The 56,016-nt window shown below is 70.5% G+C and carries 54 protein-coding genes and 2 pseudogenes (2 of these 56 cut by a window edge); 32 read left to right on the forward strand and 24 right to left on the reverse strand.

Features of this window, described 5'->3' with window-relative positions:
* Together M2283_RS04970 and M2283_RS04975 are read right to left on the reverse strand one after the other, a co-directional pair.
* Window positions 1–1,666: the 5' portion of a thiamine pyrophosphate-dependent enzyme gene (locus M2283_RS04970; RefSeq protein ID WP_280874782.1), read on the reverse strand. Its footprint begins 104 nt before the window's first position; only the first 1,666 of its 1,770 coding nucleotides appear in the window; its start codon is at window positions 1,664–1,666; its stop codon lies off the left edge, out of view.
* Window positions 1,667–1,701: 35 nt separating this feature from the next.
* Window positions 1,702–3,270 carry an FMN-binding glutamate synthase family protein gene (locus M2283_RS04975; protein ID WP_280875550.1) on the reverse strand — a complete coding sequence of 523 codons (1,569 nt, stop codon included), beginning with the start codon at window positions 3,268–3,270 and terminating at the stop codon, window positions 1,702–1,704.
* 221 nt (window positions 3,271–3,491) lie between these two features.
* On the opposite strand from M2283_RS04975, the gene M2283_RS04980 reads away from it, so the two are divergent.
* Entirely contained in the window at window positions 3,492–3,839 is a 348-nt protein-coding gene (locus tag M2283_RS04980) for a hypothetical protein (protein WP_280874783.1), read from the forward strand.
* 260 nt (window positions 3,840–4,099) lie between these two features.
* Here M2283_RS04980 and M2283_RS04985 read toward each other — a convergent pair whose 3' ends face one another.
* On the reverse strand, window positions 4,100–4,330 hold the full coding sequence (locus M2283_RS04985) for a DUF5133 domain-containing protein (RefSeq protein WP_280874784.1): 231 nt from the start codon (window positions 4,328–4,330) through the stop codon (window positions 4,100–4,102).
* Window positions 4,331–4,468: 138 nt separating this feature from the next.
* On the opposite strand from M2283_RS04985, the gene M2283_RS04990 reads away from it, so the two are divergent.
* Complete coding sequence (locus M2283_RS04990) at window positions 4,469–6,115, forward strand: condensation domain-containing protein (RefSeq protein ID WP_280874785.1); 1,647 nt, start codon at window positions 4,469–4,471, stop codon at window positions 6,113–6,115.
* A 28-nt stretch (window positions 6,116–6,143) separates the two neighbouring features.
* On the opposite strand, the gene M2283_RS04995 is transcribed toward M2283_RS04990, so the two are convergent.
* A complete protein-coding gene (locus M2283_RS04995) occupies window positions 6,144–6,686 on the reverse strand; it encodes a GNAT family N-acetyltransferase (RefSeq protein ID WP_280874786.1) in 543 nt (180 codons plus the stop codon).
* An 82-nt stretch (window positions 6,687–6,768) separates the two neighbouring features.
* Between M2283_RS04995 and M2283_RS05000 the strand changes: the two genes are divergently transcribed.
* The 6 genes and pseudogenes from M2283_RS05000 (at window position 6,769) to M2283_RS05025 (ending at window position 12,186) form a co-directional block, all read left to right on the forward strand.
* A complete protein-coding gene (locus M2283_RS05000) occupies window positions 6,769–7,263 on the forward strand; it encodes an AAA family ATPase (protein ID WP_280874787.1) in 495 nt (164 codons plus the stop codon).
* 139 nt (window positions 7,264–7,402) lie between these two features.
* Window positions 7,403–8,428 (forward strand): LacI family DNA-binding transcriptional regulator, encoded by a 1,026-nt coding sequence (locus tag M2283_RS05005; RefSeq protein WP_280874788.1) that lies wholly within the window; start codon window positions 7,403–7,405, stop codon window positions 8,426–8,428.
* 200 nt (window positions 8,429–8,628) lie between these two features.
* Window positions 8,629–8,994, forward strand: a pseudogene (locus M2283_RS05010) (carbohydrate ABC transporter permease); the annotation flags it as partial.
* A gap of 41 nt (window positions 8,995–9,035) precedes the next feature.
* The gene (locus M2283_RS05015; RefSeq protein ID WP_280874789.1) at window positions 9,036–9,824 is read left to right on the forward strand and encodes a ThuA domain-containing protein; all 789 of its coding nucleotides are present in this window, start codon (window positions 9,036–9,038) and stop codon (window positions 9,822–9,824) included.
* Window positions 9,821–10,963, forward strand: a complete 1,143-nt coding sequence (locus M2283_RS05020) for a Gfo/Idh/MocA family protein (RefSeq protein ID WP_280874790.1) — start codon at window positions 9,821–9,823, stop codon at window positions 10,961–10,963. Before M2283_RS05015 ends, M2283_RS05020 begins: the two co-directional genes overlap by 4 nt.
* A 77-nt stretch (window positions 10,964–11,040) precedes the next feature.
* Window positions 11,041–12,186: a Gfo/Idh/MocA family protein gene (locus M2283_RS05025; protein WP_280875551.1), complete on the forward strand. Its 1,146-nt coding sequence runs from the start codon at window positions 11,041–11,043 to the stop codon at window positions 12,184–12,186.
* Window positions 12,187–12,252: 66 nt separating this feature from the next.
* On the opposite strand, the gene M2283_RS05030 is transcribed toward M2283_RS05025, so the two are convergent.
* Window positions 12,253–13,233 carry an ArsR/SmtB family transcription factor gene (locus tag M2283_RS05030; protein ID WP_280874792.1) on the reverse strand — a complete coding sequence of 327 codons (981 nt, stop codon included), beginning with the start codon at window positions 13,231–13,233 and terminating at the stop codon, window positions 12,253–12,255.
* Window positions 13,234–13,391: 158 nt separating this feature from the next.
* Here M2283_RS05030 and M2283_RS05035 point away from each other — a divergent pair, with 158 nt between their 5' ends.
* The 4 genes from M2283_RS05035 (at window position 13,392) to M2283_RS05050 (ending at window position 16,984) form a co-directional block, all read left to right on the forward strand.
* Window positions 13,392–14,723, forward strand: coding sequence for a hypothetical protein (locus M2283_RS05035; protein WP_280874793.1), 1,332 nt, complete (start codon window positions 13,392–13,394; stop codon window positions 14,721–14,723).
* A 122-nt stretch (window positions 14,724–14,845) separates the two neighbouring features.
* Complete coding sequence (locus M2283_RS05040) at window positions 14,846–15,559, forward strand: helix-turn-helix transcriptional regulator (RefSeq protein ID WP_280874794.1); 714 nt, start codon at window positions 14,846–14,848, stop codon at window positions 15,557–15,559.
* On the forward strand, window positions 15,556–16,527 hold the full coding sequence (locus M2283_RS05045) for a pyridoxal-phosphate dependent enzyme (protein ID WP_280874795.1): 972 nt from the start codon (window positions 15,556–15,558) through the stop codon (window positions 16,525–16,527). Before M2283_RS05040 ends, M2283_RS05045 begins: the two co-directional genes overlap by 4 nt.
* A gap of 94 nt (window positions 16,528–16,621) precedes the next feature.
* Window positions 16,622–16,984: a cupin domain-containing protein gene (locus M2283_RS05050; RefSeq protein WP_280874796.1), complete on the forward strand. Its 363-nt coding sequence runs from the start codon at window positions 16,622–16,624 to the stop codon at window positions 16,982–16,984.
* Between the two features lie 39 nt (window positions 16,985–17,023).
* Here the strand turns inward: M2283_RS05050 and M2283_RS05055 are convergent, their stop codons facing one another.
* Window positions 17,024–17,998 (reverse strand): NAD(P)-dependent alcohol dehydrogenase, encoded by a 975-nt coding sequence (locus tag M2283_RS05055; RefSeq protein ID WP_280874797.1) that lies wholly within the window; start codon window positions 17,996–17,998, stop codon window positions 17,024–17,026.
* 190 nt (window positions 17,999–18,188) lie between these two features.
* On the opposite strand from M2283_RS05055, the gene M2283_RS05060 reads away from it, so the two are divergent.
* On the forward strand, window positions 18,189–18,896 hold the full coding sequence (locus tag M2283_RS05060; RefSeq protein ID WP_280874798.1) for an SDR family oxidoreductase: 708 nt from the start codon (window positions 18,189–18,191) through the stop codon (window positions 18,894–18,896).
* A 16-nt stretch (window positions 18,897–18,912) separates the two neighbouring features.
* Here the strand turns inward: M2283_RS05060 and M2283_RS05065 are convergent, their stop codons facing one another.
* Both M2283_RS05065 and M2283_RS05070 read right to left on the reverse strand, forming a co-directional pair.
* Complete coding sequence (locus tag M2283_RS05065) at window positions 18,913–20,205, reverse strand: VWA domain-containing protein (RefSeq protein WP_280875552.1); 1,293 nt, start codon at window positions 20,203–20,205, stop codon at window positions 18,913–18,915.
* Window positions 20,206–20,264: 59 nt separating this feature from the next.
* Entirely contained in the window at window positions 20,265–21,122 is an 858-nt protein-coding gene (locus M2283_RS05070; RefSeq protein ID WP_280875553.1) for an AAA family ATPase, read from the reverse strand.
* Window positions 21,123–21,261: 139 nt separating this feature from the next.
* Between M2283_RS05070 and M2283_RS05075 the strand changes: the two genes are divergently transcribed.
* Complete coding sequence (locus M2283_RS05075) at window positions 21,262–21,831, forward strand: TetR/AcrR family transcriptional regulator (protein ID WP_280874799.1); 570 nt, start codon at window positions 21,262–21,264, stop codon at window positions 21,829–21,831.
* 127 nt (window positions 21,832–21,958) lie between these two features.
* Here M2283_RS05075 and M2283_RS05080 read toward each other — a convergent pair whose 3' ends face one another.
* A complete protein-coding gene (locus M2283_RS05080; RefSeq protein ID WP_280874800.1) occupies window positions 21,959–23,269 on the reverse strand; it encodes an FtsX-like permease family protein in 1,311 nt (436 codons plus the stop codon).
* A gap of 3 nt (window positions 23,270–23,272) precedes the next feature.
* Window positions 23,273–24,058, reverse strand: coding sequence for an ABC transporter ATP-binding protein (locus M2283_RS05085; protein WP_280874801.1), 786 nt, complete (start codon window positions 24,056–24,058; stop codon window positions 23,273–23,275).
* 216 nt (window positions 24,059–24,274) lie between these two features.
* On the opposite strand from M2283_RS05085, the gene M2283_RS05090 reads away from it, so the two are divergent.
* From M2283_RS05090 to M2283_RS05110, 5 genes are all read left to right on the forward strand, one after another.
* A complete protein-coding gene (locus M2283_RS05090; RefSeq protein WP_280874802.1) occupies window positions 24,275–24,856 on the forward strand; it encodes a DUF4232 domain-containing protein in 582 nt (193 codons plus the stop codon).
* A complete protein-coding gene (locus M2283_RS05095; protein WP_280874803.1) occupies window positions 24,853–25,221 on the forward strand; it encodes a hypothetical protein in 369 nt (122 codons plus the stop codon). Before M2283_RS05090 ends, M2283_RS05095 begins: the two co-directional genes overlap by 4 nt.
* A gap of 61 nt (window positions 25,222–25,282) precedes the next feature.
* Window positions 25,283–25,963, forward strand: coding sequence for an ABC transporter permease (locus M2283_RS05100; RefSeq protein ID WP_280874804.1), 681 nt, complete (start codon window positions 25,283–25,285; stop codon window positions 25,961–25,963).
* Entirely contained in the window at window positions 25,960–26,631 is a 672-nt protein-coding gene (locus M2283_RS05105) for an ABC transporter permease (protein ID WP_280874805.1), read from the forward strand. The genes M2283_RS05100 and M2283_RS05105 overlap by 4 nt, the downstream gene beginning before the upstream one ends.
* Window positions 26,628–27,563 carry an ABC transporter substrate-binding protein gene (locus tag M2283_RS05110; protein WP_280874806.1) on the forward strand — a complete coding sequence of 312 codons (936 nt, stop codon included), beginning with the start codon at window positions 26,628–26,630 and terminating at the stop codon, window positions 27,561–27,563. The genes M2283_RS05105 and M2283_RS05110 overlap by 4 nt, the downstream gene beginning before the upstream one ends.
* Before the next feature lie 66 nt (window positions 27,564–27,629).
* On the opposite strand, the gene M2283_RS05115 is transcribed toward M2283_RS05110, so the two are convergent.
* The 7 genes from M2283_RS05115 to M2283_RS05145 form a co-directional block, all read right to left on the reverse strand.
* Window positions 27,630–28,784 carry an ABC transporter ATP-binding protein gene (locus M2283_RS05115; protein WP_280874807.1) on the reverse strand — a complete coding sequence of 385 codons (1,155 nt, stop codon included), beginning with the start codon at window positions 28,782–28,784 and terminating at the stop codon, window positions 27,630–27,632.
* Between the two features lie 88 nt (window positions 28,785–28,872).
* Window positions 28,873–29,541 (reverse strand): LutC/YkgG family protein, encoded by a 669-nt coding sequence (locus tag M2283_RS05120; RefSeq protein ID WP_280874808.1) that lies wholly within the window; start codon window positions 29,539–29,541, stop codon window positions 28,873–28,875.
* Window positions 29,538–31,025 carry a LutB/LldF family L-lactate oxidation iron-sulfur protein gene (locus M2283_RS05125; protein ID WP_280874809.1) on the reverse strand — a complete coding sequence of 496 codons (1,488 nt, stop codon included), beginning with the start codon at window positions 31,023–31,025 and terminating at the stop codon, window positions 29,538–29,540. The genes M2283_RS05120 and M2283_RS05125 overlap by 4 nt, the downstream gene beginning before the upstream one ends.
* Window positions 31,022–31,777 carry a (Fe-S)-binding protein gene (locus tag M2283_RS05130; protein WP_280874810.1) on the reverse strand — a complete coding sequence of 252 codons (756 nt, stop codon included), beginning with the start codon at window positions 31,775–31,777 and terminating at the stop codon, window positions 31,022–31,024. The genes M2283_RS05125 and M2283_RS05130 overlap by 4 nt, the downstream gene beginning before the upstream one ends.
* A gap of 70 nt (window positions 31,778–31,847) precedes the next feature.
* The gene (locus M2283_RS05135; RefSeq protein ID WP_280874811.1) at window positions 31,848–33,320 is read right to left on the reverse strand and encodes a rhamnulokinase; all 1,473 of its coding nucleotides are present in this window, start codon (window positions 33,318–33,320) and stop codon (window positions 31,848–31,850) included.
* On the reverse strand, window positions 33,317–35,371 hold the full coding sequence (locus tag M2283_RS05140) for a bifunctional aldolase/short-chain dehydrogenase (protein ID WP_280874812.1): 2,055 nt from the start codon (window positions 35,369–35,371) through the stop codon (window positions 33,317–33,319). The genes M2283_RS05135 and M2283_RS05140 overlap by 4 nt, the downstream gene beginning before the upstream one ends.
* A gap of 179 nt (window positions 35,372–35,550) precedes the next feature.
* Window positions 35,551–36,426, reverse strand: coding sequence for an NAD(P)H-binding protein (locus M2283_RS05145; RefSeq protein WP_280874813.1), 876 nt, complete (start codon window positions 36,424–36,426; stop codon window positions 35,551–35,553).
* A gap of 194 nt (window positions 36,427–36,620) precedes the next feature.
* Between M2283_RS05145 and M2283_RS05150 the strand changes: the two genes are divergently transcribed.
* Window positions 36,621–37,466: a LysR family transcriptional regulator gene (locus M2283_RS05150; RefSeq protein ID WP_280874814.1), complete on the forward strand. Its 846-nt coding sequence runs from the start codon at window positions 36,621–36,623 to the stop codon at window positions 37,464–37,466.
* A gap of 102 nt (window positions 37,467–37,568) precedes the next feature.
* Here M2283_RS05150 and M2283_RS05155 read toward each other — a convergent pair whose 3' ends face one another.
* Window positions 37,569–38,522, reverse strand: coding sequence for a LysR family transcriptional regulator (locus M2283_RS05155; protein ID WP_280874815.1), 954 nt, complete (start codon window positions 38,520–38,522; stop codon window positions 37,569–37,571).
* Between the two features lie 177 nt (window positions 38,523–38,699).
* Between M2283_RS05155 and M2283_RS05160 the strand changes: the two genes are divergently transcribed.
* Window positions 38,700–39,272 (forward strand): DUF6817 domain-containing protein, encoded by a 573-nt coding sequence (locus M2283_RS05160; RefSeq protein ID WP_280874816.1) that lies wholly within the window; start codon window positions 38,700–38,702, stop codon window positions 39,270–39,272.
* Here M2283_RS05160 and M2283_RS05165 read toward each other — a convergent pair.
* The 3 genes from M2283_RS05165 to M2283_RS05175 all read right to left on the reverse strand — a co-directional run bounded on the left by M2283_RS05165 (window position 39,269) and on the right by M2283_RS05175 (window position 41,635).
* Complete coding sequence (locus M2283_RS05165; protein ID WP_280874817.1) at window positions 39,269–39,640, reverse strand: VOC family protein; 372 nt, start codon at window positions 39,638–39,640, stop codon at window positions 39,269–39,271. The genes M2283_RS05160 and M2283_RS05165 overlap by 4 nt on opposite strands.
* Before the next feature lie 207 nt (window positions 39,641–39,847).
* On the reverse strand, window positions 39,848–40,363 hold the full coding sequence (locus M2283_RS05170; protein ID WP_280874818.1) for a putative immunity protein: 516 nt from the start codon (window positions 40,361–40,363) through the stop codon (window positions 39,848–39,850).
* A gap of 222 nt (window positions 40,364–40,585) precedes the next feature.
* The gene (locus M2283_RS05175; RefSeq protein WP_280875554.1) at window positions 40,586–41,635 is read right to left on the reverse strand and encodes a threonine aldolase family protein; all 1,050 of its coding nucleotides are present in this window, start codon (window positions 41,633–41,635) and stop codon (window positions 40,586–40,588) included.
* Between M2283_RS05175 and tmpA the strand changes: the two genes are divergently transcribed.
* Window positions 41,634–43,268 (forward strand): 2-trimethylaminoethylphosphonate dioxygenase, encoded by a 1,635-nt coding sequence (gene tmpA, locus M2283_RS05180; protein WP_280874819.1) that lies wholly within the window; start codon window positions 41,634–41,636, stop codon window positions 43,266–43,268. The genes M2283_RS05175 and tmpA overlap by 2 nt on opposite strands.
* 100 nt (window positions 43,269–43,368) lie before the next feature.
* On the opposite strand, the gene M2283_RS05185 is transcribed toward tmpA, so the two are convergent.
* The 3 genes and pseudogenes from M2283_RS05185 to rhaI form a co-directional block, all read right to left on the reverse strand.
* The gene (locus M2283_RS05185) at window positions 43,369–43,608 is read right to left on the reverse strand and encodes a UTRA domain-containing protein (protein WP_280874820.1); all 240 of its coding nucleotides are present in this window, start codon (window positions 43,606–43,608) and stop codon (window positions 43,369–43,371) included.
* A gap of 104 nt (window positions 43,609–43,712) precedes the next feature.
* Window positions 43,713–44,102, reverse strand: a pseudogene (locus M2283_RS05190) (GntR family transcriptional regulator); the annotation flags it as partial.
* Between the two features lie 596 nt (window positions 44,103–44,698).
* Window positions 44,699–45,859 carry an L-rhamnose isomerase gene (rhaI, locus tag M2283_RS05195; protein WP_280874822.1) on the reverse strand — a complete coding sequence of 387 codons (1,161 nt, stop codon included), beginning with the start codon at window positions 45,857–45,859 and terminating at the stop codon, window positions 44,699–44,701.
* Window positions 45,860–46,143: 284 nt separating this feature from the next.
* Here rhaI and M2283_RS05200 point away from each other — a divergent pair, with 284 nt between their 5' ends.
* The 10 genes from M2283_RS05200 to sigJ form a co-directional block, all read left to right on the forward strand.
* Window positions 46,144–47,661 (forward strand): sugar ABC transporter ATP-binding protein, encoded by a 1,518-nt coding sequence (locus M2283_RS05200; RefSeq protein ID WP_280874823.1) that lies wholly within the window; start codon window positions 46,144–46,146, stop codon window positions 47,659–47,661.
* A 106-nt stretch (window positions 47,662–47,767) separates the two neighbouring features.
* On the forward strand, window positions 47,768–48,808 hold the full coding sequence (locus tag M2283_RS05205; protein ID WP_280874824.1) for an ABC transporter permease: 1,041 nt from the start codon (window positions 47,768–47,770) through the stop codon (window positions 48,806–48,808).
* Window positions 48,801–49,790, forward strand: a complete 990-nt coding sequence (locus tag M2283_RS05210; protein ID WP_280874825.1) for an ABC transporter permease — start codon at window positions 48,801–48,803, stop codon at window positions 49,788–49,790. Before M2283_RS05205 ends, M2283_RS05210 begins: the two co-directional genes overlap by 8 nt.
* A gap of 31 nt (window positions 49,791–49,821) precedes the next feature.
* Window positions 49,822–50,901, forward strand: coding sequence for a rhamnose ABC transporter substrate-binding protein (gene rhaS, locus M2283_RS05215; protein WP_280874826.1), 1,080 nt, complete (start codon window positions 49,822–49,824; stop codon window positions 50,899–50,901).
* Window positions 50,901–51,221 carry an L-rhamnose mutarotase gene (locus tag M2283_RS05220; RefSeq protein ID WP_280874827.1) on the forward strand — a complete coding sequence of 107 codons (321 nt, stop codon included), beginning with the start codon at window positions 50,901–50,903 and terminating at the stop codon, window positions 51,219–51,221. The genes rhaS and M2283_RS05220 overlap by 1 nt, the downstream gene beginning before the upstream one ends.
* Window positions 51,218–52,579, forward strand: a complete 1,362-nt coding sequence (locus M2283_RS05225) for a BNR repeat-containing protein (RefSeq protein ID WP_280874828.1) — start codon at window positions 51,218–51,220, stop codon at window positions 52,577–52,579. Before M2283_RS05220 ends, M2283_RS05225 begins: the two co-directional genes overlap by 4 nt.
* 82 nt (window positions 52,580–52,661) lie before the next feature.
* A complete protein-coding gene (locus M2283_RS05230; RefSeq protein WP_280874829.1) occupies window positions 52,662–53,687 on the forward strand; it encodes a LacI family DNA-binding transcriptional regulator in 1,026 nt (341 codons plus the stop codon).
* A gap of 101 nt (window positions 53,688–53,788) precedes the next feature.
* Entirely contained in the window at window positions 53,789–55,090 is a 1,302-nt protein-coding gene (locus tag M2283_RS05235; RefSeq protein ID WP_280874830.1) for an alpha/beta fold hydrolase, read from the forward strand.
* Between the two features lie 93 nt (window positions 55,091–55,183).
* Window positions 55,184–55,825 (forward strand): FxLYD domain-containing protein, encoded by a 642-nt coding sequence (locus M2283_RS05240; RefSeq protein WP_280874831.1) that lies wholly within the window; start codon window positions 55,184–55,186, stop codon window positions 55,823–55,825.
* A 100-nt stretch (window positions 55,826–55,925) separates the two neighbouring features.
* Window positions 55,926–56,016, forward strand: the beginning of a protein-coding gene (gene sigJ / locus M2283_RS05245; protein ID WP_280874832.1) for an RNA polymerase sigma factor SigJ. 803 nt of this gene lie beyond the right edge of the window; 91 of the gene's 894 nt are visible here — the first part of the coding sequence; its start codon is at window positions 55,926–55,928; its stop codon lies off the right edge, out of view.

Raw genomic sequence — 56,016 nt, forward strand, 5'->3', positions numbered from 1 at the left:
CGTCCGGATTGGTGAGCACGTCGAGAAGGACGGGGCCGGGCGTGGCGAACGCGCGGCGTACGGCGTCGTCGAGGTCGCCGGGGTCGGTGACGCGGATGCCGGTGATACCGATGGCGGTGGCGACTGCGGCGAAGTCGGGGTTGTCCAGGACCGTCCCGAACTCGGGGAGACCGGCCTGTTCCTGTTCCAGCTTGACCATGCCGAGGCGGCGGTTGTCGAAGACGACGAGCTTGACCGGCAGTCGGTAGGTCCTGAGGGTCATGAGGTCGCCGAGGAGCATGCTCAGGCCGCCGTCGCCGCAGAACGCGACGACCTGGCGGTCCCGGTCCAGGTACTGCGCGCCGAGTGCCTGCGGCATGGCGTTGGCCATGGAGCCCAGGTTGTAGGAGCCGAGCAGCCGACGCGCCCCACGCATCTCCACGAACCGCGAGAGCCAGACGGTGGCCATTCCGGTGTCCGAGGTGAAGATCGCGTCGTCGGTGGCGCTGCGGTCCACGGCGGCGGCCAGCGCCTCCGGCCGGATGCCGTGCTCGCGGTTGTCCAGCGCGGAGCGGACCTTGCCGACCAGACCCCTGTCGTGTGTGGGGTCGGCGAGGCGTGCCTGGTCCTTCCGCCAGCCCAGGAAGCGTTCCCGTGCCTCCTCCAGGTGCCCGCGGTCGCGCGCGCCGCCCAGGTCGCCCAACTCGCCCGGCTCGGCGGCCAGATGGTCGAGCAGGTCGCGCGCGGTGGCACCCACATCGCCGACGAGGCCGATGTCCACCGGGACGCGGCGTCCGATGTGCGCCGGCTCGGTGTCGACCTGGATGACCGTACGGCCCTCGGGATACCAGTCGCGGTAGGGGAAGTCGGTGCCCAGCAGGAGCAGGGTGTCCGCGGTCTGCATGGCCCCGGCCGCCGCCGGGTTCCCGATCAGACCGGTCTGGCCGACCTGGAAGTGGTTGTCGCCCTCGAAGCCCTCCTTGGCCTTCAGCGTCAGCACCATCGGGGCCGCGAGGCGGTCCGCCAGCGCGAGGACGTCTCCGCGGGCGGCGCGGGCGCCCTGTCCGACCAGCAGGGTGATCCGGTCCGCATGGTCGAGGAGATCGGCGGCCCGGCGCACGGCGGATGCCTCGGGGCGCGTGGTGGGCGTGGTGAGGGAGAAGCGGGCCGGACGGTCGGCGTGCAGTTCCCGGTCGCCGATGTCGCCCGGCACGGTGAGGACCGCGACGCCCTTGCGGCCCAGGGCGTTGCGCACCGCCGTCTCAAGGAGCTGCGGCAGTTGGTCGGGATCCGTGATGGTGGCGCGGAAGACCGCCACGTCACGGAAGAGCAGGTCGTTGTCGATTTCCTGGAAGGAGTCGCTGCCCAGCTCGGACAGCGGGACCTGGCCGGCGATGGCCAGTACGGGCGTACGGCTCTTGGCCGCGTCGTAGAGGCCGTTGAGGAGGTGGACCGAACCGGGGCCGACCGTGCCCATGCACACCCCCAGACGGTCCGTGAGCTGGGACTGGGCACTCGCGGCGAAGGCGGCCGCCTCCTCGTGACGGCAGCCGACCCACTCCACGTCATCGGTGGTGCGGATGGCGTCGGTGAGGGGGTTGAGCGCGTCTCCCACGACGCCGAACACCTGGCGGACGCCGAGTTCGCTCAGGGCGTCCACGATGACGCGGGCGACGGTTCGTGCCACGGATTCCTCCAGGTCGGTTCCGGGTCGGTTCCAGGTCAGACGGTGAAGTGGTCGGGGTCGGCGGCCTTCCAGTCGACGGCCCAGTCGGCGGGCGGCTCGACCAGCAGTTGTCCGGGGGACAGCCACTCGTACAGCGCGTCGTAGGAGCGCACGGTCTGTGGGTCGACGCGCCGTCGCAGCATGTGCGGGTGGAGCTGTGCGGGGTCGGTGACTCCCATGGAGGCCATGATCTGGAGGGCGCTGCCGACGGTGGCCTCCTGGAGGCGCCGTACCCGCGCGGCCTTGTCGCCGACGTCCAGCGCGCGGGCCCGTCGCGGGTCCTGGGTGGTGACGCCGACAGGGCAGGTGTTGGTGTGGCAGCGCTGGGCCTGGATGCACCCGACCGCGAACATCATGGCGCGGGCCGCGTTGCCGTAGTCGGCGCCCTGGATCAGGCGTTTGACGAGGTCGGCCCCAGTGGCGATCTTGCCGCTGGCGCCGATCCGGATGCGGTCCCGCAGGCCCGCGCCGACCAGCGCGTTGTGCACGGTCATCAGGCCTTCGGTGAGCGGTGTGCCGATGTGGTCGGCGAATTCCAGAGGTGCGGCACCCGTGCCGCCCTCCGCGCCGTCGACGATGATGAAGTCGGGTGCGGTGCCCTCCTCGATCATCGCCTTGCACACGGCGAGGAACTGGCGCCGTGAACCGAGGCACAGCTTGAAACCGGCCGGCTTGCCGCCGGACAGCTCCCGCATCCGCGCTATGAAACGGACGAGTTCGCGAGGTGTGGAGAACACCCGGTGGTACGGCGGTGAGACGACCGTTCGTCCCTCGGGCACGTCCCGTACGCGGGCGATCTCCGCGTTGACCTTGGCTCCGGGCAGTACACCCCCGATACCGGGTTTGGCACCCTGCGACAGCTTGAGCGACACACACCGGACGCTCTCGCCCGACGCCTTCTCGGCGAACTCCCCGGCATCGAAGTCCCCGTCCCGGGTCCGGCAGCCGAAGTAGCCGGTACCGATCTCCCAGACCAGGTCACCGCCCGGGCGCAGGTGATACTCCGACAGCCCGCCCTCGCCGGTGTCGTGCGCGAAACCGCCTGCCGCGGCCCCCTGGTTGAGCGCCAGTACGGCGTTCGCGGAGAGCGAGCCGAAGCTCATCGCGGAGACGTTCAGCAGTGCCATGTCGTACGGCCGGGTGCAGTCCGGGCCTCCGATCCGCACGCGCGGCGGGTGCTCGGGCACCGGGCACGGAGCCATCGAGGGCACCAGGTACTCGTATCCCGCCTGGTACACGTCGCGTTCGGTCCCGAACGGCTCCTCGGCGGCGGTGCCCTTGGCCCGCTCGTAGACGATGCTGCGGATGTCCCGGTCGAAGGGCCGCCCGTCGAAGCTCCGCTCGACGAAGTACTGCTGCAACTCGGGACGGATGCGCTCCAACAGGAAGCGGGCGTGTCCGATCACCGGATAGTTGCGCAGCACCGAGTGCCGCCGCTGGGCCAGGTCCCACACGCCGATCACACCGAGCGCGGCCAGCGGCACAGCGGCCATCCACCACCAGGGCGACGCCACCACTGCCACACCGCCCACTGCGAGGGCGGCGCCCACGACCACCGCGACCATTCCGGTTCTCAGCACGAGCCACGAGTAACCCGCTTGACCCGTCTCATGCGGACCGACCGTGCCGACCTGGCGTTCCTGGACTTCACCGACGCCTGGCACGAGGGCCGGAAGGCGGCCACTACGGCCTTGTGCGACGCCCACCGACATGGAGGCCGGCATCATCGTCGGCCGTCGGGGTAACTGCGCCTGATGCCCACCCGCGCGAGCTGGAAGGAAGCCTGATGGCCACCGTGTCTCTCACCGGAGCGTCCAAGGAGGACGCCGCCACCGTGTTCGGCGTCCTGCGGACGGCGTTCCCCACCGACCGTCCTTCCGACGACGTTCCCCAGGAACAGCCGGGCGACCAGTCAGCCGTCTGGACCGCGGAGTTCGAGCCGACGCAGGAGTGGATCCCGACCGGTCCGATCCCCCTGGAGGGCTTGGTCTCCGCCACGCTGCAGGGCAGTTACGTCGCCGTGGACCGGCTTCGCGAAGCTCTGGGCGTCGCCTTCGCCGTACAGGAGCGGGGCACGGCGTCGGGCGACCAGGAGAAGGAGGCCGACCTGCGACTCGGCACGAAGCAGCGATGAGGCGGGGGCCACAACCCGCGTAGCCGACCCACGCGCTCATCCGGAGCGGCGGCGACCACCAGGAGCCGTACCTGGCATGGGCCGAACAGAGACTGCTGCCCGCCCTCCGAGAACCGTGAGAGGGCGAGAGCGCCCGCCGCGCGTGGATCTGGAGAGCGCCGGTGCCCAGGCGGTGTACCGGGACCCCGCCGACCTCCGCGGACACCTGGACTCCGGCGTCTTCGCAGACGGGGACGACCGAAGGCCGCGGAGGTACGAGGTCAGCCGGCGGTGAGTACGGAGTCGCCCTGGGTACGGGCGTCGGCCAGTCGGCGGCGGGCGGCGATGAGGGCGGAGTCGACGTCGCGGGTGCCGGTGGATACACACAGCGTGTAGGCGACGTCGTCCATCCGGCGTCGTGCGGCGGGGCTGCCGTTCTCGGCATGCAGCGCGCACAGGGTCTCGTACTGATCGACCAGGTCCTTCAACACCGCGGGGTGAGCCATCAGCACCAGGGGTCTCCATTCATGCGAACCTGACATTCGCGATGCGGTTACCCCCGGCTTACCTGCCTATGCGGTGGATTGGTGTTCCCGCGAGTCCCTTACCGGCCCGGACGGTCGCGAGAGCGCGGGCGGGAACCTGGCCGCGTGACGCAACCGGCACGAGCCCGGCCGCCAATTATGCGTAGGTCCGGCAAATGCTGCCATGCCAACGCCACCTGTTCAGCCCATGGTCGTTACCCGTCCAGAGAGTCGTTCTTACGTGGCGGGAGAGCCAGCATGAGGCAGTTTCCCTTGGAGGCACTCGACTTGGCGCCCGGGCGCCTGGTGGAGTGGCGGCTTCAACGGATGGGGGAGCAGGCCGGCAGCGGCGTTGACGGGCCGGTCAGAAGGGCCTCGTTCAACCAGGACAAGCATTTCAGCGTGGCCGAGGAAGGACGTAAGGCGGACGATCTGTTCTCCTCCTGGCTCGCCATCGCGTTCGAGGTGTCGGGGCCTCTCGACCGGCACGCACTGGAATCCGCCCTGTTGTACTTCGCGCAGCGTCACGAGGTGCTGCGGTGCGAGTTCCGGCGGCTGGCGGGCGAGTTGGCGTGCGAGCCGCTCGGCCCGCAGGACATCGGCCTGGCAGCGGTCGACGTGGGCGAGTTCGACTCCACGGACGAACTCCGGACTTTCCTGTCCGACAGTTTCAAGGAGCGGATCGACACGCTCTCCTGGCCGTTGTTCCTGATGGGAGCGGTGGTCCGCGACGACTCCTCGACGGTGTACCTGGCCTTCGATCACATCGTGTGCGACGGCATGTCGATGCCGAACGTCGTCAGCGACATCCAGACCGCGTACGCCGCGTATGCGGCCGGCTCCGATGTCGTACTCCCCACTGTCGGAAGCTATTTGGACTTCGCGCAGGAACAGCGCCGGCGTTATCTGGCGATCAGCGAGTTCGACGGCCGGCTGGACTACTGGAAGTCCTTCATGGCGCGCAACGGTGAGTTCTTCCCGAGATTCCCGCTCGATCTCGGTATCGAGCCGGAGCGGACCTACCCCACGGTGAACGAAGCGTTTCCGCTCCTCGATGCCCGCCAGACCGCCGAGTTGGAGAGTCGTTGCCTCGCGGTCGGCGGGAAGGCGTTCATGGGGGTACTGGCCGCGGTCGCGATCTCCCTTCGGGAGACGGGCGGCCCCAGCGTCTACCGCGGGCTGATGCCGGTCAGTGAACGCGGCAAGGGTGACTGGTTGGGCTCGATGGGATGGTTCGTCAACACCATGCCCATCGAGTTCTCCGTGGCGGAGGAAGAGAGCTTCGCCGAGGTGGTGGCCAATGTGCGGACGGGCTTCGCGGAGATGCTGCGCAGCATCGACGTGCCGTTCGTGAGGGTGTGGGAACTGCTGGCGCCGGACGACTTCGCCAAGCGCACCTGGCCGTTCCCGGTGAACTTCTTCTCCTACGCCGACATGAGGAAGTGCCCGGGAGCGGAGAACCACCACAACTGGCGGCCCACCACGCACGTTTGGGCGTCACGCTCCAACGGAACCTCCTCCTGGTTCCAGCGGGACACCGCCGGCCTCCACATGAACTCGATCTACGCCGACACACCACAGTCCCGGCGAACCATGACGGAACTTCGCCGCACGCTCCAGCGAGTGCTGCTGGAGATCTCACACTTCGGCACGATGCCGTCTCCACGCGACGAAACAACCGGATCGCGCGTTCACGGCACCGTCACCACCGTCAACGGCCCGCGCCGAGCCGAACCGGGTCTCGTGGAGTGGGAGAGGGCTGTGTCGAGGTGACGTGGGCGAGGCCAGGGACTTCCCCGTCCTAGCTCTCCGAGTCCCGCTTCCACTCCTGGACGAGGAGCCCGAGCAGCACTTCGTCCAGGAACTCACCCATCACCCAGGCCGAGGAACGCAGCACGCCCTCGCGGACGAAGCCGTTGTGCTCGGCGGCGCGCAGCATCGCGGCGTTGTCCGACAGCGTCTCGATCTGCAGCCGTTGCAGACCGCGTACGACGAAGCCGTAGTGGCAGAGCACCGCGACCACGTCGGTGCCGTAGCCCTTGCCGCGGGAGGACGGCCGCAGCCCCAGCCCGATGTGCGCGGACCGGTTGTGGTTGTCGATGCCCCACAGCGTCGCGCCGCCGAGCAGCGTGCCGCCGTCCAGTTCGACCACGGAGAACCTGACCTGCCGGTCGTCCTTGTCATCGGCCACGACCTGCGCGTCCTTCGACTTGGGCGTGATCGGCCGCCACGGCTGGTCGTCGGACCGCGAGTAGTTGACCACGTCGTCGTGGAGTTCGGCCTGCAGGATGGGAGTGTCGTCCTCGTGCCGGGCCCTGAGCCCGACCTTGCTGCCCGTTAGCATGCGAGCTTCCTATCCGAGCGTGTCGGCCGGCGGCAAACGATTAAGCGGCGGGCGCTCGCCGCAAGCCAACGAGGAACCCCCGGTGGATACGAGCCCGAAGCCCAGGCTGATCCTGCTGTGCGGCCTTCCCGGCTCCGGGAAGACGACGCTCGCCAAGCGCCTGGCGGCAGAGATTCCGGCGGTGCGACTGTGTCCGGACGAATGGCTGGCGGATCTCGGTGTCGACCTGTTCGACGAGCGCATGCGCGCCCGGCTGGAGAGGCGGTTCTGGGAGCATGCCCAGGACCTGCTGCGGCTCGGGCAGGCCGTGATCCTGGAGTTCGGTTTCTGGGAGCGCGCCGAGCGGGACGAGAAGCGTTCGGCGGCGCGTGCGCTCGGCGTTCCCGTCGAACTGCACTACCTGGCCGCGTCGGTCGACGAGTTGTGCCGGCGCCTCGAAGCCCGTAGCCGGACGGGCGGGCCAGGGGCCGTCCTGATCGGCCGCGCATTGCTGGAGGAGTACGCGAAGCTCTTCCAGGCCCCCGACGCCGAAGAGTTGGGCCTTTTCGACGTCCCGCCTCCGGGACGGTGCGGTTGACCTGGCCGCCGTAGGCGGCTGACCGCCCCCACGGAATCTTTTCCTGCACGCACCTTGCCGTCGTTCGCGGCCCCTCCCTACAGTCTCGTCCCAGTCAGTCGATACGTATCGACACCGAGGAACCGAGGGAGGTGCTCGCATGGTGACAAGCCGGGACGTGGCCCGGTTGGCGGGCGTCTCCCAGAGCACCGTCTCCTATGTCATGAGCGGACGCCGCTCGATATCCCCCGAGACCCGGCGTCGGGTCGAGGAGGCGATCGAGACGTTGGGGTTCCAGCCCAACGCGGGCGCGCGGGCGTTGGCGAGTCAGCGCAGCCAAGTCATCGGCCTGGTCGTGCCGTTCGCGCCGGGGGCCGACATGACGGGGGTGCTGCCCTTCATCGAGACGATCACCAAGTGCGCCCGGGAAGAGGACCACAACGTCATCCTGGCCACCGAGGACGAGGGCGCCGAGGGCCTCACCCGGCTCAGCGACCAGTCCCTGTGCGACGCGATCGTGCTGATGGAGGTCGGGTCCAAGGACCCGCGCATCCCCGTGGCGGCCGGGCTGAGCGTCCCCGTCATCCTGATCGGCGTGCCGGACGACCCCGCCGGCCTGTACTGCGTCGACCTGGACTACACCCTGGCCGGCCGCATGGCGGTGGACGAGCTGGCCTCCTCCGCGCACGACCGTGTCGTCCTGCTCGGCTACCCGCGTGACGTGATGGCGCGCGACGTCAACTTCGTCCGCCGCTTCCTGCGGGGAGCCGAGGAGTCGGCCGCCGCACACGGCATCGCCTACGTCGAGGTGAGCCCGCCTGACACCAGCCGCGCCGGGGCCGAGGCCGCGCTGGACGAGGCGCTCACGGAACAGGGGCCCGGCGGCGGCAGGCTGGGGCTCGTCGTCCCCGATCCCCAGTTGATCCAGCCGACGTTGCAGAGCCTGCTGGACCGCGGTCTGGTTCCCGGTCGCGACCTGTCCGTGATCGGACTGTGCACGGACCGCACGGCCGAGACCTCCACACCCCCCGTCACCAACCTCTCGCTGGAACCCAGGGACGTCTCGCGCCGCGCGATGAGAATCCTGTTCCGGCTGCTCAACCACGAGAGCGTGCCCACCGCTTCGACCGTCGAACTCGTGACCCCACGTCTGACCCTGCGTCAGACCAGCCTTCCTGCCCGCTGATCCCCACTGTCCGTGTCAAGGGAGATGACGCGTCATTGCTGTCGATACGCATCGACACCCCCGCGCGGTCCGCCCGAGACAGCGCCGACCGAGGAGAGAACGAACATGGCTCAACGACGAGCGATCCTCAGCAGAACGACACTGACGGTGACCTTCGCGCTCCTGGCGCCGCTCACCCTGAGCGGCTGTGGCTCGAACAGCTGATCCTGCGGGCCTTCATGGGCAACATCCCGTTGTCGGTGATCGAGGCGGCCCGGGTGGACGGGGCGGGCAGGGCGCGGGCGTTCGTCTCGATCGTCCTGCCGATGAGCAGGAACGCCCTCATCACGGCAGGGCTGTTCACGTTTTTGTTCACCTGGAGCGACTTCCTCTTCGCGCTGACCCTGACGACGACCGAGGACGTCCGCCCCGTCACCCTCGGCCTCTACCAGTACCTCGGCTCCCACGTCAGCGACTGGAACGCGGTGATGGCCACCGCGACCCTCGCCTCGGTCCCGGCTCTCGTACTGCTGCTGGTGGCACAGCGCTACATCGCCACCGGCGTGACCGGCGGAGCCGTCAAATGACCCGCCCCCAGGGCGACTTCGGAGAAAGGCAGAACACTCCTGTGACCACGTCTTCCGCACCGCCCCCGGCCCCGATCAATGTGACCGTGTGGGGGGAGAACCGCCACGAGAAGATCGAGGAGCACGTGGCCAAGATCTACCCGCAGGGCATGCACACCACGATCGCCGAGGGCATCAAGGAGAACCTCGGCGACGCCTGCGCCGTACGCACCGCCACGCTGGACGATCCCGAACACGGTCTGACCGAGGAGGTGTTGGCCTCGACCGACGTCCTCACCTGGTGGGGACACGCCGCCCACGCCGAGGTGTCCGACGAGGTCGTGGAACGGGTACACCGGCACGTGCTGTCCGGCATGGGCCTCGTAGTACTGCACTCCGGCCACTGGTCGAAGATCTTCGTCAAGCTCATGGGCACCAGTTGCACCCTGCGCTGGCGCAACGAGCACGACCGCGAGCTGGTGTGGACGGTGAATCCCACGCACCCCATCGCCCAGGGAGTCCCGCATCCGCTCATTGTCGACGAGGACGAGATGTACGGGGAGTTCTTCGACATCCCCGCCCCTGAAGAGCTGGTCTTCGTCAGCTCGTTCACCGGCGGCGAGGTGATCCGCAGCGGCTGCACGTTCCGCCGCGGCCACGGAAGGATCTTCTACTTCAGCCCCGGCGACCAGGACTACCCCGTCTACCACAACAAGGACATCCGCCGGGTGATCGCCAACGGCGTGCGGTGGGCGCGTACGGACCGGCCCGAGCGCAGCCACCCGGTGCTGTTGCGGTACGACACCGACGACTTCTTCAACGGCGTGGACTACTCGGGGCCGCTCCGATGACCCACCGGACCATCCCCTGCGGACCCGACAACCCCCTGCGCGTGCTGGTGGTCGGCGCCGGCTCCATGGGACAGCAGTGGCTGACCACCGTCACCGCCGCACCCGAGACCGAACTCGCCGGCATCGTCGACCTCGACCTGGACGCGGCCCGGCGATCCGCCGCCGACCTGGGCCGGCCGGACCTCCCGGTCGGCTCCGACGCGGTCGCGCTCGCGGCCGACACCGGCGCCCAGGCTATCGTCAACGTGACGATTCCGGTGGCTCATCACCCCGTCACCACCGCCGCGTTGTTCGCCGGCCTGCCCGTCCTCGGCGAGAAGCCGATCGCCGACACCCTGGCCCAGGCCCTGTCGCTGGCCGCCGCGGCCGAGGTGAGCGGCGAGCTGTTCATGGTCAGCCAGTCACGGCGCTGGAACCCCCAACTCTTCGCCCTGCGCGGGATGTTGGGGGAACTCGGCGCGATCGGCACGCTGACGACCGAGTTCTTCAAGGCTCCGCACATGGGCGGTTTCCGCGAGGAGATGGCGTACCCGCTGCTGATCGACATGGCGATCCACGCCTTCGACTCGGCCCGCTTCCTGCTCGGCGCGGACCCGGTCTCCGCCTACTGCCAGGCGTACAACCCGCCGTGGAGCTGGTACGAAGGCGACGCCGCCGCGAGCGCCGTATTCGAGATGGAAGGCGGTGCGCGCTATGCGTACAACGGCAGTTGGTGCAGTCCGGGCGCCGAGACCTCATGGAACGGCACGTGGCGGGCGAGCGGCGAGAAGGGCTCGGCGCTGTGGGACGGCGACACCGAGCCCGTACTCGTCGCCGACGTACAACCCGCCGAGCGGGCCCGCTCCCCGTACTCCGACATCGGCGGAGCGCTGCGGGTCTTCGTCGAGTCGCTGCGGACCGGCACCTCGCCCATGGGTGAGGTGCACGAGAACACCATGAGCCTGGCGATGGTCGAGGCCGCGGTGGAGTCGGCCCGGACCGGGCAGCTCGTACTCGTGGACGACGTTCTCGACCAGGCGTACGCGGTGGCCCTACGGGACGAGACCCGCCCCGACGTACGCGCCGCCCTCGCCGGCTGGCCGTCGGTCCGCGGCGCCCTCGCCCCGCACCAGGCACCGCCCCCCGCCGCTTCCGCCTGACGCCCTACCGATAGGGAGACCCCGTGCCCCGCCCTTCGCCCGACCCTGTGTCCGGCCGCCCCCGCCTCGGGGTGGCGATGATCGGCCACTCGTTCATGGGAGCCGTGCACTCCCAGGCCTGGCGCACCGCGCCCCGGGTGTTCGACCTGCCCTTCGACGTCGACATGACCGTCGTCTGCGGCCGTGACCCGAAGGGCACGGCTCGGGCGGCCGAGCGACTGGGGTGGGGCGACTGGGCGGCCGACTGGCAGCAAGTCGTACGCCGCGACGACGTGGACGTCGTCGACATCTGCACACCCGGCGACTCCCACGCCGACATCGCGACCGCCGCTCTGGCGGCCGGCAAACACGTGCTGTGCGAGAAGCCCCTCGCCAACACGGTCGAGGAGGCCGAGCGGATGGCCGCCGCCGCGCAGGTCGCCGCCGAGGCAGGCGTCCGCTCGATGGTCGGCTTCAACAACCGGCGCGTTCCTGCGTTGGCGCACGCCGCCCGCCTGATCGCCGAGGGGCGGATCGGTGAGGTGCGGCACGTCAGGGCCCAGTACCTCCAGGACTGGATCGTAGACCCCGAGTTTCCGCTGGTGTGGCGGCTGCGCAAGGAACGGGCCGGTTCCGGCGCGCTGGGGGACCTCGGATCGCACGTGATCGACCTGCTCCAACACCTGACCGGCGAACGCCTCACCGGGGTGTCGGCGACGCAGGCCACCTTCGTCACCGAGCGCCCCCTGCCGACGGAATCCAGCGGGCTCTCGGCGCGGGCCGGGGAACAGCGCGGGCAGGTGACCGTCGACGACGCGACCGCGTTCACCGGCCGGCTGGAAGGGGGCGCACTCGTCGTGGTCGAGGCGACCCGCTTCGCCACGGGACGCAAGAACGCGATGCGGATCGAGGTGAACGGCTCACGCGGGTCGGTCGCCTTCGACTTCGAGTCCATGAACGAGCTGCTGCTGTACGACGCCGACGACCCGGAGACGGAGGCGGGATTCCGCCGGATCCTGGTCACCGAGCCCGAACACCCCTACCTGGGCGCCTGGTGGCCGCCCGGTCACGGCCTGGGCTACGAGCACGCGTTCGTCCACCAGGTCCACGACTTCCTGACAGCGGTGGCGGAGGACGGGAGCGAGCCGCGCCCGTCGTTCGCCGACGGCCTCCAGGTCCAGTACGTGATGCGGGCGGTCGAGCGCAGTGCGGCGGACTCCTCCCGCTGGACGAGCGTCGGCTGACCGGGCGGGCGCGATCAGCACGCGCGCGTGGGCGGCGCGTTCACCACGCGTGCGTGGGCGAGGCGTTCACCCCGCGTCGAGCAGCCGCAGCCCCAGCGGAGTCGCGGAGTGCAGGACGTACTTGCCGGCGCGCTGGCTGTCGACCAGGCCGCCCTCCCGCAAAACGCCGAGCTGGTGACTGACGCTCGGCAGCGAGAGGCCCACCGCCTCGGCGACCTCGGACGTGGTCCGGCCCTCCCGCTCGGCCACGTCGGCCAGGACCGCGGCACGCGTGCGTCCCAGCAGGCGTACGAGCGCCTCCCCGGTCCTGCGGGAGACGTCCAGCGGGGTCTTCGACACCGGGTAGACCAGGACGGGCGTCAGCTCCGGGTCGGCCAGCGCGGTCGGCCGGCCCCAGCAGAAGTACGAGGGGACCAGCAGCAGTCCGCGCCCTTCGAGATGCAGGTCACGGTCCACCGGATAGTCCACTTCGAGGACCGGCGACTGCCAACGGGCATGCGGATGCAGGCCGTTCAGCAGGGCGACGCTGCCGCCGTCCAGGAGCGCCTCGGTGCGCCGGTCGAGATCGTCGCCGACCATCGCGCGCACCTGGGACCAGTGCGGCTCGACCAGGGTGCGGAAGTAGACCCGCAACGCGCGCGTGAGGGCGGTCAGTCCGCCGTCGCCGGGGCGGCCGAGTCCGGTGGTCCAGGCGGGCAGCGCACGGGTCCCGCTCAGCCGCGTCAGCTCGCGCGTCAGGCGCCTGCGCGGGGTGGCGCGCACCTCGTCGAGGCCGGCGGTCAACTCCGCCGCGGAGCCTGGGGGAGTGAGGAAATCAGGGATGTAGCCCACGCTCGGGATCAGTGACCGCAGCGGCTGCAGGGCGTCCCTCAAGGCCGGTTCGCCCGCGATTCTGGAACGCGCCGAACGACGCCACTGACCGAATTCCAGCGGCCCCTGTCCGGTCTTCAGCCGACACATACTGCAGACGATCTCCCACAGCGGGTCCGGGCGCCGCAGGATCCGGATGCTCTGCAGGTCGTGGGGGGTGAAATGAATACGGAGCATTACGTCCTCGTTCGCTCGGGACATACGGGACGCGAGCCGCCCTGCTCTCGCCCCGTGATTCCCGTTATATCAACGAACGCAATTCCACGGCCCCTTCCCGCCCCTTCCCGCCCCGCCGCCCGAACCCCGTTGTCAGTGGCGCGTCCTACGCTCGAAGCATGACCTACAGCGTCTGGCACAGGGGCCTCGGAATCACGCTCGACCTCACCGAGGCCGATCTCGGGCACCCGGAATACCCGGGGCTGCTCGACGAGATCTACGGCAATTACCAGCCGGATCTTCTGTACTGCCTGGAAGCCCATGAGGACGAGGGCTTCATCTGCCCCGGCTTCATGGCGATCCGCAAGGTCGACGGCCGTCCGCACGGGATGCATGTGGCCAAGGGCGAGCGCCCCGAGACGAAGGCCGAGAGCGATCTCCACAAGGCACTTGAGGAATACACCACCGTGGTCGCCGGGGGAGAGGGATTCCGGGTCACGCGCCCGGACGGCGGCCGGCGCGGGAAGCGGCGCACCGACGTGACCGTGGAGGGCGCCGACAGCAGGCGGTTCGGATACGAGATCCAACTCTCGGCGATAGCGGGCGGATCCGTGGACGAGCGCACCCGCGGCGCCCGCGAGGCCGGGCTCACCCCGCTGTGGCTCGTCAACAACGAGAACGCGATCCCCATCGACCGCGCCCCCTGGGCCCGGCTCAACGTACAGAGCTGGCGTGACGTGGGCGACCGCGCGGCCCTGCCGGTGCGCGGCGGCATCAAGCAACTGCACATGTCCCGCTGCGACTGGACCAACCCGGTCCCCTGCCCACGCCAGGGCACCAGCCGGTGTGGCGGCCGGCACGGGCTGTGGGAACCCGTGCGCGGTCTCTACTACGACGACGTCATCCGCCGTACGGCCACCGGCGAACTCGTCTCGCTCTACCTGCCCCACCCGGCAGGCCGCCGCGGCTGGCACATGTGGGTCACCCCGGCGGACAAGGAGGAGTTCCTCGAAGGCCGCCCGGAACCCCTGCCGGGGGTGCCGACGCAACGCCGGGGCGCGGGGACGGATCTCGTACGCCGGGCGCCCGACCAAGGGAGCAGGGACGACACCGAGGCGGGCATCCGGGCCGAACTCGCGCGGGCGCGTGACGACGAACGGCCCCTCGACGCCTCGCTGTGGCACACGGAACCGCCGTCCTGGGAGTTCTCCCGGCCCTTCACCGTGGGCGAGTTCGTCATACCCGGCGACCTGGTCGCCGCCCGGCGCACTTTCACCAGGGCGCTGGCCCACTGCCAGGACATCGCCTCGCACCTGCCCAGCGGCGCCGATGTGGCGGCGGGGCAGGCCGAGATCACCGGCGAGCAGCGCGAGCGGCTGTCGGACGCGCGCGAGCGGTGCCGCCGGCTGGCCGAGGAGATGCACACCCACGACTGGTGGGAGACGGTCGGCGACCGGCACGCGGCGAGGGAGGCGCTGGTCCACGCGGCGACACACGACAGCGTTTCCTAGGTCTCGCGGGCCCCGTCTCGCCGCCTCCTTACCGTCTGGACTTTAAGTCCAAGCATTGGACTTGTAGTCTAGGGCGAGGCCCGCATCGGGCACGAGCGGAACGGGAGAACGGGGGACACGGCATGGTCGCCGACGAGGCACCCACACCCTCACCCGCACTCACCGCCGAGCGCGACGCGATCATCGACGCGCTCGGACCCGTCGTCGACGGCATCGCGGCGACGTTCGGGCCGATGTGCGAGGTGGTCCTGCACGACTACCGGCAGCCGGAGAAGTCCGTCGTCGCCCTCGCCGGCTCGGTCACCGGACGGACCGTGGGCGGGGCGATGAGCGAGATCGGCCTGCGGATCGTCGCCCGCGGTGACGCGGCGGCCGACGACCTCAACTACGTCACCCGCACCCCGGCCGGCGGACTCGTCAAGTCGTCCACGATGGTGCTGCGGGACTCCACGGGCGCGGTGTTCGGCGCCCTGTGCGTCAACGTGGACGTCACCGCCGTAGGCGAGGCCCACGCGCTGCTCGGCGCACTGGCCGGCCTTGGCAGGGCCGTCACCGAGGCGCCGGTCACCACTTTCGGTAACGACGTCGACTCCGTCGTGGACGCCATCCTCGACACCCACCTGACCGGACAGCGCCGGAGCTGGGCCGGGTTGGACCGCGCCGGACGGCTCGACCTGTTCCGCGGCCTCGACGAGCACGGCGTGTTCGCGGTGCGCCGCGCCGTCGAACAGGTCGGCGCCCGCCTCGGCATCTCCCGCGCCTCCGCCTACAGCTACCTCTCCCAGGCCCGCGCCGCCGCGGCCCCGACGCCCGATCCCGATGGAGGACCCGCGTGACGACCACCACCCCGCCGATCACCCTCGACGCCGTCCGTGACGCCGCCGCACAGCTCAAGGGCATCGCCCACCGCACCCCCGTACTCCGCTCCCGCACCCTCGACGCGCTGGTCGGCGCCGAGGTCCACATCAAGTGCGAGAACTTCCAGCGGATCGGCGCCTTCAAGTTCCGCGGCGCCTACAACGCGGCCTCCCGGCTCACCCCGGAGGAACTGGCCCGCGGCATCGCCGCCTACTCCTCCGGCAACCACGCCCAGGCGGTCGCCCTCGCGGCCCGGGAACTCGGCAGCACCGCCGTCATCGTCATGCCCGAGGACACCCCCCGCTCCAAGCGGGACGCCACCGCCGAGTACGGCGCCGAGATCGTCACCTACGACCGCTACACCGAGGACCGCGTCGCCGTCGGCGAGGCCCTGGCCGCCGAGCGCGGCCTCGCCCTCATCCCGCCGTACGAGCATCCGCACGTGATGGCCGGGCAGGGCACCGCGGCGCTCGAACTCCTTGAGGAGACGGGGGAGTTGGACGCGCTGGTCGTGCCCGTCGGTGGCGGTGGGCTGATCGCCGGGAGTGCTACGGCGGCCAAGGGGCTGTACGCCGGGATCCGGGTGATCGGCGTCGAGCCGGAGGCCGGGGACGACACCAAGCGGTCCCTTGAGGCGGGCCGGCGCGTCAGCATCCCGGTGCCGCGCACCATCGCCGACGGCCAGGCCGCGGACATCCCCGGCGAGCTGACGTTCTCGGTGAACCAGCGGCTCGTCGACGAGATCGCCCTGGTGTCCGACGACGAGATCCGGGACGCGATGCGGTTCGCGTTCGAGCGGCTGAAGATCGTCGTGGAGCCGAGCGGGGCGACTCCGCTGGCCGCGCTGCTGAGCGGGCGGGCGGGCGCGCTGCCGCGCAGGGTCGGCGTGATCGTCTCCGGCGGGAACATCGCCGCCGATCGCTTCGCGGAGCTGTGCGGCCGCTGATCGGCGGCACGAGGGTGTCGTACCTCGAATGGCGCCATCGGTTTGACAGGCCGACGATGGAGTGGTGGGGCGGGTTCGAACGGAAGGAGCCGTCATGATCGAGGTCAAGTCGGTGGACAAGCCCGACGAACGGCGTGATTTCCCGCGCGGGCACCTGGAAGCGGTCCATCTCACCGGGCTCGACTTCGCGGTGGGCACCTTCGAACCCGGCTGGCGCTGGTCCGAGTCCGTGGCGCCCATCGCCGGTACGGAGAGCTGCCAGGTCCATCACAACGGATACGTCGTCCAGGGGCGCATGGGCGTCCGCATGGACGATGGTGGTGAGAGCGAGGTCGGACCGGGCGACGTCTTCGTGGCTCCGGCCGGGCACGACGCCTGGGTGATCGGCGACGAACAGGTCGTCGTGTACGACTTCGCCGGTGGAATGGCGCAGGAGTACGCGAAGGCGAAGGACTAGGAACCGCGTTCCGCCGGGAAGGGCAGGAGCAGGGCTCCCTCACATCGTGATGACGATCTTCGCGCGCGCGTGCTCCACCTCCATGTGCCGCATCGCCTGCGGCACCTCGCTCAGCGGATATGTGCGCTCGACGACCGGCGAGAGTTTCCCGGACTCGGCGAGCCGGCGCAGCTCGGCCAGGTTCGCCTTGCTCTGTTTCGCGGGGAGCTCGCGCAGCCGTTGACGGACGAAGGGCGCGGTCAGGCGCCCCTTGATGAAGAGCGCCATCGGACCGACCAGGCTGCCTCCCTCGTAGAAGCCGCCGCCGGACAGGACGAGCGTTCCGGTGGGCGTCAGGGCGCGCCGGAACTCGGTCAACGAGCGGTTGCCCACCAGGTCCAGGACGACGTCGTAGCGGCGCCCGGCCCGCGTGAAGTCCTCCTGCTGGTAGTCGACGACGTGGTCCGCGCCGAGTGAGCGGACCAGGTCCACGTTCCGGGTGCTGCACACGCCGGTCACCTCGGCGCCGTAGGACTTGGCGATCTGCACGGCGAACGTGCCCACACCGCCCGACGCGCCGTTCACCAGGACCGACTGACCCGCCTCGACATGGGCGGTGTCCCGCAGCCCGATCAGCGCGGTGTTCGCCGCGAGCGGCACCGCGGCCGCCTGCTCGAAGGTGAACCCCGCAGGCTTCACGTCCACCGAGTGGTCGGCGGCGCAGACGAACTCCGCGAACGCGCCGTCGGCCTCGCCGTACACCTCGTCACCGGGCCGCAGCCCCTTGACCGCGCCGCCGACCGCCTCCACGCGCCCGGCGAAGTCCCGGCCCCTGATCCGCGCCTTCGGCCCGCCGAACCCCATGCTTAACCGGGCGATCTTCGGATCGCCCCGCATGAAGTGCCAGTCGTACGCGTTGACCGAAGCCGCGAGCACCCGCACGAGTACCTCGCCCTCGCCGGGCACGGGCTGGTCGACCTCCTTGAACTCCAATGTGTCCGCCGAGCCGTACCGGTCCTGAACGACTGCCTTCATGGGATCCCCCTCCATCACTCGGGAGAGTAGGGAAAATCCGCTGCCCCGGATATCCGGGACGAGCCCTACTTCTGCGGGATGACGCGCCCTCGCGCTCGCCCTCCCACTTGCCCTTCGGAAACCGATCGGTCTACTGTGTTCGAGACATGGAAACCGATCGGTTTCCAGTCGCATAGTTGGGAGAACCCCCATGACCACCATCGAAGGTTCCGTCGCCCTGGTCACCGGCGGCAGCCGCGGCATCGGCAAGGCGCTGGTGCAGGCCCTCTACGAGCGGGGCGCCAAGAAGGTGTACGCCACCGCCCGCGACCCGCGTACCGTCACGCACCCGGACGCCGTGCCGCTGGCCCTGGAGGTGAGCGATCCCGCGTCCGTCACGGCGGCCGCGGCACAGGCCCAGGACGTGAACCTGCTCATCAACAACGCGGGCGCGTCCGTCAACGCGAACTTCCTTGACTCGCCCGTCGAGGACGTTCGCCGCGAGTTCGAGACCAACTTCTACGGACCGCTCCTCGTCACCCGCGCCTTCGTCCCCGTCATCGAACGCAACGGCGGCGGCCACATCCTGAACGTCCACTCCGTGCTGTCGTGGGTCGGCCTCCTCGGCTCCTACAGCGCCTCCAAGGCCGCCCTGTGGTCCCAGACCAACTCCCTGCGCCTGGACCTGAAGCCGCGCGGCATCGAGGTCACAGGACTGCACGTCGGATACGTCGACACCGACATGGCCGCCCACGTCGACGCGCCCAAGTCCACGCCGGAGAGCGTCGCCGCCCAGGCCCTCGACGGCATCGAGACCGGCGCCTACGAAGTGCTCGCCGACGACCTCACCCGCCAGGTCAAGGCGGGCCTGGCCGCCGACCCCTCGGTGCTCTACCCGCAGCTCGTCGCCCAGGCGTAGTGGCGCGCGGGGGCGCTCACACCGGCAGCAGGCGCGCCACCAGCGCGCCGAGCTGCCGGGCGTTGCGGCACTCGTGCATCTCCACCAGACCGGCGTAGTCGAGTGCCGCGGAGTCGCCCGTGCCCCACTGGGCGCGCGTCTCGGGGTTCAACCAGTAGACGCGGCGGGCCCGTTCGGCCACCTGCCGGACGGCCGCCAGGTTCGGGTCGCTCATGTTCGTCCGGGCGTCACCGAGCACGAACACCGTCGTGCGCGGGCCGACCGCGTCGCCGTAGCGCTCCGCGAACTCGCCCAGGGCGACGCCGTAGTCGCTGCTCTCGTGCCAGCCGGTGAGCGTGGCCTGTGACCTGATGTGGGCGCCGAGCCCTTCGGGGTCGGCCGTGCCGTGCGCCAGGAAGCCGGTCACCTCGTCGATCCGGTTGACGAAGGCGAACGTCCGCACCTTGCTGAACTGGTCGTGCAGCGCCTGCACCAGCAGCATCGTGAAGTCCGAGAAGCCGGACACCGAGCCCGACACGTCGCACAGCAGCACGAGTTCGGGCCGCATCGGACGGCGCCTGCGCAGCACCGGCTTCATCGGCACCCCGCCCGTCGACAGCGAGCCGCGCAGGGTGCGCCGAAGATCGATGCTGCCCCGCGCGGCCCGGCGCCGCCGCGCCGCGAGCCGGGTGGCGAGCTTGCGGGCCAACGGCTGGACCGTTCGGCGCAGTTCGGCGAGCCGGTCCTTGCCGGCGTACAGGAAGTCCACCCGGTCCGCCGTCGGCGCCACCGCGCGCCGGGCCAGCTCGTCCCGGTCGCGCCGCTCGGCGACCCGCCGCCGCGCCTCCGCCGCCACCAGCCGCCGGAACGTCTCGATGCGCCGCCGGATCTCGTCGTCGAGCAGCCGGTCCGCGAACCCCGAACCACCGTCCCGCGCACGGACGTTGTCGCGCACCCGGGCGAACAGCGTCTGCGGACGGATCCGTTCGAGCGTCTGGTACGAGGACCAGCCGTCCGACTCCGGTGAAGTGCCGTATCCGCCGAAGCCGTCGACCGCCTCCGCCGCCAACTGCCCCATCAGGGCGAGGTCTTGGGCGGCCAGCGCCGCCGCGAGCCGGTCCCGCAGGTCATCCCGGCCGGCGTGCTCCGCCTCCGGTGCGCCGACGCCTCGCGGGAAGTACAGGTCGAAGACGGGGTCGAACACCTGGCGCTGCGCCGGACCGTGCAGCAGCGTCGCGGCCAGCGCCTCGCGCAGCAACTCGCGGTCGGCGAGGCCCAGTACGGCCATCGCCTGTGCCGCGTCGACGGTCTCGCCGGTGCCGATGCGCATGCCGTGCGCGCGCAGCGCCCCGACCAGCGAGGTCAGCCGCTCGGCGACCCCGGGGGCGGTCACACGGCGTCCAAGTCGAGCTTGGCGGCGGCCTTGAGGACGTCGTCCTGGTGCTTGAGGAGGACGCCCAGGGTGTCCCGTACGACGCTCTCGTCGAGGGTGTCGGCGCCGAGTGCGAGCAGGGTGCGCGCCCAGTCGATGGTCTCGGCGACCGAGGGGACCTTGCGCAGGTCCATGGCGCGCAGCGCGCCGACCACCCGGACCACCGAGGCGGCCAGCGTCTCGTCCAGGGCGGGCACCTTCAGCCGGACGATCCGCCGCTCCAACTCCTCCTCGGGGAAGCCGATGTGGAGGAAGAGGCAGCGGCGGCGCAGTGCCTCGGACAGCTCGCGGCTCGCGTTCGAGGTCAGGACGACGAAGGGGCGGCGGGTCGCGGTGACGGTGCCGAGTTCGGGGACCGTGATCTGGAAGTCGCTGAGCACTTCGAGGAGCAGGCCCTCGACCTCGACGTCCGCCTTGTCGGTCTCGTCGATCAGCAGCACCTTGGGATCGTCCCCGCGGATGGCGGTCAGCAGCGGGCGGGGGAGGAGGAACTCCTCGCTGAAGATGTCCGTGCGCGCCTCGTCCCAGGTCTCGTCCCGGCCGGCGCTGATACGCAGGAGCTGCTTGGCGTGGTTCCACTCGTACAGCGCCCGGGACTCGTCGACGCCCTCGTAGCACTGCAGCCGGACCAGCCGTGCGTCCGCCACCTCGGCCACGGCCTTGGCGAGCTCGGTCTTGCCGACCCCGGCGGGCCCCTCCACCAACAGTGGCTTGCCGAGGCGGTCGGCCAGGAAGACGGTCGTGGCCACCGCGGGCGAGGCGAGATAGCCGGTCTCGGCCAGACGCGCCGAGACGTCGTCGACGGATGTGAACAGCAACGGGGCCTCCCGGTCGGCGCGGCGCGGAGCCACTATCCAAGCGCTTGTTCACCCAGTCTGTCACGGGTCTCCTGGGCCGCCCCAGGGGGAGACCGATCGGTTTTCATACCGGCTCCCGCGGAGGTAACCTCGCAGTATGACCACGACAGACAAGGCGTCGACGAAGGACCGGCTGCTCGACGCGGCGTCCGAGCTCTTCTACCGCGACGGTGTCTCCATCGGCGTCGAGGCGCTGTGCCGGGAGGCCGGTGTCTCGAAGCGGTCGATGTACCAGCTCTTCGCCAGCAAGGACGAGGTCCTCGCGGCGAGCCTGGAGCGGCGCGCTCCCGGGTACGCGGAGCAGCTCACCGGCGGTGCGGAGGAGGCCGGTACGCCACGGGAGCGCATCCTCTACATCTTTGAGCAGTCGGAGAGGCTCTCGACGGACCCCGCCTACCTGGGCTGCCCCTTCCTGGCCGCGCTGGTCGAGCTGAAGGATCCCGAGCACCCGGCGAGCGTTGTCGCCCGCGCGGCCAAGCAACGACTGCAGGATGCGTTCCGGGAGCAGGCGGAGCTCGGTGGCGTGGAGGACCCGGAGTTCCTGGCCCGCCAGTTGATGCTGGTCTTCGACGGCGCCAGCGCCCGGGCCGGCGCCCGGATAGAGACGCTGGAGGGACTGACCACGGTGACCGTGGCGGCGCTGCTGGACGCGGCGGGCGTGAAGTAGCGGAGCGGCTGCGCGGGCACACGCGAAGGGGCGGCCGCCGAAGCAGCCGCCCCTTGCGCGAGGTGGCGGAAGCGACCGGTCCCGGAAGCGGGCCGCCGAAGCCGCCGGCCCCCGGGACGAATCGCCGTCACGCGGCCACCGCCACCGCCCCCACCGCGGGAGCGCGCAGCACCCGCCGCGCCGTCGCCAGGCTCGTCCCCAGCGTCACCGCCGCCGCGACCGCGACGACCGCGAGCCAGATGCCGAGCCACTGGTCCGGCAGCACCCCGTCGGTCCGCACGACCGTGAACGGGACGACCCCCGCCAGCGCCGCCACCGTGCCGAAGACGACGCCGACGACCGTCAGCAGCAGCCCTTCGGCACCCACAACTCCCAGCACCTGCCCGGGAGTCGCGCCCGCCAGGCGCTGCTGCCCGAACTCCCGGGTGCGGTAAGTCGTCGCCGCGTACAGCGAGTTGACCAGCATCACGCACACGAAGACCACGATGATGCCGACGACCGTGAGGTTCAGCGTCTCCAGGTTCTTGTCGGCGACCGACTTCCTCAGCCCCGAGGCCGACACCGCGTCGCTCTCCACCGCCTGCATCGTGAGGGTCGCCGAGGCCACCGCCGTGAACAGGACCAACGACGTGAGGATCCCGGCGAGTTGACCCGCCCGTTCGCGCAGATTCCGCGCGGCCAGCCAGCCGGCCGCCCCGGACAGCGGCAGCCGGTCCAGCACCACCTTCAGCAGCCGCGGCGACAGCAGCGCGAACCCCACCGACAGCAGGATCGCCCCGTACGCCGGAGCCGCCATCAGTGCCGGATCCGTCGCCGAAAACGCGAACGTCGACGTCACCGACACGGCACCGACGGCCAGCGCCGCCCAGGCGAGGAACGTCCGTGCCCGGCCCCGCGGTTCACGCCTCAGAGTGGCTCGCCGTACGGCCAGGAACGCGGCGCCCGCCGCCGCGATCAGCGTGATGTCGACGCCCGACATCAACGCGACCGTGCCGAAGGAGTACTCGACCGACCCCGAAACCTGACCGCTGTCCTGGAACATGTCCAGCAGCCACCGCCCGCCCAGCATCGCCGGACCGATCGCCAGCACCGCGCCCACCAGGGCCACGGCCACCGCCTCACCCACGACCATCCGCTTGAGCTGCGCCGGAGTCGCCCCCGAACTGCGCAACAGCTCCAACTCGGCGGCCCGCTGGCGCACGTTGACCGTGAGCGTGGAGGCGACCGCGAAGAACACCAGCAGCGTGCCGTAACCGCCGACGACGCTCGCACTGGTGGTCAGCGTCTCCCGGCTCACCGCGTCGACACCGTGCCCCGCCGCCGTGTCGTGCAGGGAGTTGAACGTCATGATGATCGTCGCGCCCAGGAACGCCGACAGCAGCGTGGCGAGGAACCGCCCGGGCCGCTGTCGTATGGATCGCATAGCCAGTACGAACATCGCTCACACCCCCACCGTCACGTCGTCGCCCAGGTGCGCGAGGCGCTCGGCCACCGCGTCCGCGGTCGGTGCGTCCAACTGTCCGACCAGCCGGCCGTCCGCGAGGAACAGCACGGAGTCGGCGTAGGAGGCGGCGACCGGGTCGTGCGTCACCATCACCACGGTCCGGCCGTGCACCTGGACCGCCTCCCGCAGCAGCCGCAGCACATCCCGCGCGCTACGGGTGTCCAGCGCGCCCGTCGGCTCGTCCGCGAAGATCACCCGCGGCTCGGTGACCAACGCCCGTGCGATCGCGACCCGTTGGCGCTGACCGCCGGAGAGCTGGGCGGGGCGGTGACTGAGCCGGTCGCCGAGGCCGACCTGTTCGAGGACCTCCCGGGCCCGCCGCCGGTCGACGCGCCGGCCGGCGAGCTTGAGCGGCAGTACCGTGTTCTGCGCCACCGTCAGCGTCTCCAGCAGGTTGTACTGCTGGAACACGAACCCGATCCGGCCGCGCCGGAACTTCGTCAACTCGGCCTCGCCGCCGCCCGTCAGCTCCGTGCCGTCCACCTGCACGATCCCGCTGTCCGGCTGGTCGAGCCCGGCCGCGCACTGCAGCAGCGTCGACTTGCCCGAGCCCGACGGCCCCATCACCGCGGTGAAGGTGCCCCGGGCCAGCCCGAGCGTCACGCCGTCGAGGGCGGCCACGGCACCGTCGTCACTGCCGTAGGTCTTGCTCACCTTCACCAGCCGCAGTGCCTCGGCGGCGGGTCCCTTGTCGTGGTTGCGTCGCGATCCCGTACGAAACATCGTCATCACTCCCCGTCCGGCACGCCCTGTGCCCTGCCAAAGAACCTACGGAGAGCGAGGTCGGACCACATGGGGCGCAGAACCCGTATCGCGGGGTGTACTCAGCGACACCCTCCCGGTGGCCTGGTGCCCGTCGAGTGAGGCTGTGACAGGCCTGTGACCGGAGGTATGGCCTCCATCACAGCCCTCCGGGGCTTGTCTTGATCGACTCTGCGGATGCGGAGAAGCGTGCGGGACGGCGTGCTGTGCGCCGGGGCGGGCCTCGTCGTCGGCGCGGTCATCTGGAACGTGACGACGGCGGCGTACGGCGATCCCCCCGAGGCGCCCGAGCCGACGGCCGTGGCCTGCCCGCGGGACGGCGTCCGGGTCACCCCCGGCCCGGTGGACGCGGCCCTGGGCCTGCGCGCCATGAACCTCGTCCTGGAGAACTGCGGCACCCGCACCTACCGGGTCAAGGGTTACCCGGGCCTCCGGCTGCTCGACCGGGACCAGCAGACGGTGACCGGCATCTCGGTGATCCACGGCAGTGGCGGCATCGCCACGGTGACCGGATTCGACGAGCCGCCGAAGACCGTGACGCTGGCGCCGGGCGAGACCGCCTCCGCCGGCCTGGTGTGGCGCAACACCACCACCGGCTTCGACGGCGCGGCGTACGTGCCGTACCTGACGGTCGAGGCGAAGCCCGGCGGGTTCCCGGGCCTGGTGGCACCGGACGGCGGCCTCGACCTCGGCACCACCGGGAAACTCGGCGTCGGCCCGTGGCGCACCACCACCGCCGATGACGGAGGCACGCGATGACGGACCAGAACACCGCCTCCGACCGCTTCCCGCAGCGCATCCTGCGTCGCTCGCCCGAACACCGCCGGGCCGACGGCATCACCTGCGCGCTGTTCGTCGCCGTCGACGCCCTCCTCGTCGCGGGGATCCTCCTGCTCGGCACCGAGGGCGTCTTCACCGAGGACTGGATGCCCTACCCCGGGATGATGGACTCCACGGCCTTCTCCTACCAGCACGACTGCGTGCTGTTCCTCTACCGGGTCGAGGCCGTGAGTGTCGGCCTGGCGATCGCCTGCCGCCTCTGGATCACCGCGGGCGCGCAACTCGTGGTCCTCACCTCGGCGGCGGCCTTCATCGCCTCGCTCTCCACGTACTGGAACCCCTGACCGACGCCCGTACGGGTCACCACAACGAGCCGCCACCCGCCCCGCCGGATCCAATGGACCCGTGACCGCGCCCCCGGACGACTGCCTCGCGCGCAACGAGTGGATCTGCGGTGAGTATCTGACCACCCGCCGCCACATCCTCCTCGACGCGGTCCTCCAGCATCTCCAGCTGACCGCGATCTCGGTGCTGATCGGCCTCGCTCTCGCCCTCCCGCTGGCCGTCGTGGCGCGCCGCTGGGGCTGGGCGGCCGGGCCGGTCCTCGCCGTCACGACGATCCTCTACACGATCCCGTCCCTGGCGATGTTCTCGCTGCTCCTGCCCGTCTACGGCCTCTCGAAGAGTCTCGTCGTCGCCGGACTCGTGCTCTACTCGCTGACCCTGCTCGTGCGGAACATCCTGGCGGGCCTGCGCGCCGTCCCCGCGGAGACCCGACAGGCCGCGCGCGGCCTGGGCTACGGCCCCATCCGCCTCCTGCTCACCGTCGAACTGCCCCTCGCCCTGCCCGCCGCGATGGCCGGACTGCGCATCGCCACGGTCTCGGCGGTCTCCCTGGTCACGGTCGGCGCGATCGTCGGCTTCGGGGGGCTGGGCAACCTCATCTACGCCGGAATGAACACCTACTTCAAGGCGCAAGTGCTCACCGCCTCCGTGCTGTGCGTGGTCATCGCGATCGTCGCCGACCTGCTCCTGCTCGCCGTGCAACGCCTGCTCACCCCCTGGACCAGGGCGGCCCGCGGATGAAGACACTGACCGACGCCTGGGACTGGCTCACCGACTCCGCCCACTGGTCCGGCGACGACGGCATCTGGCACCGGCTCGCCCAACACCTAGTCCTCACCGTCGTCTGCCTGGTCATCAGCTGCCTGATCGCCCTGCCCGTCGCGCTCGTCCTGGGCCACCTCGGCAAGGGCGGCGCGCTCGCGGTGAACATCTCCAACATCGGCCGGGCCGTCCCGACCTTCGCCGTCCTCGTCCTCCTCCTGCTGACCCCGATCGGGAAGTGGGGCGAGGGTCCCACGGTCGTCGCCCTGGTGCTGTTCGCCGTACCGCCGTTGCTCACCAACGCCTACGTCGGGATGCGCGAGGTCGACCGCAGCGTCGTCCAGGCCGCTCGCGGTATGGGGATGACCGGGCGGCAGATGCTGTTTCAGGTCGAACTGCCCCTGTCGCTCCCGATGATCATGAACGGGGTGCGCATCGCCGCCGTCCAGTTGGTCGCCACCGCGACGATCGCCGCGCTGGCCGGCGGAGGCGGCCTGGGGCGGATCATCACGGCCGGGTTCAACCTGGCCGATACGGCGCAGGTGGTGGCCGGGGCCGTGCTCGTCGCCGTGTTCGCGCTGGTCGTCGAGGGGATCTTCGAGACGGCGGAACGACTGTCGCCGCGCTGGGCCAGGGGCGAGCGGTGAGGCGGCCCCTGGCCCTGGCGGCCGTACTGCTGCTGGCGGGCTGCTCCACGGGTCCGTCCCTGGAGAACCAGGGCGCGGTCACCGCGCCGCCCGGCGACAGCCACCACCTGACCATCGGCTCCGCCGGATTCACCGAGAGCGACCTGCTCGCCCAGATGTACTCCCTGCTCCTGAAGCAGGCCGGATACAAGACGTCCCTGCTGACCGTCGCCAACCGCGAACTGTACGAACCCGCCCTGGAATCAGGGCAGATCGACGTCGTCCCCGAGTACGCGGCCACCTTCGCCGACTGGCTCAACGCCAAGACCAACGGAGCCGACGCGCCACCGGTCGGCTCGCCCGACCTCGACGCCACGATGAAGGGCCTGCGCCGACTGGCCACGCCTCGCGGTCTCACGGTCCTCGCCCCGGGCCGGGCGGTCGACCAGAACGCCTTCGCGGTGAGCACGTCCTACGCCCGGAAGCATGACCTGAAGACCCTGAGCGACCTGGGCGCGTCGGGACTTAAGGTGCGGCTCGCCGCAGGTGACGAGTGCGTCCAACGGCCTTACTGCGAACCGGGGTTGAAGAAGACCTACGGCATCGACATCACCGCCGTCGACCCCAAGGGCGTCGGCACCACCCAGGCCAAACGGGCCGTGCAGAGCGGCCAGGACCAGATGGTCCTCACCACCACCACCGACGCCACCCTCTCCGAGTTCGGCCTCGTCCTCCTCGCCGACGACAAGCACCTCCAGAACGCCGACTACGTCGTCCCGGTCGTCAACCGCTCCCGAGCGGGCGGCGCAGGAGTCACCAAGGCGCTGGGCAAACTGAACGACGTCCTCACGACGGCCGACCTCGCCGCCATGAACGAACAGGTCGACAGCTGGCGGCGGTTGGCCGAGGACGTGGCACGGAGCTATCTCAAGGACAAGGGCCTGGTGGACTGACATCGGCCGGATCGTCGACCGGCCTGGCAACTGGTCCGGCAACCGGTCCCGCAGGGGTGCCAGCCGTCAGGCGTCCGCCACCGAGTCGAACGACACCTGATCCCGCGGCACGCCCAGCGCGTCCGCGTCCACCGACCGGCGCAGCGCCTCGTGGAGTTTCGCCGGGGTGAGGACGCCGAGGAAGCGGGCCTCGTCCAGCACGGCGACCCAGCCGGCGTCGTGCTGGAGCATCACGCCGAACGCCTGCTTCAGGGGTGCGCCGACGGGGACCCAGGCGTTCATGCGCCGTGCGCGGTCGCCGACCGTGCCGTCCGAGTCGAGATCCTCGATGCCGACCCAGCCGTGCAGGTCGCCGTACGTGTCGAGGACGACGGCCCAGCGCGCGCCGTCCGCCCGCAGGCGGTCCGCCGCCTGTCCGGCGGGCTCGTCGAGGCGGGCCACCGGCGGCTGTTCCAGGTCCTCGGCCTCGATCGCGGTGACCGACAGCCGCTTCAGCCCGCGGTCGGCGCCGACGAACTCGGCGACGTACGGCGTCGCGGGCGTGCCCAGCACCGCCCCGGGGGTGTCGAACTGCTCGATGCGCCCCTGCCCGTAGACGGCGATACGGTCGCCGAGCCGCACCGCCTCCTCGATGTCGTGCGTGACCAGCAGCACCGTCTTGCGCACCGCGGCCTGCATCCGCAGGAACTCGTCCTGCAACTGCTCCCGCACCACCGGGTCGACGGCCCCGAACGGCTCGTCCATCAGCAGTACCGGCGGATCGGCGGCCAGCGCCCGCGCCACGCCGACCCGCTGGCGTTGACCGCCGGAGAGCTGGTCGGGATAGCGCGGCCCGTACAGCTTGGGATCCAGGCCCACCAGATCGAGCAACTCGGCCGCCCGCGCCCGGGCCTTCGCCCGCTTCCAGCCGATCAGCGCCGGCACGGTCGCCGTGTTGTCGAGGATCGTCCGGTGCGGGAAGAGCCCCACCTGCTGGATGACGTACCCGATGCGCCGCCGCAGCCGCACCGGATCGACGGCGGCGATGTCCTCGCCGTCCATCAGGATCCGTCCCGAGGTCGGCTCGATGAGCCGGTTGACCATCATCATGGTCGTCGTCTTGCCGCAGCCGGACGGGCCGACGAGCGTGACGAGCTCGCCCTCGGACACCTCGAAACTCAGGCCGTCCACCGCCGTCGTACCGTCCGGATACCGCTTGGTGACCTGTTCGAACCGGATCATGCCCTCACGCTAGCCGCGCCTCTCACACCCCGCGCCCCGGCACGGCCCGGGGCCCGGCGAATGGCTGAAGCCGCTGGTGAACGGGCCGCTACGCGTTCTCCTCCGCGCTCGCCCGACCGCTCACCAGCACCACCTCCAGGGTGCGCGGACCGTGCACTCCCTCGACCCGGTCCAGCTCGATGTCACTGGTCGCCGACGGGCCGGAGATCCACGTCAACGGGCGGGTCGGGTCGAGGCGTTCGAGGGCCTGGGGGACGGAGGAGACGACCTGGTCCGGGACCCGTACGACACAGATGTGGTGGTCGGGCACGAGGGTGATCCGGCGGCGGCCCTGGTCGGGGCTGCCGTCCAGGACGATGGTGCCGGTCTCGGCGATCGCGATCGCGCAGCCCGTGATCACGCTCTCGACCTTGTCCAGCTCGTGCGGAGTGCTCGCGGCGCGGTCGTGGACGCGGGTCGGACCGGCGGCCGACATCCACTCCGGCGGCAGCTCCGGGGGTACCAGCACAGACTGGGATCCCCGCTGGGCGAGCAGCCGCATGATGAGGTTCGGCAGCTCCTCCGCGTCCGTGCGGTGCACGAGCGCCCGGTAGTCCGCGAGGTTCTCCGCCAGCAGATCCACCGTCTGCTCGACGCTCCGGTCGCCGTGCTCCCGCAGATACTCACGCGGAACCGCCTGCTCGTACGACGTGTCGTCCTGCGGTACGTCGGCCAGCGCGCGCCGCACCCGGCCCAAGATCCGTTCCCTGCTGCTCACTTGGCGGCCCCCTTGTCGGTGTTCCCGCCCTGCGTGCGCTGCCACCAGTCACGGAACGGCTCGGCCGGCAGCGTCGGCAGATCGCGGCTCTCGCTCCACGCCCGGCCGGGGCCCGGCAGCGTCCGCGGATGGAAACGGCGGGTGCGGGACGCGAGCCGTTGCCCGGTGCGCAGCGCACCGGGGCGGCCGAACGCCCAGCGGGCCGCCCGCATGGCCGCCCGCTCGGCGGCATGCCCCTTGGCGGGCTTGAGGATCACCTTGTTGCCCTCACGGGTCACCTGCCCGCCCTCCACGATCCGCTCGCGCAGGTGCACCAGCACCTCGGGGATGTCGATCGCGACCGGGCACACCTCGTAGCAGGCGCCGCACAGCGACGAGGCGTACGGCAGTGAGGCGTCGATCTCGCTTGCCGTGCCCCGGAGTTGAGGGCTGAGGATGGCGCCGATCGGGCCCGGGTAGACCGAGCCGTAGGCGTGGCCGCCCGCCCGCTCGTAGACCGGGCAGACGTTGAGGCAGGCCGAGCAGCGGATACAGCGTAGGGCCTGGCGGCCGACCTCGTCGGCGAGGGTGTCGGTGCGGCCGTTGTCGAGCAGGACCAGGTGGAAGTTCTGCGGCCCGTCCTCGTCCGTCGTGCCCGTCCACATCGACGTGTACGGGTTCATGCGCTCGGCGGTGGAGGAGCGGGGGAGGGTCTGCAGGAAGACCTCCAGGTCCCGCCAGGTCGGCAGGATCTTCTCGATGCCGACGACCGAGATCAGCGTCTCGGGCAGGGTCAGGCACATCCGGCCGTTGCCCTCGGACTCGACGACCACGAGCGTGCCGGTCTCGGCGATCATGAAGTTGGCGCCGGAGACGCCGACTTTGGCGCGCAGGAACTTCTCGCGCAGGTGCAGGCGCGCGGCCTCGGCGAGTTCGGCGGGGGTGTCGGTGAGGCCTTCGGGGGCCGGGCGCCCCCACTCGCTCATCTCGCGGGTGAAGATCTCCCGGATCTCGCCGCGGTTGCGGTGGATCGCCGGAACCAGGATGTGCGAGGGCCGGTCCTTGCCCAACTGCACGATCAGCTCGGCGAGATCGGTCTCGTAGGCGCGGATCCCCTCCTCCTCCAGCGCCTCGTTGAGCCCGATCTCCTGCGTGGCCATCGACTTGACCTTGACGACCTCCGACTCACCGGTCTCCTTGACCAGTTGGACCACGATCCGGTTCGCCTCGTCGGCGTCCGCCGCCCAGTGGACCGTGCCGCCGGCCGCGGTGACCGCCTCCTCCAACTGCACGAGATAGCGGTCGAGATGAAAGAGGGTGTGGTCCTTGATCCGCTTGCCCGCCTCGCGCAGCTCCGCCCAGTCGGACACCTCGGCCACGGCCTTCGCGCGCTTGGCGCGGATGGTGTGCGTGGCATGGCGCAGATTGCCGCGCAGGGTCTCGTTGCGCACCGCGTCGTGCGCGGCCACCGGGAAGGCCGGCATTCCTACGAATGTCCCGCTCATGCCGCCGGCTCCTCCTCCGTGCTCGCCAGGATCTCCGCGATGTGCACCGGCCGGATACCGGTGCCGAGCCGCGTCATCGTGCCGCCGATGTGCATCAGACAGGAGTTGTCGGCGGCGCACAGCACCTCCGCGCCGGTCGACTCGGCGTTGCGCACCTTGTCCGTGCCCATCGCCGCCGAGACATCGGGGTTCTTCAGCGCGAAGGTGCCGCCGAACCCGCAGCACTCGTCGGCACCCGGCAGCTCGACCAGCTCCAGCCCCTTGACGGACTGGAGCAGCTTGCGAGGGCGGTCGCCGAGCCCCAGGCTGCGCAGCCCGTGGCAGGTCGGGTGATAGGTGACCGTGTGCGGGTAGTACGCGCCGACGTCCGTCACCCCGAGTACGTCCACGAGGAACTCCGTCAGCTCGTACGTCTTGGGCACCACCGGCGCCAGCGTGGTCGCGAGGCTGTCCCCGCGCCCTTCCGCCCGCGCCCGCTCGCCCATGCGCGGGTACAGCTCCCGCACCATCGCCCCGCACGACCCGGACGGCGTCACAATCGCCTCGTACTCCCCGAATACATCGGAGAAATGCCGAGCGAGCGGCTCCGCCTCATGCCGGTACCCGGTGTTGTAGTGCGCCTGCCCGCAACACGTCTGGGCCATCGGGAAGTCGACCTCGACGCCCAGCCTGGTCAGCAGTTTCACCACGGCACGGCCGGTGTCCGGATAGAGCGTGTCGTTGACACAGGTCAGGAACAGGGCGACACGCATCGCGGCTCCTTGGGATCGATCATCGGATGAGTGCAGCGTAATGCGACGACACGGCCCGGGGGAGCCCCTGTCACCTTCCGGTGAGCCGGACCTGTGCCTCGTGCCACCGCGCCGTGTCGCCCCGCGGCTCGTAGCGGGTGAGCGGTTGGGTACGGATGAGCAGGCGCCGCATGGCCGGGAGGTCGCCGACCAGGCCGTGCGCCCGGGCCTGCACGAGGACGTTTCCGAGGGCCGCCGCCTCGGTCGGGCCCGCCACCACCGGCAGGCCGCAGGCGTCGGCGGTGAGCTGGCACAGCAGTGCGTTGCGGGTGCCGCCGCCGACGATGTGCACGACGTCGACGGGCTGGTCGGCGAGCCGTTGTGCGTCCTCCACGGCCCGACGGTGGGCCAGGGCGAGCGAGTCGAGGATGCAGCGCGTGATCTCCGCGGGCGAGGCGGGCACCGGCTGCCCGGAGGCGCGGCACGCCTCGGCGATCCGCTCCGGCATCCGGCCCGGTGCCAGGAACGCCTCGTCGCCCGCGTCCACGACCGACCGCAGCGCCGGCACCTCGGCCGCGTCCAGCAGCAAGGCGCCCAACTCCGGTTCGCCCCAGGCCCGTACACACTCCTGGAGCAGCCAGAGCCCCATGATGTTCCGCAGATAACGGACCGTGCCGTCCAGCCCCAGCTCGTTGGTGAAGTTGGCGGCCCGGCTCTCCTCGGTCAGCACGGGCGCGGCCAGTTCGAGGCCGGCCAGTGACCAGGTGCCGGTGGAGATGTACGCGAAGCGCTGGCTGCCGCCGGCGGGTACGGCGGCCACGGCGGACGCCGTGTCGTGCGACCCGACCGCCGTCACCGGCACCGGACCTTTGAGGCCGGTCTCCTCCAGCACGTCCGCGCGCAGCACACCGGCCGGGTCCCCGGGCTGTCGCAGGGGCGCGAACAGGCCGAGGTCGATGCCCAGTCGGGAGGCGACCTCGTGGGACCAGTCGCGGGTGCGGGGATCGATGAGCTGGGTGGTCGAGGCGTTGGTGAGCTCGGTGCCCTGCTCGCCGGTGAGCCAGTAGGAGAGCAGGTCGGGAACGAGCAACAGCCGTCGGGCGTGTGCGAGTTGGTCCGTGGAGCGGGCGGCCACCAGCTGGTAGAGGGTGTTGAAGGGCGCGTACTGCAGGCCCGTCGCCGCGTACAGCTCCTCGGCGGGCAGGGTCGCCCACACCTTCTCCGCGATGCCCTCGGTGCGGGAGTCCCGGTAGTGGACGGGATTGCCGAGCAGCGCGCCGTCGGCGTCCAGCAGGCCGTAGTCCACGGCCCAGCTGTCGATGCCGACGGAGTCGAGCCGTCCATCGCAGTGGGCACCCGCGGCCCGCAGTCCGTCCAGCACGCCCGCGTACAGCGCCAGAATGTCCCAGCGCAGCCCCTCGGGCACGCGCATGGGCCGGTTGGGGAAGCGGTGGGCCTCGGTCAGCTCCAGGCTGTCGGGCCCGACGCGGCCGACCATGACGCGCCCGCTGGACGCGCCGAGGTCGACCGCGGCGTACGCGTGCACGGCTCTCACCGCCGTCATCGCAGGAAGGCGGCCGCGACACCGGCGTCGACCGGGACGTGCAGACCGGTGGTGTGCGTCAACTCCCCGCCGGTCAGCGCGAACACGGCGTTCGCCACATGCTCCGGCAGCACCTCGCGCTTGAGGATCGTCCGCTGCGCGTAGAACTCGCCAAGCTTCTCCTCGGGCACGCCGTACACGGCCGCCCGCTGCGCGCCCCAGCCGCCCGCGAAGATGCCGGAGCCGCGCACGACACCGTCCGGGTTGACGCCGTTGACGCGGATGCCGTGCTCGCCCAACTCGGCGGCCAGCAAACGTACTTGATGGGCCTGGTCGGCCTTGGTGGCGGAGTAGGCGATGTTGTTCGGACCGGCGAAGACGGCGTTCTTCGAGGCGATGTAGACGATGTCGCCGCCCAGCTCCTGCGCGATCATCACCCGCGCGGCCTCGCGTGAGACGAGGAAGGAACCCCGGGCCATGATGTCGTGCTGAAGGTCCCAGTCCCTGGCCGAAGTCTCCAGCAGGGGCTTGGAGATGGAGATACCGGCGTTGTTGACCACCAGATCGACCCCGCCGAAGGCGAGCACGGCAGCCCGGAACGCCTCAGCGATCTGCTCCTCCGAAGTCACGTCGACCGTCACCGCGACGGCCTTGTCCGCCCCGCCCAACTCCTCTGCCACGGCAACGGCGTTGTCCGCGTCGAGGTCGGCGACCACGACACACGCGCCCTCGGCGGCCAGCCGCCGCGCGATGGCCTTCCCGATCCCGCTCCCCGCACCGGTCACCAGCGCCACCCGGGTCGCCAACGGCTTGGGCTTCGGCATGCGTTGGAGCTTGGCCTCCTCCAACGCCCAGTACTCGATACGGAACTTCTCCGACTCCTCGATCGGCGCGTACGTCGAGACGGCCTCGGCGCCCCGCATCACATTGACGGCGTTGACGTAGAACTCGCCGGCCACCCGCGCCGTCTGCTTGTCCTTGCCGAAGGAGAACATGCCGACGCCGGGGACCAGCACGATCGCCGGGTCGGCGCCGCGCATCGCGGGGGAGCCGGGCAGGGCGTGCCGCGCGTAGTAGGCGGCGTACTCCTCGCGGTACTCGGCGTGCAGCTCCTTCAGCCGGGCGATCGCCTCCTCCAGCGGGGCGGCCGGCGGCAGGTCGAGGACGAGCGGCCGGACCTTGGTGCGCAGGAAGTGGTCCGGGCAGGAGGTGCCGAGGGCCGCGAGCCGCGGATGCTCGGCGCGGGAGACGAAGTCCAGCACGACGTCCGCGTCGGTGAAGTGACCGACCTGCGGCCTGTCCTGGGAGGCGAGGGCGCGCACGTACGGCGCGAGCGCGGCGGCCCGAGCCCTGCGGTCGACGTCCGGCAGACCGTCGTACCCCTCGATGACGGGACCGAAGGGCTCGGGCCGCCCCTTCTCCGCCAGGAAGGCCTCCGCAGTGCGGATGATGTGCAGCGAGTTGCGCTCGCACTCCTCGGACGTGTCACCCCACGCCGTGATCCCGTGCCCGCCCAGCACGCACCCGATGGCCTGCGGGTTGGCCTCCTTCATCGCCGCGATGTCCACGCCCAGTTGGAACCCGGGCCGCCGCCACGGCACCCACACCACGGTGTCACCGAAACACTCGGCGGTCAGCTTCTCGCCGTCCGCCGCGCACGCCAGCGCGATCCCGGAGTCGGGGTGCAGATGATCGACGTGCGCGGCCTCGACCAGGCCGTGCATCGCCGTGTCGATGGACGGCGCCGCCCCGCCCTTCCCGTGCAGGCAGTAGTCGAACGCGGCGACCATCTCGTCCTCGCGCTCCACACCGGGATACACGTCCTTCAGCCCGCGCAGCCGGTCGATCCGCAACGCGGCGAGCCCGGCCTCGGTGAGCGTCCCGAGGTCGCCACCGGATCCCTTCACCCACATCAACTCGACGTCACCGCCGGTCACGGGGTCGATGTCGATGCCCTTCGCCGAGGTGTTGCCACCGGCGTAGTTGGTGTTGCGGGGGTCGGCGCCGAGGCGATGGGAGCGCGCGAGCAGGGCGGCGGCCTCGGGGTGCGCGGCTTCGGGGTGGGGTGCCATGTCCATTCAGTCCTTCGAGAAGAAACCCTGTGTGAAGCGCTGCGTGAATTGACGCTTGAATCGTTTCAGGGAAACTAGTCGCAGGGCTGTGACGGCGTCAAGATGTCGGCGTGGCCGTCACGGGAGTTGCCCGTGAGAGGTGGGTCGGCACGCTCGCTCCATGAATCGATTCATGGGGCTCAGCCCAGGACGGCCGGCTTGAGCACCTCCTCGCACCACTGGCGGAAGCCGGTGGGGCCGGGCCGTGCAGTGCGCTGCTCCTCGTCGTAGGCGCCGTTGTTCTGGGCCGTGGCCATGTCCGCCAGGCCCTGCGCCGACGCCTCGGACGCGCCGCGCCCGAGCATGTTCTGCCGGTGCGCCTCGGGGAGGATCGACTGGAGACGGACCGGCCGCTCCAGTACCTCGGACATGATCGTGGCCATGTCGTCGGGGGTGATCGCGTCGGGGCTGATCACCGGGACGCCCTCGTAGCCGGTCCACGAGTGGTCGTGGAGCAGTTCGGCGGCCTTGGCGGCGATGTCGCGGGTGGCGACGAGCGCGAGTACGCGGTCCGCCGGCTGCGGCAGGAAGAACATGCCCTGGTTCCTGATCGGGTCGATCTGGCGGAGCAGGTTCTCCATGAACGTCGGCGGGCGCAGCGCCCGGTAGGCGACGCCCGTGTCGGCGATCAGTTCGTCGGTGGCCCGCGCGGCGGACAGGTGTCCGGCGTTCTTCTCGATACCGACGCCCATGGTGGAGACGGCCACCACCTGCCGGACGCCGTGGGCCTCGATCGCCTCGCAGGCAGGGCGGGTGCTGTCCAGGTAGTAGGCCTCGACGTCGGTCGTGCTGTGGTCCGGGGGCACCACCCAGAAGACGCGGTCCGCGCCCTCGAAGGCCTTCATGGCGACATCGCGGTCGGTGTGGGACCCGGCGATGACGTCCGCGCGTTCGCGCACCCGCTCGGGGAGCCGGGACGGGTCGCGTGCGATCACGCGGATCGGCTCATCGCCTTCGAGGAGGGTGTCGAGGACCTGTCGGCCGATCGAGCCGGTGGGAGTGGTGATGACGATCAAGGGGGACTCCGAAAGTTCTGGGCGCATGGTTGTGGGTGCTTCGCGGCGAGTGCATCTCGCCGAGTGCTTCGTGCGTCGCACTTTGTGCGCCGCGCTTCGTAGTTCGATCCTCCGACCGGCCCCGGCGGAACGGAAGGATCGAAGAGGTCCCACTTGTTACCCTGGAGGTAACACCGAATCGGAGGTGTCAGGCCATGGAATCCCGGCCCCTGCGCTACTTCGTCGCCGTCGCCGAAGAGCTCAACTTCGCCCGTGCCGCCGAGCGCCTGGGCATCTCGGCCCCACCCCTGTCCCGCGCGATCCGCAAGCTCGAAGCGGACCTGGGCGTCACCCTCTTGGAGCGCAGCACGCACAGCGTCGCACTGACGGCGGCCGGCAGCGTCCTCCTGTCGGAGGCCCGGGGCGCCCTGGAGGCCCTGCACGCGGCCGGACGACGGGCCCAACGCGCGTCCGGCCCGGACGCGAAGCTGGTCCTGGCCGTCAAGGCCGACGGCTACGGGGGCCTGCTGGACACCATCCTGGCCCGCTTCGCGGCCGACCCGGCCGCCCGGCCCGTGACGATCCGCCTCTCCGGCTGGGGCGAACAGGTCCATCTGCTGCGCCAGGGCGAGGCGGACGCCGCTCTGGTCTACGACCCGTTCGACAGCACCGACCTCGACACGGAGCCGATCTTCGTCGAACCGCGCCAGGCGGTCCTCCCCGCCGCCCACCCCCTCGCCGCGCGGGATCGCCTCACCCTCGCCGACCTCGCCCTCCCCGGAGTCGAACCGGGCAACCTCGCCGGCCTCGGCCAGTACCTCGACTCGACCGTCGAGCAACACGGCTTCATCGACCTCGCCCAACTGCTCGCCCACGTCGAACTGGGCGATCTCGTCACGCTGTTGCCGGAGTCGGTGACGGTTCGCTATCCGCGGCCGGGTGTCGTCTACCGTCCGGTTGTGGATGTCGCGCCTGCCACGCTGTCGATCGCGTGGCCTCAGAAGTCCTGTTCTGTGGCGACGGCGGCGTTGGTGCGGGCTGCGACTTCGGTGGTCGCGTAGGGGGAACGGGTCGGCGGTGCCGGCAGGAGTGTTCTGGGCCGGGAAGGCGGGCGGACAGGTAGGGAGGCAGGGCGGAGGAGGAGCGCGGAGGTGGCCATGGCCTCATCTACGCCCTTCGGCTTCCCAGATGCCGTCACCGCGCTCGACACCGCCCGCCGCGTCCGTACAACAGTGGGCGACGGTGTCAGCGAAGACCCGGGCCAGCGGGGCGAGGGCGTCCCAGCGGCGAACGGCCCAGCCGACCGGGAGCGGGGGCAGGTCCGGGAGGGGGATGAGACGGAGAGGACTGTCACCGGGAACCAGTCGGCCTGGCAGGGCAGGGACTACGGCGTGTCCGAGGCCGAGTTCTGCCAGCAGGAGGGCGGTGTCCCAGTCGGCGACGCCGGTGTCGGAGCTGCTCCGTACGCCCAACTCGGCGAAGGCGGCGTCGAGTCGGGCACCTGACGTGGAGTTCTGGGGGAGTCGGATGAGACGGATCTCGGCGAGGATGTCGGTGAGTTCGGCTGTCGTGGCGCAGGGTCGGTCTGCGAGGGGATCGTCGGTACGGACGGCAAGTACCCAGGGCAGATGGACGACAGGGCGCTGCTCGATGCCTCGTACCGGGCCGTCGATGGTGACCCAGGCGAGGTCGAGGTTGCCGGCGGTGAGTGCGTCGAAGCAACTGCGGCTGGAGGTCTCCGTCCGGAACTCCAGGCTCACCTTCGGGTAGCGCCGCCGGAAGTCGACGATGGCTTCCGACATGAAGTGCCGCACCGTCGTCCCGCCCGTGGTGACACGCACGGAGCCGGTCTCACCGTTGGCGAGGTCGTCGATGTGTCGCAGGGCCAGTTCCAGACCGGCGATGCTGCCGGCGGCGGCTTCGCACAGGACACGTCCCGCGGGTGTGGGCACTACACCTCGCGGTTGGCGCTCCAGGAGGCTGACGCCGGTCTCCCGTTCCAGCCGCTTCACATGCTGGCTCACGGCGGATTGCGTGCAGCCCAGCTCCCGGGCGACGGCACTGAGGTTTCCCGCCCGGCATACGGCCACGAAGACGCGCAGGTCGTCCAGAGTCATAACTCCAAGCTACAGCTGGGGTGTTGGCAGAAATCCGGAGGATTGACTGGGGTGCGTGAATTCCAGGACGATCGATGCAGGGCCCAGGCGGCAACCCGTCCGACGCTTTCGCGGGGTCCGGACCACAGGCGAAGGCGCGGACGGGTGCCGACCTCAGTGTGGGAAGGAGAGTGCCCTGTGGCTGCTTGCCCTGAATCTGCCTTTGCCTCGGGCTCTGCGCCTGCCGACCGAGCCGTCGCGCTGCTGCGCAAATTCGGTGCCGCAGATATTGCCCACCCGGGCGGCACCCTCCTCGCGCACCTCCAGCGGGTCCAGGCACAACTCGCCGACTGGGGCGCCCGCCCCGCCCTCCAACTCGCGGGCCTGTGCCACGCGTTCTATGGAACCGACGGCTTCCCAACCGCTCTGCTGCCGGTGGACCGCCGTGCCGAACTCGTCCTGGTGATCGGCGCCGAGGCCGAAGCGATCGTGTACTGCTATGCCTCGTGCGACCGGAAGGCCACTTACCCGACGGTCACAGACGCCGACGGGCCTTTCCGCGACCGTTTCACCGGTCGCGGCCTCAGACCGGAGCTTCAACTGCGCTGCGACTTCGCCGAGTTGTCCGCTGCCAATGAACTCGACATCGCCCGCATCGATCCTGTGTTTCGCGAGAGGTGGGGACCCGAACTCCTCGCGCTCTTCACTCGCTTCCGCCCCCTGCTGAGTCAACCTGCCTGGTCGGCTTGTGAGTCTGAAGTGAGTTCCTAACCGATGAGGGTCTTCTTCGGGCGGACCACGCAGAACTCATTCCCCTCCGGATCGGCCAGCACCGTCCACGACTCGTCGCCGCTCTGACCGACGTCCGCCCTGCGGGCGCCGAGCGCGAGGATGCGCTCGATCTCGGCCTCCCGGTCCTCCGCGGCGGACGTCAGATCGAGGTGCAGACGGTTCTTGACGGCCTTGCGGTCCGTCACCGGCATGAAGCAGATGCCCACAGGCGCGGTCTCGTCCGGCCCGATCACGACCTCCCGCTCCCGTTCGGAAAGGATCCGCCAGCCCAACACCTCGGCCCAGAACCGGGCCAGCGCGGGCAGATCGTGGGCGTCGATGACGATGTGATGCAGTGAGACAGGCATGTGGGCCAGTGTGCCCAGTGATTGGCTGGGCGGACCCTGTACCGATCCCGGATCGATGGGAAGCGCATGTACGTCGCCCCCGGACCTCCACTCCGCGCAGGCCACTCGTCGGATCACGCGCTTGGGCGAGCATGACCGGGTCACGATCGACGCCGATCACCGTGCCGTGCTCACCGACCCGCTCAGCCAGTGCCGGAAGCTCAGCGCTCAGCAGTCAAACGCCGACCAGCAGATGTCGTTCCGCAATCGCTGGTCGTCGAGTACGAGCTCGCGAATCGCTTCCGGGAGCTGGCCGCGCTGCCACTGGCACTCGAGTCGCCCTGCGGCCTCGCTCCCGCCCGTTGGCGCGGCAGCGCGTGCGGCCTTGATCGCGTAGGCGGCCGCGCCGAGTTCGTGCGCGGCGACGTGTGCGACGGCTCCGGCCTGGCCGGCCGCATACGCGGCATGCCGTGCTGCACCACGTAGCTCTCGAGCCGCGCCCATCGCATGGCCGCCCGCCGCGCGGGCCTGCATCATCTTGACCTCACCACGCACCCAGGCGCGGGCATGCTCGATCGCCTGGCGCGGCCGAGGGTCCTCAGGTTGAGCCGACTCGAAGTGGCCAAGGACGTGCTCCGCGCAAGCCGCCGCCCAAAGGGCGAGGAGATGGTGATCCGAATCGGTGAGGGTCCCACCGCGGCGGATCGTCACGAAGCGAGGGTCCCTGACCTTCGGGAGGACCATGGCCGGCATTCCTTCCTACTGGCATCCGTCCCACACCCGAGGACGCGCACCCGCGACCATGCACACCCCGAAGCGAAGCCTGCAAACCTGGTGGTCGATCGGCATGCTTGCATACCCCTCTCCGGGCCGGACAAGACGAGCTCTCAGCCGCCGACCACCTCGCGCACGACGGAGCGCGCGGCGGCCTTTTCACCGACCTGCGCCCGGGGCCGTGACCGTCCGTCAGTTGGTGTGGCGGCGGACCGCGTCGAGGAGTTGGTCGATGTCGTCGGCGCTGTGGGAGAAGGCGGTGACGAAGCGGACGATGCCCGGTTCCCAGCGGTCGTGGTAGAAGGCGTAGCCCTCGGAGAGGAGCCCTTCGGCGACCTGCTGGGGCAGGCGGCAGAAGAGGATGTTGGCCTGGGGGGTGGCCAACAGGCCTGCGCCGGGGAGGGACTTGAGGCCGTCGCCGAGGCGGGTGGCCATCTCGTTGGCCTGGCGGGCGTTGCGCAGCCACAGGTCGTCGGCGAGGTACGCGTCGATCTGGGCCGTCTGGAAGCGCATCTTGGAAGCGAGTTGGCCGGCGCGCTTGGCACGGAAGGCGAGTTCGGAGGCGAGCGTGGGGTCGAAGGAGACGATGGCGTCGGCGGTCATCGCGCCGTTCTTGGTGGCGCCGAAGGACAGGACGTCGATGCCCGCCTTCCAGGTCATCTCGGCCGGGGTGGCGCCGAGATGGGCCAGGGCGTTGGCGAAGCGCGCGCCGTCCATGTGGACGCGCAGGCCCGCGTCCTTGGCGATGGCGGACAGGCGGCGGATCTCCTCCAGGGTATAGACACTGCCGCTCTCGGTGGCCTGACTGATGCTCACCACGGACGGCTGCACGCTGTGCACGTCACCGGCCCGGCGCCGCACCGCGGTTTGGAGTGCACCGGGGTCGATCTTGCTGTCGGGGCCCGGCACGCCCACGAGCTTGGCGCCGTTGGTGAAGAACTCCGGAGCCCCGCACTCGTCGGTGTTGATGTGGCTGTCGGGGTGCGAGAGCACGCTGCCCCACGGCGGGGTGAGGGCGGCCAGGCTCAGGCCGTTGGCGGCGGACCCGGTGGAGACCGGGAAGACATCGACGTCCCACTCGAAGATCTCGCCGAGCCTGCGGCGCGCGCTGTCGGTGAAGGGATCGTTGCCGTACGGCAGGACCTGCCCGGCGGCCGCGTCGGCGACTGCCTGCGCTATCTGCGGGGACACCCCGGCCATGTTGTCGCTGATGAAGGCACGGCTGGAGGGAGTGATGAGAATGTCACTGTCAGTAGAGGAACTGCCCCTCGCATGGCTGCGCGACAACTGCCCCTGCCTCCGCTGCCGGGATCCGCGCAACGGGCAGAAGCTGTTCCAGATCACCGAGTTGCCCGTCGATCTCGCGCTCGGTGCGGTCCGGCAGACCGCCGACGGTGTGGAGGTCGACTGGGCACCCGACGGCCACCGTTCCGCGTACTCCGCGCGGTGGTTGACCGCCAACCGGCCTGACGCCGGCGACGGCTCCGGGGATCGGCGCGACGAGACCGGGAAGACGCTGTGGGTTGCCGCCGACTTGGCTGACGGGCTCCCCGAGGCGGACTGGGCGGAGTACCTGCGCGACCCGGTGACCAAGGCGCGGGTGCTGGAGTCGGTCCTCGGGCTCGGGTTCGCCCTGCTGCGCGACGTGCCGTGCCGCGAGGGTCAGGTGCTGGCAGTGGCGGAGACCTTCGGCTACGTCCGCGAGACCAACTACGGTCGGCTCTTCGACGTGCGCGTGGAACCGGACCCCAACAACCTCGCCTTCACCGGTGCACGGATCGCCCCGCACACCGACAACCCGTACCGCGACCCGGTGCCCACGCTCCAGTTGTTGCACTGTCTGTCCAACGCGGCGGTCGGCGGCGACTCCGGCCTTGTGGACGGGTTCAAGGCCGCCGCGCTGCTGCGTGCCGAGGACCCGGAGGCGTTCGCGGTGCTGACGCGCATCCCCGTGCCGTTCCGCTTCAGCGACGCGCGTACCGAGCTGGCGGCCGACCGGCCGTTGATCGACGTGGACGGTCGTGGTCGGATCCGCGAGGTGCGGTTCAACAACCGCTCGATCTCCACGCTGCGGCTGCCCGCCGACGAACTGGACGCCTTCTACCGGGCGTACCGGATCTTCGCCGAGATCACCCTGCGACCCGAACTCCAGCTGGACTTCCGGCTCTCGCCCGGTGACTGCCTGATCTTCGACAACGTCCGGCTGCTGCACGCCCGTACCGCCTTCGAGGAGAGCGGCGCCCGCCACCTCCAGGGTGCCTACGCCGACATCGACGCGCTCGCCGGGACCTTGGCCGTGCTGCTGCGCCAACGGGTCGTGGCGGGTGAGGAGTTCCTGGACGGACTCGCCCAACTCTTCACGGGCGAGGGGGCGGGCGCATACCTGGGCGAGGCGGTGACGATGGCACAGCACATGTTGCAGGCCGCGGCGCAGGCCGAAGAAGCGGGTGCGCCGGGCCCGTTGGTGGCGGCCGCGCTGCTGCACGACATCGGGCACTTCCAAGGCCCGGTCAGTGGCGAGGAGTTGATGGCCGGTACCGACAACCTGCACAGCCACACCGGGGCGGATCGGTTGGCCGACTGGTTCGGCCCTGAGGTCACGGAGCCGATCCGGCTGCACGTGGCGGCCAAGCGCTACCTGTGCGCGGTCGAGCCCGAATACTTCGACCGGCTCTCCGAGGCTTCGGTGTACACGCTTGAGGTGCAGGGCGGTCCGATGTCTCCGTCCGAGGTCGACGGGTACGAGGCGAACCCCTACGCGGCGGACGGGGTCGCGGTGCGTCGCTGGGACGACGAGGGCAAGGACCCCGAGGTGTCGGCCCCGGATTTCGCGCACTTCCGGCCGTTGCTCGCGGCGCTGCTGCGGACCGCTTGATCAGGCCTCCGGACGGGCGTCCGTCCTGCCGTGTCGGCGTCTGGTCAGGTGTTGGAGTCGGCGTCCGGGCAGGCGGCCGTCCCTCCCCGCCGGCGTCCGGTCAGGCGTCGCCGGCCGGGCGGCGGGCCAGCGAGCCGGAGGCCGCTGAACTGTGCACGGTGAAGGCGACGGTCTCCGGCAGATACCGGTCCTCGGACCATTCGATCGGCGTGCCGGTCGGATCCGTGCTGACCCGCCGCTCGCGCAACAGCGGGTCGCCGGGCCGGCAGCCGAGCAGGCGGGCGTCCTCCGCGTCGGCCCGGCACAGGTCGATGGCGTGCTGGGCATCTGCGAACAGCACCCCCACTCCTCAAGCGCCACGGTGTAGGAGACCGTGTCCGACGGCAGCGCGTCGAGCAACTCACCAACGGCAGGCGGGTAGACGGTGCGCTCCAGCATCACCGGGCGGCCCGACAACGTACGCAGCCGTCGTACTTGGTAGACCTCGGCTCCCTCCGGCAGGCGCAGTTGGGCACGTTCGGTCGGGTCGGCGGGCCGGGTGTCCGTGGCGACGATCAGGCCGCCGGGTTCCTCGCCCGTCGAACGGGCCCAGCGGGTGAAGCTGAGCAGTTCGCCGAAGCTTTGCGGCCGGGGCACCCCGATCACGACCCGCCGGGTACCGCGCCGCGAGGCGATGAGCCCCTCGGTCCGCAGCATGGCCATCGCCTGGCGGACCGTACCCCGGGAGACGCCGTACCGTTCGGCGAGCTCGCCCTCGGTGGGCAGCCGCCCGCCGGAGCCGTATCTGCCCTCGCCGATCTCCCGGCCCAGGTCCGCCGCGACCTTCCGGTACATGGCCTGGTCCCGCGCCCCGCGTTCCCCGGCCGCGCCCTGCGTCACCCTGTCCCTCACCGCCCTGCTCGGCCACGGCCCTTCCCGACCGGGTCACGGATGTGCTCTGAGCAGGGAGCCTAATGGGGCTCACCGAATACCACTGACCGTGCCGCGCGTCCGAACCCTCACCATCTGTGCCTGCGACGCGGCACCGAACACGTGCGGCTCGCCGAACTCCCGCGGCGGTCACCGGCCTCTCGCGATCACGAGCCCCGGCCGTCACGGGCGTGGCCGAGCGCCCGTCGAATGCCTGTGGCCGGCACCGAATCCCCGCCGGGGCCACCGATTCCTCGCCACCACCGTCCACGCCGGGCGAGCGTCCGCCAATACACCTGCGGCCGGCACCGAACCCGCGCCGCGGTCACCGACCCCTCGCCGTCACCGCCCCCTGGCCCAACCGACCAGGCCGAGCGAGCGCCCGCCGAACCCCTGCCGCCGTCACCGAACCCCTGCCCTGGTTACCGGCCCCGGTCACCGCCCCCCCCCGCAGCCACCGCACCCCGCCGCGCCGGTCACCACTCGCACCGGCCACTCCAAGGAGTAGCGCCCCACCACCCCTAAGCCCCCCACCCCGCCTGCGTCCCCCCAACCCGCTCCTCCACGATCTTCTCCGCCCACCCGGACCGCCGATACGCACCCATCGGATCCGGATCCAGCCCCAACTCCTCCCGCACCTCACCCAGCAGTGGCCGCACATCCGTGTTGTACGCGTCCATCAACACGGCGTTGGCGCCCAGCACGTCACCCTCCCGCTGGGCCACGGCCAGCGCCTCCCGGTCCACAAGGAGCGCCTTCGCCGTCGCCTCCTGGACGTTCATCACGGAGCGGATGATCGCCGGGATCTTGGCCTCGATGTTGTGGCACTGGTCGAGCATGAAGGCGACGCCGGCGGTGAAGCCGCCGCCGCGGGAGACCTCGTAGAGGATGCGGAAGAGCTGGAAGGGATCGGCGGCGCCGACCATGAGGTCGTCGTCGGCGTAGAAGCGGGAGTTGAAGTCGAAGCCGCCGAGCTTCCGTTCGCGCAGCAGGGTGGCGACGATGAACTCGATGTTGGTGCCGGGGGCGTGGTGGCCGGTGTCGACAACGACCTGCGCCTTTTCGCCGAGCTTGAGGCAGTGGGCGTAGGCGGTGCCCCAGTCGGGGACGTCGGTGGTGTAGAAGGCGGGCTCGAAGAGCTTGTACTCCAGGAGCATCCGCTGGTCGTCGCCGAGGCGGTCGTACACCTCTGCCAGGCCCTCCGCGAGCCGGTCCTGGCGTTCGCGGATGTCGTCCTGTCCGGGGTAGTTGGTGCCGTCGGCGAACCACAGCTTCAGGTCCCTTGACCCGGTCGCGTCCATGATGTCGACGCACTCCAGCAGATGGTCGAGCGCCTTGCGCCGCACCGCCGGATCCGCGTGGCAGATGCTGCCGAGCTTGAAGGCGTCGTCCTGGAAGGTGTTGGAGTTGATCGTCCCCAGCTTCAGGCCGCGCTCCTCGGCGTACTTCGCCAGCGCCCCGTAGTCCTCGACCTTGTCCCACGGGATGTGCAGCGCGACGGTCGGGGCCACGCCGGTGAACTCGTGCACCTGCGCCGCGTCCGCGAGCTTCTCGTAGGGATCGCGCGGTACGCCCTGCTGCGCGAACACCTTGAAACGGGTCCCCGAGTTCCCGTACGCCCACGACGGCGTCTCGACTGCCTGGGTCTTCAGCGCGGCCTTCACCGCGGCGAGCTCGGTCACTTCAGGGCTCCTGTGACGTCGGTACAGAACAGCTTCTGTATGAATCGATTCAGGATCGGAAGCTAAGAGGCTCCCGAAGGGGTGTCAAGCGTTTTGGCAGACCCTGTTGCCCATGATCTGCCCGTGGCCTGACCGTGACCTTTGGCTCTCGAAGGACTGTCGAAACTTTTTCGAGGTGGACCCATTGACGTGACATGGCCCACGCGCCTAACGTCCCGGCAACCAAGTTGAAACCTTTCACGACGCTGTGAGGGCCCGCCCCGGGCGTCGTCGAGGAGCCCCTCATGACCCACCCGTCCGACACGGGACCGGCCCCGGTGCTGGCACTGGAGGACATCTCGAAGTCCTTCGGCGCCGTGCGTGCCCTGCGGGACGTGTCCCTGGAACTGTTCCCCGGCGAGGTGCACGCGCTCGCCGGAGAGAACGGCGCGGGCAAGTCGACCCTCATCAAGACGCTCGCCGGGGTGCACCGGCCGGACGCCGGCCGGGTGCTGCTCGACGGTGCGCCCGTCGTCTTCCACGGACCCGGCGACGCCCGGGACGCCGGCATCGCCGTGATCTACCAGGAGCCCACGCTCTTCCCCGACCTTTCGATCGCCGAGAACATCTTCATGGGCCGCCAGCCCCGGCGGGCGCTCGGCCGGATCGACCACAAGGCCACCCACACGGCGACCGCCGCCCTGATGAAGCGCCTCGGCGTCGACCTCGACCCCGAGCGCCCCGCCCGCGGCCTGTCCATCGCCGACCAGCAGATCGTCGAGATCGCCAAGGCCCTCTCCTTCGAGGCGCGGGTGCTGATCATGGACGAGCCGACGGCCGCGCTCACCGGCAGCGAGGTGGCCCGGCTCTTCGGGGTCGTGCGCACCCTGCGCGACCAGGGTTCCGCCGTGCTGTTCATCTCGCACCGGCTGGAGGAGATCTTCGAGATCTGCCGGCGGGTGACAACGTTGCGGGACGGGGCGTTGATCGCCAGCGAGCCGCTCGACGGCATGACCGAGGACGATCTCGTACGGCGCATGGTCGGCCGCGACCTCGACGAGCTGTACCCCAAGCAGGACGTCGAGCCCGGCGAAGTCGCCCTGAGCGTACGGCGGTTGACCCGGGAGGGCGTCTTCACCGACGTCTCCTTCGACGTGCGGCGCGGCGAGATCGTGTGTCTCGCCGGGCTCGTCGGCGCCGGTCGCACCGAGGTGGCGCGCGCCGTCTTCGGCATCGACCGGTGGGACGCCGGCACGGTGGAGGTGGACGGGAAGGGGCTGACCAACGGCGCCCCCTCCACGGCCATGGCCGCCGGGCTCGCCCTGGTCCCCGAGGACCGGCGCGCGCAGGGCCTGGTGATGGAGATGTCCATCGAGCGCAACATCGGCCTCACCGGACTGCGTACGACCGTCAAGGCCGGGCTGATGGACCGCGATGCCGAGCGCAGCCGGTCGCTGGACTGGGCCGTCAAGCTCCACGTCAAGTACGCCCGGATCGCCGACACCGTCTCCACGCTGTCCGGCGGCAACCAGCAGAAGGTCGTCCTCGCCAAGTGGCTCGCCACCGGCCCCAAGGTACTGATCGTCGACGAGCCGACCCGGGGCATCGACGTCGGCACCAAGGCCGAAGTGCACCGACTGCTCGGCGAGTTGGCCGCCGAGGGGGTGGCCGTCCTGATGATCTCCTCCGACCTGCCCGAGGTGCTCGGCATGGCCGACCGCGTGCTGGTGATGCACGAGGGCCGACTCGCCGCCGAGATCCCGCGCGCCGAGGCCACCGAGGAGACCGTGATGGCCGCCGCGACCGGGAGGGCCGCCGCATGACGACGACACCTCGCGGGCGGGCCCGCGGCACGGAGAACTGCCGTACGGCACCTGCCTGTTCGGCGCGGAACCGCCGCATGACGACTGCCGTATGGAGGGCCGCCGTATGACGGTGACCGCACCCAATCCCGCCCCCGCCGCCGAGGTGCCCAAGTCCAGTGGCACCCGGCTGGTCGACCGTGTCTTCAAGATGCGTGAACTCGCCATCCTGGCCGTCTTCCTGGTGATGATCGCCATCACCCAGATGGGCAACAGCGAGTTCCTTTCCGAGCAGGGCATCAAGGACCTGCTCCTGAACGCGACCATCCTGGTCCTGGTCGCCACCGGCCAGTCCCTGGTCGTCATCACCCGCAACGTCGACCTGTCCGTCGGCTCCACCCTCGGCATCACCGCCTTCGCCGCCGGCGACTATCTTCAGGGCGGCGGCAACGGACTCGTGGCCATCGTCCTGGCCGTGCTGCTCGGCATCGGCTGCGGACTGCTCAACGGGCTCCTCGTCAGCCTCGGCCAGGTCCCGGCGCTCGTCGTCACCCTGGGCACGCTCTACATCATCCGAGGCGTCGACTCCATCTGGGTCGGCTCCCGCCAGATCACCGCGGCCGATCTCCCGGGCGGCTTCGTGGACTTCGGCTCCGGCGGCATCTCGGCGGTGCCGTGGCTGGCGCTCATCGCGCTCGCGGTGCTGGTGGCGACCGCGTACTACCTCAAGCACTTCGGCAGCGGACGCGAGTTGTACGCGCTCGGCTCCAACCCGGAGGCCGCACGCCTGGCCGGCATCCCGGTGCGCAAGCGGATCCTGGCCGCGTACACCTTCTGCGGCGCACTCGCCGGACTCGCCGGCGCGATGTACCTGGCGCGGTTCGGCAACGTCGACTCCGGCACCGGCAACGGCTACGAACTCACCGTCGTCAGCGCGGTCGTGGTCGGCGGCGTCGTCTTCACCGGCGGGTCCGGCAGCGTCTACGGCGCGGCCCTCGGCGCCCTGCTGCTGACCTCCATCAACAGCGTGCTGCCGGCCCTCGGCGTCAGCTCCGTGTGGGTGCTCGCCATCAACGGCATCCTGCTGCTCCTCGCCATCGCGGTCGACCGGATCGTGGCGCTGCGGGTGGCCTCCGCCCTGAAGAAGAGGAACGCCCGCCATGCCTGACTCCCTGACGCGCGCGGTCCGTTGGGACACGGTCGTCGGCGCGCTCCTGGTCGTCCTGCTGCTGCTGTCGTTCGGTACGGTCGACGGCTTCGGCAACGCCCTCAACCTGTCCTTCCTGCTCGGCAACACCCTGCCGATCGCGCTGATCGCCCTGCCGATGACGCTCCTGGTGGTGGCCGGCGAGATCGACCTGTCCGTCGCCTCCACGGCCGGTCTGTCGGGCGCGGTGATGGGCAAGCTGTGGAACGACGGCATGGCGATCGAGACGATCATCCCGCTGTGTCTGCTCCTCGGCGTGGTGTGCGGGCTCGTCAACGGCCTGCTCGTCACCCGGCTCGGACTGCCCTCCCTCGCCGTCACCATCGGCACCCTCGCCGCCTACCGGGGCATCGCGCAGATCGTGCTCGGCTCGAACGCGGTCACCGACTTCCCCACCCAGTACCTGGACTTCGCGGCCGGACGCATCGGCAACAGCTTCGTCCCGCAGGCCTTCCTGCCCTTCCTCGTACTGCTCGCCATCGCCGTGGTCGTCCTGCACGCCACCCCGTTCGGGCGGTCGCTGTTCGCGATCGGCGCGAGTGAGGAAGCCGCGCGGTTCGCCGGGATCCGGGTCCGGTGGCACAAGCTGATCCTGTTCACGATGACCGGTCTGATGGCCTCGCTCACCGGCATCTTCTGGGCCCTGCACTACGCCAGCGCCCGCTACGACAACGCCACCGGCCTCGAACTCTCCGTCGTCGCGGCGGTGTTGCTCGGCGGCATCGACTTCGACGGCGGCAAGGGCACGTTGGGCGGCGCGATCGCGGGTGTCTTTCTGCTCGGTGCGCTGCAGAACGTCATGAGCCTCCTCAATGTCTCCGCGCAGTCGCAGATCGTCGTCACCGGCGTCCTGCTCGTCGTTTCCGTGCTCGGCCCGCGAGTCGCTCGACAGATCTCCGTGGCGAGGGCGGGCCGCAGAGCCGCCTCGGCCCCGACCTCGTAACCTCCGCTCACCCTTGTAAAGGACCTCCCTCATGCGCAAGTCATCCGTCCGCCGTTCCTGCGCGGCCCTCGCCGCCGCCACCTCCCTCGCGCTCGCCCTGACCGCCTGTGGCGGCACCACCAAGAACGACGTCAAGGACGACGGGGGCGCCGCCGCCACCGCCGGCAAGGCGGACCCGAACGCCGCCCTCAAGAAGGGCCTCACCGTCGGCTTCCTGCCCAAGTCGGTCAACAACCCCTACTTCACCTCCGCCGACAAGGGCGGCGAGAAGGCGCTCACCGAACTGGGCTCCAAGTACAAGGAGGTCGGCACGGCCAGCGCCACCGACACCTCCGGCCAGGTCTCCTACGTCAACACGCTCACCCAGCAGCAGGTGGACGCGATGGCCGTCTCCGCGCAGGACCCGGGCGCCCTGTGCACCGCGCTCAAGCAGGCCATGAAGAACGGCATCAAGGTCGTCACCTACGACTCCGACACCAAGCCCGACTGCCGCAGCGCCTTCGTCTCGCAGGCCAGCGCCGAGGACCTGGGCCGCACCGAGGTGCAGCTGCTCGCCGAACAGATCGGCTACAAGGGCGAGATCGCGATCCTGTCCGCCGCGCAGACCGCGACGAACCAGAACACCTGGATCGACTTCATGAAGGACGAACTCAAGGACCCCAAGTACAAGAACGTCAAACTGGTCAAGGTCGCGTACGGCAACGACGACGCCCAGCAGTCCTTCCAGCAGACCCAGGGTCTGCTCCAGGAGTACCCGAACCTGAAGGGGATCATCTCCCCGACCACCGTCGGCATCAAGGCCGCCGCCCAGTACCTGTCCGGCTCCAAGTACAAGGGCAAGGTCAAGCTGACCGGCCTCGGCACCCCGAACGACATGCGCAAGTACGTCAAGAACGGCACCGTCGAGGCCTTCGAGCTGTGGGACCCGGCCAAGCTCGGCGACCTCGCCGCCCGCACCGCCGTGGCGCTGGCCTCCGGCCAGATCACCGGCAAGGAGGGCGAGACCTTCAAGGCCGGCGACACCTCGTACACCATCGGCAAGGACGGCGTGATCAACCTCGGCAAGCCGACCGTCTTCAACGCCAAGAACATCGACCAGTTCAACTTCTGATGCAGCGCGTGTGCTTCCTGCTGAAGGTCAGGGCGGACCGCCTCGACGAGTACCGCGAGCGGCACGCAGCCGTGTGGCCCGAGATGCTCGACGCACTCTCGGCCACCGGCTGGCACAACTACTCGCTCTTCCTGCGCGAAGACGGCCTGCTGGTCGGCTACTTGGAGACCGAGGACCTCGCCGCCGCCCAGGCCGGTATGGAGGCCACCGACGTCAACGCCCGCTGGCAGGCCGAGATGGCGCCGTTCTTCGAGTCGCTGGACGGCGCCCGGCCCGACGAGGCGATGAAGCCCCTCACGGAGGTGTTCCACCTCTCATGACCGCCGCCGGAAGCGGGCTGGCAGCACCCGCGCTCACCCTGCTGAACCGCACCCGACTGGACGCCGCCGCCCTGTACTTCGTCTCCTACGACGGACTGGTCAACAACAACTCGTTCCAGAAGAACGGGCTGTTCACGTACCGAGGCCACCAGTACGCGGCCTGGTACACGGCCACCCGCCACGCCGTCATCGCCAGACGCCCTCTGGGCGGCGCCAGTTGGTCCACCTTCGCCCTGTCCCACACCCTCAAGAGCGACGACTCCCACAACGTCATCTCGATGGGCGTCTCCAAGCTCGACGGCCGCCTCCACCTCAACCTCGACTCCCACAGCGACGGCTTCTTCTACGTCAAGTCGATCGCGGGCCTCCTCGACAACCCGACCTCCACCGCCTGGACTTCAGCCGTCCTCGGCCCCGTACAGACCTCGCTCGACGGACTCGCGCTCACCTCGCAGTTCACGTACCCGCAGTTCATCGCCACCCCCGAGGGCAGGCTCCAGCTCAGCTACCGGGCCGGCGTCTCCGGCAACGGCCGCAACGCCCTTGCGGAGTACGACGGTTCGAGGTGGACGGCGCTGGGGGAGTGGACCAGTTCGACGGGCACGTACGCCAGCGCGCACGGCTCGTCCTTGGCCCGCAACATGTACCTTCACGGCATCGACTACGACCTCAATGGCCGCCTGCACGCCTTTTTCACCTGGCGCGAGCAGTCCGCCTCCGTGATGTGCGACAGCGGCGGCATCACCAACCACGACACGGGTTACGTCCACTCGACCGACCGCGGCCGCACCTGGCGCAACGACGCGGGAGCCGTCGTAGGAAAGACAGGCAGCTCCGACACCGTGGCGGTCACGGGCGGCGGACTGGTCGTCGACTCCCTCGACCCCGACCACTCCCTGATGAACCAGGAGAGCCAGGCCACCGACTCGGCCGGCCTCCCGCACGCGATCATCAGCTACGTGCCCGGCCGTTTCGGGCAGTGCACCACCAACTACGTCGCCGACCGCACCGCGCACGGCCGCGCCTTCCACGTCCGCAAGAACTCCGCCGGCACCTGGCAGAAGACCGAGATCCCGGTCGCCCTCGCCTCCAGCCAGCGCACCAAGCTGGTCCTGGACCGGTACGACAACGCCTACGCGGTCTTCCCCCACGGTCGGATCGCCGGTGCCTCGAAGGCCTCCGGGTACACCGACTGGACGCCGCTGTACGACGGCGCCGACCTGAACGCCTTCGGCGAGGTCGTCATCGACGAGACGCGGGTGCGGGCGGACGACGTCCTGTCGTTCATGTACCAGGAGAAGTCGAGCGGTACGACGCCTTCGGCGCTCAACGTCATCGACTTCGCACTGCCCGCGTGACCGGGCCTGATGTGCGGTTTGATGACGGTAATGTGAAGGTCTTCTTTCCGCCCTCCCGCGTTCCCCTGGAGGTCCCTGCCTGATGGCCCAGTCGGTGGGTATCAAGGACGTCGCCCGCGCCGCCGGAGTCTCGGTCGGTACGGTCTCGAACGTCATCAACCGCCCGGACACGGTCGCGACCGAGACCCGGGCGCGCGTGCTGTCCGCGATCGACCGGCTCGGTTACGTCCGCAGCGAGTCCGCGCGTCAGCTGCGGGCGGGCCGCAGCCGCATCATGGGGCTGCTCGTCCTGGACATGGGCAACCCGTTCTTCGTCGACGTGGCACGCGGCGCCGAGCGCGCCGCCCGCGAGGCCGGACTCGGCGTGATGGTCTGCAACAGCGCCCAGAGCGCGAGCGAGGAGGCCGACTACCTGTCGCTCTTCGCCGAGCAGCGGGTGCGGGGCGTCCTGTTCACCCCCGCCGACGCGACCGGCCGCAACATCGAGACGTTCCGGCGGCACAACATCCCCTTCGTGCTGGTCGACCGCGTCGCCGAGGGCACCACCGAGTGCTCGGTCTCGGTGGACGACGTGGCGGGCGGCGCGCTGGCCGTACGTCATCTGGTCGACGCCGGACACCGCTCCATCGCCTACGTCAGCGGCCCGCCCGGCCTCAACCAGGTCCGCGACCGCCGCACCGGCGCCCTGCACGCGCTCGCCGAGGCGGGCCTGGGCCCCGAGTGCCTGCGCGAGCTGCCCACCGAACGCCTCGACGTGGCCGCGGGACGGGACGCAGGGGCACGGCTGCTCGGCCTCGCCGACCGCCCCACCGCCGTCTTCTGCGCCAACGACCTGCTCGCCCTCGGCGTCCTGCAGGCCATGTACGCGGCCGGCATCGGAGTCCCCGACGACCTCGCGATCGTCGGCTACGACGACATCGAGTTCGCCGCCGCCGCGGCCGTCCCGCTCACCTCGGTCCGCCAGCCCGCCGTCACCCTGGGCGCCCTCGCCGCCGAGCTCCTCCTGGAGGAGACGGAGGCGGAGAACGGCACGGTGCACCACGAACACCGGCGGGTCGTCCTCCAGCCCGAACTGGTCGTGCGCAGGTCCAGTCTGTCCAGCCGCTGATCGCGCGTTCAGTACGATTTCATGATCCCGGGGGGTGGCGGCCGCAGGATCATGTGCTGAACTGGGACGCGGTCCGTAACCCGTACGTCCCAGGAGCCCCGTTGACCGCCACGTACCGCCAGCCCGGCGTCGTCCTCACCGACCGCCGCTTCACCGTGCCCCTCGACCACGACGACCCGGCGGGGGAGACGATCGAGCTCTACGCCCGTGAGGTCGTCGGCAGCGACAAGGCGCACCAGAACCTGCCGTGGCTGGTCTACCTCCAGGGCGGCCCAGGCTTCGGGGCGAACCGTTTCGTCGGCAGGCAGGCCTGGCTCGACCGGGCCCTCACGGAGTTCCGGGTCCTGCTCCTGGACCAGCGCGGCACCGGCCACTCCACGCCCGCCACCCGCCAGACCCTCCCGCTGCGCGGCGGCCCCGCCGAGCAGGCCGACTACCTCACGCACTTCCGCGCCGACTCGATCGTCCGCGACTGCGAGGCGATCCGCGGCGAGGTCACCGGCGGCGCGCCCTGGACCGTCCTCGGCCAGAGCTTCGGCGGTTTCTGCGCGGTGCACTACCTCTCCAGCGCCCCCGAGGGCCTGACCGCGGTCGTGATCGCCGGCGGCCTGCCCTCGCTGGACGCGCACGCCGACGACGTCTACCGGGCGGCCTACCCGCGCATCGAGCGCAAAGTCGCCGCGCACTACGCGCGTTACCCGCAGGACGTCGACCGCGCCCGCCGCATCGCCGACCACCTCCTCGCGCACGACGTGACGCTGCCGAACGGCTACCGCTTCACCGCCGAGGCCTTCCAGTCGCTCGGCATCGTCCTCGGCGGCAGCGAGGGCAGCCACCGACTGCACTACCTCCTGGAGAACGCCTTCGTCCGCACCCCGCAGGGCACGGCCCTCTCGGACGCCTTCCAGGACGAGGTCCAGGGCCAGCTCTCGTACGCCGGACACCCCCTGTACGCCCTCGTCCACGAGTCGGTCTACGGCCAGGACGAGCGCCCCACCGCCTGGTCGGCCGAGCGTGTCCGCGGGGAGTACCCGCAGTTCGACGCGGCCAAGGCACTCGCAGGCGACGGCCCGCTGCTGTTCACCGGAGAAACGATCCATCCCTGGATGTTCGACAGCGACCCCGCCCTGCGCCCGCTCCGCGAGACCGCCGAACTCCTCGCCGCCCGCACCGACTGGAAGCCCCTCTACGACCCCGCCCGCCTCGCCGCCAACGAGGTTCCGGTCGCCGCGGCCGTCTACCACGACGACATGTACGTCGACGCGACCCACTCCCTGGAGACCGCCCGCTCGATCCGCGGCCTGCGCACCTGGGTCACCGACGAGTTCGAACACGACGGCGTCCGGGCGGGCGGGACGCGGGTACTGGACCGGTTGCTCGCCCTGACTCGCGACGAGGTGTGACGGTCACAGGGACGACATGCCCGACCATCGAACCGGACATAAGGTTCGTTTTGTCGGCCTGTCGGTCCCTGTCGCGCGAGAGGACACCACTCGATGAGTACGAGGTCAGCCCACCCGGCACGCCGAGCGGGACGTCCCCGGTCACGGGCGGTCGCCCTGGCCGTGGCCGCCGCCGTGTCGAGCGTCGCCCTGGTGTCCTGCGGCAGCGACGGCGACGACAACTCGTCCTCCGCCTCCACGGAGCGGCCGACGGCACCCGACACGGCGTCCTTCTCGGGCAACACACCCTCCGCCCTGGAGTCGAAGGCCGCGTCGGCCGTCGCGTCGGCCCGCGCTTCCGCCTCGGCCCGGGCGGCGTCCGCCTCGGCCGCCGCGTCCTCCTTCGAGGCCTCCGTCTCGGCCGCTGTCGAGCGCGCCAACAAGGCGGCCCAGAACGAGCTCAAGGACGTGAAGGGGCAGGGCAACGCGCTGTCCGACGTCGCCATGACCGGCAAAGCGCGCGCCAACACCGACGGCCTGCTCGCTGTCATCGTCTCCATCACCAACAGGACCGACCACAAGGCCTCGTACGCGGTCCAGGTCGACTTCCTCGACTCCGCCGGCAAGACGGTCGAGACCCGCTACGTCGGTGCGGAGGACCTCGCCCCGGGGGAGCGGGCCCAGCCCCTCGCCATCAGCCGCAAGCCGCCCGAGCCGGTGCTGACGCCGAAGCTGGTCAAGGCGCAGCGGTACTGAGACCGGGGGCTTGGGACGGGGCCGGACGCTGTTCCGCGGCGCGCGCGCCGTGATTGGATGATCACATCGTCCGTACGATCCAGACCGCGACGGGGGCGGAATGAACGAGACGGAACTGCTGGCCGACCGCTTCGAGGAGCACCGCGGTCGGCTGCGGGCGGTCGCCTACCGCATGCTCGGCTCTACGGCCG

Origin of the sequence: Streptomyces pseudovenezuelae (assembly GCF_029892565.1) — a bacterium.
GTDB classification, from domain to species: Bacteria; Actinomycetota; Actinomycetes; order Streptomycetales; family Streptomycetaceae; genus Streptomyces; species Streptomyces pseudovenezuelae_A.

What these genes read in the sequence shown, in the direction of transcription:
- M2283_RS04975 (WP_280875550.1), bottom strand. Translation starts at nt 3,270, where the DNA reads ATGGTCGCGGTGGTCGTGGGCGCCGCCCTCGCAGTGGGCGGTGTGGCA.
- M2283_RS04980 (WP_280874783.1), top strand. Translation starts at nt 3,492, where the DNA reads ATGGCCACCGTGTCTCTCACCGGAGCGTCCAAGGAGGACGCCGCCACC.
- M2283_RS04995 (WP_280874786.1), bottom strand. Translation starts at nt 6,686, where the DNA reads ATGCTAACGGGCAGCAAGGTCGGGCTCAGGGCCCGGCACGAGGACGAC.
- M2283_RS05005 (WP_280874788.1), top strand. Translation starts at nt 7,403, where the DNA reads ATGGTGACAAGCCGGGACGTGGCCCGGTTGGCGGGCGTCTCCCAGAGC.
- M2283_RS05020 (WP_280874790.1), top strand. Translation starts at nt 9,821, where the DNA reads ATGACCCACCGGACCATCCCCTGCGGACCCGACAACCCCCTGCGCGTG.
- M2283_RS05025 (WP_280875551.1), top strand. Translation starts at nt 11,041, where the DNA reads ATGATCGGCCACTCGTTCATGGGAGCCGTGCACTCCCAGGCCTGGCGC.
- M2283_RS05030 (WP_280874792.1), bottom strand. Translation starts at nt 13,233, where the DNA reads ATGCTCCGTATTCATTTCACCCCCCACGACCTGCAGAGCATCCGGATC.
- M2283_RS05035 (WP_280874793.1), top strand. Translation starts at nt 13,392, where the DNA reads ATGACCTACAGCGTCTGGCACAGGGGCCTCGGAATCACGCTCGACCTC.
- M2283_RS05040 (WP_280874794.1), top strand. Translation starts at nt 14,846, where the DNA reads ATGGTCGCCGACGAGGCACCCACACCCTCACCCGCACTCACCGCCGAG.
- M2283_RS05050 (WP_280874796.1), top strand. Translation starts at nt 16,622, where the DNA reads ATGATCGAGGTCAAGTCGGTGGACAAGCCCGACGAACGGCGTGATTTC.
- M2283_RS05055 (WP_280874797.1), bottom strand. Translation starts at nt 17,998, where the DNA reads ATGAAGGCAGTCGTTCAGGACCGGTACGGCTCGGCGGACACATTGGAG.
- M2283_RS05060 (WP_280874798.1), top strand. Translation starts at nt 18,189, where the DNA reads ATGACCACCATCGAAGGTTCCGTCGCCCTGGTCACCGGCGGCAGCCGC.
- M2283_RS05065 (WP_280875552.1), bottom strand. Translation starts at nt 20,205, where the DNA reads ATGCGCATCGGCACCGGCGAGACCGTCGACGCGGCACAGGCGATGGCC.
- M2283_RS05075 (WP_280874799.1), top strand. Translation starts at nt 21,262, where the DNA reads ATGACCACGACAGACAAGGCGTCGACGAAGGACCGGCTGCTCGACGCG.
- M2283_RS05080 (WP_280874800.1), bottom strand. Translation starts at nt 23,269, where the DNA reads ATGTTCGTACTGGCTATGCGATCCATACGACAGCGGCCCGGGCGGTTC.
- M2283_RS05085 (WP_280874801.1), bottom strand. Translation starts at nt 24,058, where the DNA reads ATGTTTCGTACGGGATCGCGACGCAACCACGACAAGGGACCCGCCGCC.
- M2283_RS05090 (WP_280874802.1), top strand. Translation starts at nt 24,275, where the DNA reads ATGCGGAGAAGCGTGCGGGACGGCGTGCTGTGCGCCGGGGCGGGCCTC.
- M2283_RS05095 (WP_280874803.1), top strand. Translation starts at nt 24,853, where the DNA reads ATGACGGACCAGAACACCGCCTCCGACCGCTTCCCGCAGCGCATCCTG.
- M2283_RS05105 (WP_280874805.1), top strand. Translation starts at nt 25,960, where the DNA reads ATGAAGACACTGACCGACGCCTGGGACTGGCTCACCGACTCCGCCCAC.
- M2283_RS05115 (WP_280874807.1), bottom strand. Translation starts at nt 28,784, where the DNA reads ATGATCCGGTTCGAACAGGTCACCAAGCGGTATCCGGACGGTACGACG.
- M2283_RS05125 (WP_280874809.1), bottom strand. Translation starts at nt 31,025, where the DNA reads ATGAGCGGGACATTCGTAGGAATGCCGGCCTTCCCGGTGGCCGCGCAC.
- M2283_RS05130 (WP_280874810.1), bottom strand. Translation starts at nt 31,777, where the DNA reads ATGCGTGTCGCCCTGTTCCTGACCTGTGTCAACGACACGCTCTATCCG.
- M2283_RS05135 (WP_280874811.1), bottom strand. Translation starts at nt 33,320, where the DNA reads ATGACGGCGGTGAGAGCCGTGCACGCGTACGCCGCGGTCGACCTCGGC.
- M2283_RS05140 (WP_280874812.1), bottom strand. Translation starts at nt 35,371, where the DNA reads ATGGCACCCCACCCCGAAGCCGCGCACCCCGAGGCCGCCGCCCTGCTC.
- M2283_RS05150 (WP_280874814.1), top strand. Translation starts at nt 36,621, where the DNA reads ATGGAATCCCGGCCCCTGCGCTACTTCGTCGCCGTCGCCGAAGAGCTC.
- M2283_RS05155 (WP_280874815.1), bottom strand. Translation starts at nt 38,522, where the DNA reads ATGACTCTGGACGACCTGCGCGTCTTCGTGGCCGTATGCCGGGCGGGA.
- M2283_RS05165 (WP_280874817.1), bottom strand. Translation starts at nt 39,640, where the DNA reads ATGCCTGTCTCACTGCATCACATCGTCATCGACGCCCACGATCTGCCC.
- M2283_RS05170 (WP_280874818.1), bottom strand. Translation starts at nt 40,363, where the DNA reads ATGGTCCTCCCGAAGGTCAGGGACCCTCGCTTCGTGACGATCCGCCGC.
- tmpA (WP_280874819.1), top strand. Translation starts at nt 41,634, where the DNA reads ATGTCACTGTCAGTAGAGGAACTGCCCCTCGCATGGCTGCGCGACAAC.
- M2283_RS05200 (WP_280874823.1), top strand. Translation starts at nt 46,144, where the DNA reads ATGACCCACCCGTCCGACACGGGACCGGCCCCGGTGCTGGCACTGGAG.
- M2283_RS05205 (WP_280874824.1), top strand. Translation starts at nt 47,768, where the DNA reads ATGACGGTGACCGCACCCAATCCCGCCCCCGCCGCCGAGGTGCCCAAG.
- M2283_RS05210 (WP_280874825.1), top strand. Translation starts at nt 48,801, where the DNA reads ATGCCTGACTCCCTGACGCGCGCGGTCCGTTGGGACACGGTCGTCGGC.
- rhaS (WP_280874826.1), top strand. Translation starts at nt 49,822, where the DNA reads ATGCGCAAGTCATCCGTCCGCCGTTCCTGCGCGGCCCTCGCCGCCGCC.
- M2283_RS05220 (WP_280874827.1), top strand. Translation starts at nt 50,901, where the DNA reads ATGCAGCGCGTGTGCTTCCTGCTGAAGGTCAGGGCGGACCGCCTCGAC.
- M2283_RS05225 (WP_280874828.1), top strand. Translation starts at nt 51,218, where the DNA reads ATGACCGCCGCCGGAAGCGGGCTGGCAGCACCCGCGCTCACCCTGCTG.
- M2283_RS05230 (WP_280874829.1), top strand. Translation starts at nt 52,662, where the DNA reads ATGGCCCAGTCGGTGGGTATCAAGGACGTCGCCCGCGCCGCCGGAGTC.
- M2283_RS05240 (WP_280874831.1), top strand. Translation starts at nt 55,184, where the DNA reads ATGAGTACGAGGTCAGCCCACCCGGCACGCCGAGCGGGACGTCCCCGG.